This is a genomic window from Devosia sp. Root413D1 (genome assembly GCF_001425235.1).
In the GTDB taxonomy this organism is placed as follows: Bacteria; Pseudomonadota; Alphaproteobacteria; order Rhizobiales; family Devosiaceae; genus Devosia_A.
This window is the reverse complement of the sequence record NZ_LMEA01000013.1, coordinates 1-55,780: the sequence shown is the minus strand read 5'-3', so window position 1 is coordinate 55,780 and position 55,780 is coordinate 1. Positions and strand designations below refer to the sequence as shown.

Below are 55,780 nucleotides of genomic sequence, written 5' to 3'. Positions count from 1 at the left end.
CCTTGATCTGCTCGGCTTTGACGTAGCCCTTGAAGCCCAAGGTCTCGAACGAGCGGCGGTCCTGCTCGTGCAGCGGCTTTACCCGCTCTTCGGCCGGGGCGCGCTGCTGGTGGCGGGCATAACGGGCGAATACCCCGAACGGGTCGTTGACACGCTTTGCGGTCGGGTCACGCGGCGCGCCACGCGGCATGCGCGGACCGGTGCCGGCGCCCGGCTTGGCGCCGAACCCCCAGCTCGGTCGGCCGTCGGTTTCCTTTTCGGCGTGCAACTGGGATTCCATCTCCTCGGGCTTCATCCCGGCGAAGAAGTTGAACACCTGATTGTAGTGGCGCACGTGCTCGAGGCAGAAGTGGTGGTACTGCCCCACGGCCCGGTTGCCCTTGGGCGCCTTGTAGAGTCCGGGCTGGTCGCAACCCTCCCATCCGCAGGCCGGCACTTCGGCGCGCGCTTCGGGTTCCGGGTGCCGAGATCGGATCCGGATGCGGTCAAAATACTTGGAATCCAGCTTCATCAATCCTAGTTACGGGGCCTCAGCCACGCCTCAAACTGAACCGGTATCCATATGTCCGTTCGAGACACGATTGCAGAAAAACTTTCGGTCAAATTCACGCCGACCCATCTTGAAGTGATCGACGAGAGCGAGAAACATAGGGGGCACGGCGGTTATCGGGAGGGCGGCGAGACGCATTTCCGCGTCCGGATCGCCTCTCCAATGTTCACCGGCCAGTCACGCCTCGCACAGCATCGTGCCGTGATGGAGGCGCTCGACGCCGAGCTGAAAGCCGGCGTCCATGCGCTGGCCGTCGAGGTGGTCGCCTCTACGGCCTGATCGTCTGGTATTGTAGGATGCGGCACATATGGGTGCCGCGCCCCGGCGCTGCAACCGGTGCGCCGCTTTGCGGCCAAAGCCGGGCGAAGCCATGGCAGGCTGCCGCTTTGTCTCCGAACTATCGCCCAAGGCGTTGCCTAGCAGTGATGTCTGCAGACAGACTGGAGGGCGACATGTCCACTTTGAAGACGGCGGTCCTCGCGACCGCCTTCGCGCTATGCGCAGTGCCGGGTGCCTTGGCCGCGGGCAGCAGCTTGCAGCTGATCATCGGCGGCGAGGCCTATGACGGGCCGCCGAAGTTCGAGGTGACGTTCGACGGCAAGGTGCTGGGTGAGGGCGCAGTGAACGCCGCCATCGACACCGCCACCGCCGGCCGCTTTGCCGATGCCGCCGACAAGACCCCGTATGTGCAGAGTTTCGCTTTCGATATTCCCGAGGATTTGTTCAAGCCGGGCGGCGAGGTCCGGGTGCGGCTGGTGAACGAGGCCTATGGCGGCGACGGCTCGAACCGCGACCGCAACCTCTATCTCGCCGCCGTAGCAGTGAACGGCCGCGCCGTGACGGTGTCTGGACTTTCGACGCAGGGCACCACAGCCAGTACTGAGAACGAGCTGTTGGGCGAGTTCCTGGTGCTGAAGGACGGCAACGTGGAGGGCGTGTCGCGCGCGCCCACCGGCGGCTGGCCGCTGCCCGATGCGACGATTGCCGCGGCGCAGCCGGTAGCCGAGCCGGTGACGACTGAGGTCGCGGCGGTGGCCGAGGAACCAGCGGCGGTGAAGGCGCCCGTAGCGGTGACCGCTTTGAAACTGCCGGAAACGGGCGAGGGGGATAAGCCGGTCGCCACCGCGAGCCTCGCCGCAGCAGACGAACCGACTGCCAATCCGGCCTGCAACCGCGACGAGCTCTACAATGTCGTCGGCTTCAACGAGAGTTCGAACGACCTCACCCCCAAGCTGATGGAGCGGCTCGACCAGATCGTCGCCGATATCGGCGAGCAGAAATGCAAGGTGCTGGTCACCGGTTATTCGAGCCGCGCCGGCAACCACGCCACCAATGCGCTGTTCGCCATCGAGCGGGCGCAGAACGTCCTGGCCTACCTAAAGCAGGCCGGGCTGAAGTTCGAGAAGGTGTCGGCCACCGGCGCCGGCGCCACCGAACAGTTCGGCGAGACGTTCTACGCCAACCGTCGCGTGGTGATCTCGGTCGCGCCGTAATCGGAGCGGTACGCGGCAAGGACCAGGTTTGCGCGTCCAACACGCTGTTGTCGCGCTCCCTTCTGTGCGCAATAGTATCGGTGCGGCGTACAGACGGGAGGGCGCGGATGCGTCTCGGTGGTATTTGTCTGCTTGCTGCCGTTCTAGGCAGTGGTGTCGCGTCAGCCGATGAAGTCTCTTTGCGGCTGGTCGGCGAGGATGGTCCGCTGGGCCCGCCAGCATATGCGGTGACTGTCGACGGCACGCTTATCGGCACCGGGACGCTGCGCGCTCCGGACGGCGCAAAGCCGCGCGAGCGTACCGACTTGAACACCATCGCGTCTGATCGGACCTTCACGATCCCGGATGAACTGCTGCAGGCCGGCTCGGTGGTCAAGGTTTACCTGATCAATGACGCCATCGACGATACGGGCGCCGACACGACGCTCTACATTCTGGGCGTGTCGATCGACGGCGTGGCCGCCGATCTGGCTGCGGCGACGATTGCAGCTGCCGACGGGGAAGCCAAGGAAATCTACATGACCTCGGAGGGCGCCCTGATTTTGGCCTGGAATGCGGCCGCAAGCTTCACCGCTCCCGATGGCGGTTGGCTTGCGGGCGGCGCCACCGAGGCAGCGGCGACGACACAAACACCGACTGCAGAGGTCCCGGCCGAGCAGGAGGCTCCGGTTGTGGACGAGGCGCCGCCGGCTGCCGCGGCAACGCCGGTAGAGGAAATGGTGCCGCCGGTTGAGGAAGCAGCGGCAGGCGACGCGCCACCTGAGCCGACCTGCGCGGTAGATGCAACGATCGCCCTGACGGACTTCGCGAATGGCGAGGCTAACGTGACCGAGACGACGGCGCAGGAGCTGATCGGCTTCTTCAAGGACCTCTCAGTCGACCAGTGCGAACTTGGCGTGGCGGGATACTCCAGCCTAGGCGGCGAACCGGCAACGAACCTCGCGGTATCGCAGGCGCGGGCTGACGCGGTGCTGGAGTTCATCAAGGGCAGGAATCTGCACTTTGCCTCGGAACAGGCCGTGGGCCACGGAGAAACCAGCGAGTTTGGTGACGGCAGCGCCAATCGCAGAGTCGTCGTGACCGTCGGTCCCTAGACTCGGTCCGCCAGCTGCTGCAGCCGGTCGGCGAGGTTGTTCAGTTCCCAGTCGCGAGCGAGGGCGGCGGCTTTGCCCCAGGTCGGCTTGGCGTCGGGGATCGGTGGCAGCGGCGCATCCGTCACCATGGTGGCGATGCGCTTATAGAGCCGCAGATCATCGGCCTGGGTGGGGAAGCGGTTGTCGGCGATCATCGCTTCGAGATCCGGGTAGCGCTGCAGGAGGCTCGCCGCCGTGGCCTCGCCGACGCCCCTGGCGCCGGGGATCTTGTCGGAGGGGTCGCCGCGCAGCGCGATGAAATCGGGTACCTGGCGGGGCTCCACCTTGTAGCGCTCGCGCACGCCGGCCGGGTCGATGCGGGCGATCTCGCCGCCCTTGATCGGCGCGAGGATGGTGGTCCGGTCGGAAGCCAGTTGGTAGGCGTCGCGATCGCTGGTCGCGACCAAAGCCGTGCCGCCGGCTTTCTCCTCCATCGCCACGGCGGTAGCGAGGAAATCGTCGGCCTCGAAGCGGCCCGCCTTGCCGAAGACGAAGCCGAAGGCGCTGACGACCTGAGGCAGCACCTCGAGCTGCTCGACGATCTCATCCTCGAAAATACGGCCGCCCTGGTAGGGGGCGAATTCCAGCGCCCGCCAGTTGGGTTCGGCGAGCGTATCCCAGCCGACCACCACGGCGCGCGGCTGCTCGGCCTCGTACAGCCGGATCAGGTAGTTGGCGAAGCCGACAATGGCGCCACCACCGCGATCGCCCTTGCGCCGTACCGTCTTGGGCAATGCGTGATAGGCGCGGTGGGCGAACGAGTCGCCGTCGATGACGAGCAGCGGGCGGCGATCGGACATGGTTTTCCCTCGGCGTCTTTTGGCGCGGCGCGGGCTCGAATCGTGGCCAGCGTCTCGCGCTCGGTGGCAGGATACATGTCAGGGAGGGGTGGCAAAGCGCGATCTCGCCCTCTGCCCATACTGATATGTAACGCACAAGGGGCTTGCTTCAAGACCCCGACCATCCCGCAAAAGGCGTGTCCTCGTCAGATCTGAACGGAGACAAAGATGCGCAAGTCCGAACATCAGGTGGTGATTGCCGGCGGCGGCCCGACCGGGCTGATGCTGGCCGCAGAGCTGGCGCTCGCCGGTGTCGACGTGGCGATCGTCGAACGACGGTCGAGTGGGGACGTCGTCGGCTCACGCGCCGGCGGGCTGCATCCCCGTACGCTCGAAAGCTTCGAGCAGCGCGGCATTGCCGACCGGTTCCTCGCTGAAGGGCACGTGGCGCAGGCGGTGGGGTTTGCCGGCGTGCGCCTCGACCTCAGCGGTTTCCCGACGCGTTACCCCTACACCCTCGGCCTCTGGCAGAACCACGTCGAGCGGATCCTCGGCGGCTGGATCGACACGTTCGAGGTGCCGATCTATCGGGGTGTCGCCGTGACCGACTTTACGCAGGACGAGGCCGGCATCGACATTGCGCTCAGCGACGACGGTGCGTTGCGGGCGCAATATCTCGTCGGCTGCGACGGCGGGCGGAGCCTCGTGCGCAAGGTGGCGGGGATCGAGTTCCCCGGCTCGGACCCCACCACCAGCAACCTGATTGCCGAAGCGGAACTGGCAGAGGAACCACCGGAGTTGGGCATTCGCCGGGATGCCACCGGAATTCATTCCATCGGCCGGGCCGAATACGAGATCCGCGATGGTCAGATCATCTTTGCCAAGAGCGGTCCTGTCCGCGTGCTGGTGACCGAGCGGGAGGTGGGCAAGACCGGCGAGCCGACGCTGGCCGAGGTGCAGGAGGCGCTGATCGGCGTTTACGGCACCGATTACGGCATCCACAGCCCGACCTCGATCACCCGCTTCACCGACGCGGCGCGACAGGCGGCGACTTACCGCGAGCGGCGGGTACTGGTCGCGGGCGATGCGGCGCATATCCATCCGCCCGATGGCGGCATGGGCTTGCAGACCGGGGTGCAGGACGCGGTGAACCTCGGCTGGAAGCTGGCGCAGGTGATCAAGGGGACGTCGCCCGAGAGCCTGCTCGACAGCTACCACGCCGAACGGCATCCGGTCGGGGCCAGGGTGCTCCGCTACACCATGGCTGCGGTGGCGCTGCGGCGTGAGGATGATCGCACCAAGGCGTTTCGCGAGACCATGGCGGAGCTGCTGGAGATGGAGGAGCCGCGCCGGCGTGTGGCCGCCGACCTGACCGGGCTCGGGATCCGCTACGAGCTCGGCGAAGGCCATCCGCTGCTCGGGCGCCGCATGCCGGATCTCGATCTTGCTACGGCCGGCGGCCCGAAGCGAACCTCCGCACTGCTGCACGCGGCCAAGCCGGTGCTGCTCAACCTCGGCACGCCCTCGGCATTCAACATCGCGTCGTGGGCGGATCGGGTACAGATTGTCGACGCGGCATATGACGGCGCGTGGGAGCTGCCGGACCTCGGAGTGGTCACTGCACCTGAGGCCGTGCTGATCCGCCCCGACGGCTATGTGGCGTGGGTCGGAGACGCCGCCGGGCAGGGGCTGGCCGAGGCGCTGGCCACCTGGTTCGGGAGGCCTAACGGCTGCTCCTGACCTCTTCGAGATAGGCGCGCACGGCGGCCGGGTCGACATGCTTCTCGATGAAGGCCCGGCCGATGCCGTAAGTCAGGATGAAGGTGAGGGCGCCGCGCACCACCTTCTTGTCCTGGGCGATGGCGTTCATCAGGTAATCGGTATCGGGCAGCTCGCCGGGGATATCGTTGATGTGGGTCGGGAGGCCCGCGGCGCTCAGGTGCTGGGCAATGCGGCCGGTATCCTGGCTGGGCGCGAGGCCGAGCTTGGCCGAAAACCCATGCGCCAGCACCATGCCGATGGCGACGCCTTCGCCATGCAGCAATCGGTCGGAATAGCCGGTGGCCGATTCGAGCGCGTGACCGAAGGTGTGGCCGAGATTGAGCAGGGCGCGGACCCCGGTCTCCTTCTCGTCGGCGAGCACGAAGCGGGTCTTGGCGGCGCAGCAGCGCGCCACCATTTCAGCGCGCAACGCAGCGTTGCCGGCAAAGATCTCGCGGCGGTTGTCTTCGAGCCAGAAATAGAACGGCTCGTCGTCGATCAGCCCGTATTTCACCACTTCGGCATAGCCGGCGGCGAGCTGCCGTGGCGGCAAAGTGTCGAGCGCGTCGAGGTCGGCCAGCACCAGCTTAGGCTGGTGGAAAGCGCCGATCAGGTTCTTGCCGTGCGGCGAGTTGATGCCGGTCTTGCCGCCGACGGAGCTATCGACCTGCGCCAGCAGTGAGGTCGGGACCTGGACGAAATCCATGCCGCGCCGCGCGATCGCCGCCGCGAAGCCGGCGAGATCGCCGATGACGCCGCCACCCAGCGCGATGATCAGGTCGCCGCGTTCCAGCCGCGCTGCGAGAATCGCCTCGACCACTTCGCCCAGCCGGGCGAAGGACTTTGTGCTTTCGCCATTGGGCAGCACCACCGTGGTGTAGCCGACTTCGGCTGCATCGAGCGAGGCGGTGAGCCGCGGCAGTTGGGCGATGGCGACTTCGGTGTCGGTGACGATGCCGAAGCGGCGCCCGGGGAACCTGGCCTTGAGCAGGGCGCCGGCATTGTCGATCAGCCCATTGCCGATGAGGATGTCGTAGGCGCGCTCGTCCAGCGGCACGTGGACGGTGGTCGGCTCAGCCATTGGGCGTCTCGCTGCTCAGGTGCGCCAAAACGGCGTCGATCACTTCGCTTGCCACCTGGTCCTGCGGCACGTCGCGCGAGACGATGGTGACGTCGGCCTCGGCATACACCGGATAGCGCACGTCGATCAGCTTCTGCAGGGTTTCGCGCGGGTTGGCGGTCTTCAGCAGCGGCCGGTTGGAGCGGCGCGAGACGCGCTGGAACAACAGCTCGAAATCGGCCTTGATCCATACCGAGATCGCCGCTTCCTTCACCAGGGCCCGGGTTTCGGGGTTGATGAAGGCACCGCCGCCGGTGCCGAGCACGATGTTGTGGTCTTTCAGCAGCCGGGCGATCACCTTCACTTCGCCGGCGCGGAAATCGGCCTCGCCATGGGCGCGGAAAATGTCTTCGATGGTCATGCCGGCAGCCTTCTCCACCTCTTCGTCGCTGTCGACGAAGTGGCGGCCGAGGCGGGCGGCGAGGCGGCGGCCGACCGTGGTCTTGCCGGCGCCCATCATGCCGATCAGGACGATCGGGCGGTGCCCGAGGAGCCGCTGCAGATCCTCGCGCCGGTCGTCGCGTGTGGTCGGGCCGTCGCGTGACATCGCATTTCCCTGTTCGGCCGGTTTGAAGCGTTAGGGCGGCATAAAGTCAATGCCCGCTATGGTCGGACGGCTATGGTTAGCGCACCCTTGATCGCATCCGGCAAACAGGGGAGACTGGCCCGTAGCGTGACAAAAGCGGATTGCCATGCCGACTCTCATTCGTCTGATCGTCATCCTGCTGGTCCTGGTCGGACTGGGCTACGGGGCCATGTTCGCGCTCGTCGCCATCGTCCAGCCGCGCGACAAGGAAGTGACCATCCGCATTCCGGCGCGCGACCTGGTGCCCTCGACGCAGCGCGATCCGCTGGTGCGGCGCGAGATCAACACCACACGTCAACCCGAAGCACCGGCGGCCGCGCCGCCCGCTGCCGAAGAGCCGGCGCTGTCGGTCGAGCCCGCCAGCGATGCACCGGCCGAGGAGGGTGAAGTGGTGACCCGGCAACAGGGAATCGAATGAGCGGCGGCCATCTGGTCGACGCGTTCCTCGAGATGATGAGCGCCGAGCGTGGCGCGGCCAAAAACACCATCGATGCCTATCGCCGCGATCTTGGCGACTATTGCGGGTTCCTGGCGCGTCGCGGCACCGGACCGACCGCGGCCGGGCGCGAACAGGTGACGGAGTATCTCGCCTTCCTCGAAGCCGAGGGCATAGCCGCCTCCTCGAGTGCGCGAAAGCTCTCGGCGATCCGGCAGTTCCACAAGTTCCTCGCCGCCGATGCGGTGCGCGGCGACGACCCGACGCGAATCATCGCTTCGCCCAAAGCGAGGCGAGGCCTGCCCAAGGTGCTGTCGATCGCCGAGATCGATCGGCTGCTGAGCCTTGCGGAAGCCGAGATCGAAGCGCCGGAGGTGAGCGAGGCTGAGCGCGCCATGGCGGGACGGCTCTACCTGCTGCTCGAGCTGCTTTACGCCACTGGCATGCGCGTATCGGAGCTGGTGGAACTGAAGCGGGCCGCGGTGATGCGCGACGCCAGCTTTCTCACCGTGCGCGGTAAGGGCGGCAAGGAGCGGATCGTACCGCTCACCGATCGGGCGCGCGATGCGGTGAAGGCGTATCTGACGCGGCTCGAGCCCGGCGTGTGGCTGTTTCCAGCCGGCGGCGAGAGCGGCCATCTCAGCCGGCAGGTGTTTGCGCGGGAACTCAAGCGGCTGGCCGGGCGGGCGGGGATTTCCGTGGCCCGGGTGTCGCCGCACGTCTTGCGGCATGCCTTTGCCAGCCACCTTCTGGCGGGCGGCGCGGACCTGCGAGTGGTGCAGACGCTGCTCGGGCATTCCGACATCTCGACCACGCAGATCTATACCCACGTCCTCGACGAGAAGCTGAAATCGCTGGTCGAAGCGCACCATCCGCTGGCGGAGGGCTGAGAGCTGCGCCTGCTGTTCCGCGTGCTTGGCCTCGTCGCTGCGGCGATGGTGCTCGTTGTGGCGTGGATCGCTTTCGACATCTGGAGCTTCGGTAACAGCAGCGATCCCGGTTCCGCCGATGCGGCGCTGGTGCTGGGTGCGGCCGTGGCCGGGGATCATCCAACGCCGGTGTTCGCGGAGCGGCTCAGGCACGCTGTCGCGCTCTACAAGGCCGGCAAGGTGCGGACGCTGGTGATGACCGGCGGCAAGAACCCGTACGATGCGGTCGGCGAGGCCGAGGCCGGGCGGGCGTGGGCGATGGCGGCGGGCATTCCAGCCGAGGCGATCCTCGTCGAAACGCAGTCGCGGACGACCAGGCAGAACATCGACTTCGCCGCACCGATCCTGGCCGAGCATCAGCTGGCCCGGGTGCTGGTGGTCAGCGATCCGCTGCACTTGAGGCGCGCTGTTACCATGGCGCGCGAGCTGGGGATCGATGCCTGGCCTGCGGCGACGCCGACCAGCCGTTACCAGACGCTGGGCACGCAATTGCCAATGCTGGCGCGCGAGGTGTGGTTCACCCTGGTCTACCGGATCACGGGCCAGTAGGTCTCAGGAGCGCTTGTGGGTGAGGCCGTCGAGCCGGTCGAGCAGTTCGTCCAGCGCACGCAGTACGTCACCCATCAGCATCGGCTTGGGCGGTGCAGCAGGGACGTCGCTCCAGGTGGCGCGCAGCTCGGTAAGCCGCTCCTTACGCCGGCGCCGGGCGGCCTTGGCTTCGGCGAGGGTACGGCGGGTCGCCAGGTTGCCAGGATCCAGCGTGAACAGTTTCTCGCAATGCGGACACCAGGCGTCGCCGTCGGGGCGTACCAGCTTGGCGTTTTCGAGGAACTGGCCGCTGCAATGCGGGCAGCCAACGCTCACCAGGGCATAGGTCGTCATGGTCGAAGGATGGTTCCGGTCGTTTGCTCCAGCGTTGTCATGAATGCGTCATGCATTGGTTAACGCGGCGTGACAGAGCGGTGGAATGGGTCCCCGGCCACCGCTCGATGCTTGACTCGGCGGGGCCGCATCGCCACTTTCCGGCCACTTTAGGGCGCGAGTTGACGCCCTTCCTCTATCTGGCGGGTTGGATGCAGTCCTATCTCGATTTCGAAAAGCCGGTCGCCGATCTCGAAGGCAAGATCGCCGAGCTCAAATCCCTCGCCACGTCCGATCAGGCCGTGTCCATCGATGAAGAGGTGACGCGCCTCTCGGCCCGCGCCGACGAGGCGCTGGTCGATATCTACAAGAAGCTTTCCCCCTGGCAGAAGACGCAGGTGGCGCGCCATCCGCAGCGCCCGCACTTTTCCGACTACATCAAGTCGCTGATATCGGAGTGGACACCGCTGGCCGGCGACCGCAAGTTCGCCGAGGATCCGGCGCTGCAGGCCGGCTTTGGCCGCTTCAACGGGCAGCCGGTGGCGATCCTGGGGCAGGAGAAGGGCTCCAACACCGAGAGCCGCCTGAAGCACAATTTCGGCATGGCGCGGCCCGAAGGCTACCGCAAGGCGGTGCGCATCATGGACATGGCCGACCGCTTCGATATCCCCCTGGTGTCGTTCGTCGATACCGCCGGCGCGTATCCGGGCATCGGCGCCGAGGAACGCGGCCAGGCCGAGGCGATCGCGCGCTCGACCGAGCGCTGTCTGCAGCTCGGTATTCCCAACATCGCCATCATCATCGGTGAGGGCGGGTCGGGTGGCGCCATCGCCATCGCCACGGCCAATCGCGTGCTGATGCTCGAGAACGCCATCTACTCGGTGATTTCGCCCGAGCCGGGCGCCGCGATCCTGTTCCGTGACGCAGCCCGCGCCCCCGATATGGCGGCGGCGCAGAAGATCACCGCGCCCGACCTGCTCGGGCTCGGGGTGATCGACGGCATCATCCCGGAGCCGGCCGGTGGCGCGCACCGCCATCACGCAGAGGTGATGGCCTCGACCGCACGCGCCATCACCCAGTTTCTGACCGATTTCCCGGGCACACGGGGGCGACTGGAGGTCCGGGAACACAGGCGTGACAAATTCCTCGCGATCGGCACCAATTTGAGTTGATTGGCACCGAAGCAGCGGGCATGAAGCCAATAGTAAACGGGCCGTTAACCATGCCGGCTTACCACATGGTAACCGTCCGCTCGTAACCCGATTGTTCGGGCAGACAAGCATTTCGGGTAGCTGACTTTGGGCAGAACGCTCCGTTCCATCCTTCTTGTTGGCGCCGCCATCAGCGTGGCCGCGCTGCTCGCCGGCTGCGGCGGTCTGAAGCCGGGCAACGCCAAGGCGATGGCGCCCTTGAAGCAGGAGACCGTCAGCCGGCTCGCCGGTCTTGGCTCGTCGCCGGAAGCGGCGATGATGGTCCGCATCTTCAAGGAAAGCTCGGAGCTCGAGGTCTGGAAGCAGACCAGCTCCGGCGCCTTCAAGCTGTTCAAATCCTATCAGATCTGCGCCTGGTCGGGCGAACTCGGCCCGAAGGTGAAGGAAGGCGACCGCCAGTCGCCCGAGGGCTTCTACACGGTCACGCCCGGCCTGATGAACCCGAACTCGAACTACTACCTGGCCTTCAACACCGGCTTTCCCAACAAGTTCGACCGCGCCTATGGGCGCACCGGTTCGGACCTGATGGTACACGGCGATTGCTCGTCGCGTGGCTGCTACTCGATGACTGACGAGTCGATCGCCGAGATCTATGCGCTGGCGCGCGAGAGCTTCAAAGGCGGCAACGCCTCGTTCCAGCTGCAGATCTATCCGTTCCGCATGTCGGCGCAGAACCTCGCCAAGCATGCCGACAATCCGAATATGAGCTTCTGGAAGGACATCAAGGAAGGCTACGACCGCTTCGAGATCTCGAAGGCGCCGGTGTCCTGGGATGTCTGCAACAAGGAATACGTGTTCGACGTGCCAGGCGGCACAGCGCTCGATGCGCTGGGCAGCTGCCCGGTGACGGTAGCGCAGAACGTGCCGGATACGGTAAAGGCCAAGGCCGCCGCCGACGAGGCGGCGATGGCCAAGGAAGTCGCCAACCTCGCCGACAAGGCCGCCAAAGCGGCAGCCGAGGCGCAGAAGGCAGCCGACGAGAAGGCTGCGGCGAAGGCGCGTGGCGAGGCGATCGGCAGCTTCCTGGGTGGTATGTTCGGCGGTGGCGCCGAGACCGGGGTGATCGACCCGAGCAAGGTGGCGCCGATTCCGCTGCCGCGCCTGCATCGAGCGTAGACGGTCATCTTGCGATGCGGTCCCGTCGCTCCCATGTTGGCATGGCCATCGCGATCGGGGTCCTGCTCCTCTCGGCGGCGCTGGTTGGGCGCTTCGTGCTCACCGAACGAACGGGAGATCGCGACATCGCCACCGAGCGCGTCTATGACCGCACGCAGTTCGTCGCCGAGCTGACGGCAGCCGGGTTTGCGCTCGGCGACAGGGCGTATGTCCGCATCTTCAAGCGCGAGCACAAGCTGGAGCTGTGGCTGCAGCGCGCCGGCGGGCGCTATGCGCTGTTCCGCGACTATGACATCTGCAAATTCTCGGGCGATCTCGGGCCCAAGCTCAAGGAAGGCGACAAGCAGTCACCGGAGGGCTTCTACCGGGTGGCGCAGAGCCAGCTGAACCCCAATTCGCGCCATCACCTCAGCTTCAACCTCGGTTTTCCCAATGCTTTCGACCGGCAGCTTGGCCGCACCGGCTCGGCGCTGATGGTGCATGGCGGCTGCTCCTCGATCGGCTGCTACGCCATCACCGATCCAAACGTCGACGAGGTCTATGCGGTGGTCGAAGCTGCGCTGAGCCATGGTCAGGACGCCGTCGACGTGCACGTCTTCCCGTTCCGCATGACGGCCATGGCGCTGGCCGCCGAGGGCGGTAACACCTGGGCGCCGTTCTGGCGTAATCTCAAGGCCGGCCACGACCTGTTCGAGGCGGTGGGCACCCCGCCCAGGGTGGCAGCCTGCCGGGGCGAATATCGCTTTGGCGCAGACGCGGAGGGGCCGGAATGCGCCGTTATCGCCGCCTGGTCCTGATCGACCGGCTGATCCCGTTCCTCGCCGCCATCGTCGGCTTGGTGGCGCTGGCCGGGGCGGTCGCCGTGCAGCTCAATACCGACATGAAGACCAAGGCGGTGACCGAGGCGGTGGTGGCTTTGCGCAGCTCGGTAGATGAGCTCGCCAAGCGTGCCGAGGCCGCGGCGGCGCCCGTCGACGACGGCACCGCGGCGGGCCTCTTGGCCCTGCAGGACCGGATGGTGAAGCTCGAGGGCGAGTGGACGGCGCAACAGGCTGCTGTCGCGGCGGCCCCCGCCGCTCTGCCCGGCGCCCCGGACGCAAGCACCGAGACCGCCGAGATCGACCCGAACCTGCCGACCACCGACTGCATCCCGCTCGGTACCCGCTTCATGGTGACGCCGGGTGAGAGCTATCCGATCTGCCAGTCAAAGGCGGTGATAAAGACCGGCCTGATCACGGCCGATACGGTCACCATGGATGGCGTCGGCCAGGTGGTCGAGACCGGTTTCGGCACCATTGCCGGCACCAGCTGCACGGTGATGGTGTTCTCGGCCGACGAGGCTGGTTTTGCCGAGGTGCGGGTGACCTGCACCTGACGGTGGAGGAGCAGCGTTCCCGCGGTGCGATGCTTCCACACCCACCGCGTGTCATCCCTGCGAAAGCAGGGACCCATCTCACTACCCGCACCAGCGGATAGTTGGGTCCCAGCTTTCGCTGGGATGACACCGAGTTTGGGGAGCTGCAGCGCCCCCGCTCAAAGTTTGCCGGTGCATGCAATGTGTTGACCCGCTAGAGCTAGCGCGGGCATTTGCCTCTGCTGCCACTCCGAGTCCCTCGTGTCCTCACCTGCCGCCACGTCCGCGCATCAGTCCGCCTCGCTCAAGGGCATGGCGCTTGGCATTTTCGCCTACACGCTGTTCTCGGTGCACGATGCACTGGTGAAGGCGGTGATCCATGCGCTGCCGGTGGTGCAGATCCTGTTCGTGCGCAGCCTGGTCATCGTCGTGATCTGCCTCGTCATCGGGCGACGGAAGCTGGTGCTGGAGCTGATCCGCTCGGGCAACAAGCCGATGCTGCTGCTGCGCGCCATCCTGACGCTGGCGGCCTGGTGCATGTACTATTCGGCCGGGCGCGAGTTGCAGCTCGCCGAGATGACGACGCTCTACTATTTCGCGCCGGTGCTGACGATCATCCTGGCGGTGATCTTCCTCAAAGAGCAACTGACGCTGGCGCGGGTCGGCGCCTCGGCGATCGGGTTTTTCGGCGTACTGATCGCCTGCAATCCGGCCGGGCTGAGCTTCGGCATTCCAGCGCTGATGGTGCTGGGCGCGGCGTTCTTCTGGTCGGTGGCGATGATCCTGATGCGCACCATCTCGAAATCCGAGAGCTCGATGGTGCTGATCTTCTCGCTCAACCTGTTCTACACGCTGGTGATGGGGCTGGCCTCGATCCCGTTCTGGACCGACATGGACCCGCTGCAGATCGCCATCGTGGTCGCCACTGGCATCGTCGGCGGCACGGCGCAATATGTGCTGGTGGAATCGGCGCGCCTGGTGCCGGCGAGTGTGCTCGGCACGGTCGAGTATTTCGCGCTGATCTGGAGCTTCGTCTTCGGCTTCCTGTTCTGGGGCGAACAGCCGGCCGAAGTGGTGTTCCTCGGCGCCGCGCTAGTGATCGTCGCGGGGCTGGTGCTCGCCTGGAGCGAGCGGCGGCCGCGACGGCAAGTGGTGGATACGCCTTAGGGGGCACCCTCTGCTGAACCCTCTAACGCTGGTGCGGGCTGCCCCCCACCCCTGTCCCCTCCCCCGCAAGGGGGAGGGAGACCCTCACACGACCCCTTCAGTTTGCGTCTCCCTCCCCCTTGCGGGGAGGGATTAAGGGTGGGGGTCAGTCAACCACCGGGCAGCCGTTTGACTCGTCGCAACATCGAACAGTGTCGCTTCTCACACAGCCGGCGCGGCCAGCTCGATCAGTTCGGTCTTGCCGCTCTGGATCAGCTGCTTGAGGCTGCCCTGGATCAGCGAGGTCCAGGCGTCCGAGCAGGTGTCATAGCACTCGACCGAGGGGGCGATGCCCTCGTGGGTGAACACCACCTCGGTCTTGCCGTCCTTCAAGCCGATGTCGAAGATGATGGTGGTGCCGACCCACTCGGTCTTGTCTTCGACAAAGCTCAGCGTGCCCTCGACTACCTGCCAGGCGACCCGCTTGTTGGGTACCAGTTCGGTCACGACTTGCTTGGAATAGTGGAAGTCCTGGTAGCGGTAGCTGAACACGTCGCCGAGCTTTTTGGTGCCGCCCTCGAACTCGCCGCTCCACCAGGCGCGTGGATCGGTGATGGCGGCGAAGGCCGCTTCGGGGCTCTGGTCCACCGTGAACGCGGTGGTGAAGCTGGTCTCGTTCATGGCGTGGTCTCCGTGGTTGGGAAGCGTGGGCTCGGCGGCAGTGATGGCAGCGCCGACATTGGGCTGGCCGCTGCCCGAGGTGATGAGGGCCTTGAGACTGCCGCGAATATAGGTGCCCCAGGCATCGTGGCAGACGTCGTAGCACTCGTAGTCGGGCACCAGGCCGACATGGGTGAAGGTCAACCGCGCGCCCTCGCCGACCGGCTCGATATCGAAGGCGATGGTGGTGCCGATCCACTCGGTCTTGTCGGCGGTGAAGCTGAAATGGTTGTCGAGCACGCGCCAGGCGACGCGCTGGTTCGGCAGCCACTCGACGACCTTGAGGGTGCAGCGGTGCAGGTCCCTGGCGTGGTAGAACCAGACATCGCCGAGCATGGCGGTGCTGCCCTCGACGTCCTCAGACCACCAGCCGCGCACATTGTTGATGGCGGCGAAGACCGCTTCAGGACTTTGTTTGACGGTGATGGTGGTGGTGTAGTGCTTGTCTTGCATTGCAGTTCTCCTGGCGTGAGGGGTGGGTCAGCTGGCGTTGCGCTGGCGGATGCGGGCCCAGAGCCGGCGGGCGTCGCCGTCGAGGGCGTCCTCGACATCGGCCCGGTCGAGGCCGATATCGGCGAGCTGGAAGGCGTCGAGGGTGGCGAGCCTGAGGACAGTCCGGCGGCGGGCCCGCCAGGTGGCGAGCCGCAGGGCCAGTTTCATCAGGCCGCGGGTGACGCTGCTTTGGCGGGACTTGTCTGCAGCGATTTCATAGAGTTCGAGGGTGGTCATGGCTGATCTCCCGTTGTTGGAGGGGTTGCGTTCCTCGTCGGTGAACGGAACCTAGGCGCGGGGCAGATCGGGGTGAGAGTGACAAGTGTGACGGGATTTGAATGGACTCGCTGATCACCGCCGCAGCGCGGGCGCTCGGGGCCGGTGATCCGCTTGGCGCGCTGAAGCGCGTGGCGCTGCGCGACGACGCGCCGGCGCTGGCGTTGCGCGGCATCGCCATGGCGCAACTGGGCGATCTCGAGCGGGCCAAAGCGCTGCTCAAGGCAGCGGGCAAGGCATTTCATGCCCGTGAGGCGGTGGCGCGGGCCCGCTGTGTGGTGGCCGAGGCGGAGATCGCGCTGGTGTCGCGCGACCTCTCCTGGCAGCCCGAAGCGCTGGCAACAGCGCAACGCGAGCTGGAGGCTCAGGGCGATCGGGCCAACGCCGCGCATGCCGCCAACCTCGCAGCGCGCCGGCTGCTGCTGATCGGGCGGGTGGACGAGGCCGAGCGGATCCTGGCGCAGCTCGACCTGCAGCAGCTGCCGCCGGCGAGCGTTGCCGTGCACCAGCTGGTTACCGCCGGCATCGCCATGCGGCGGGTGCAGACCGAGCCGGCGCATGCCGCGTTCGATCGGGCGCTGGGGGCGGCACAGCAGGCCGGCATCCACTCGCTGGTGGCCGAGATCGAGGCCGATGCCCGGGTGCTGAACGAGCCGGCAGCGCGGCTGATTGGGGGCGGCGGCGAACGGGCCCTTACCCTCGCCGGTGTCGAACAGGTGCTGGCGTCGGGCGCCCTGGTGGTCGACGCGACGCGCAATGTGGTTCGGCAGGCGGGGGTGGTCGTTCACCTTGCAACGCGCCCGGTGCTGTTTGCGCTGCTGCGCGCGCTGGCTGAAGCGTGGCCCAGGGACGTGTCGCGAGCCCAGCTGGTCGCCGAGGCATTCCGCGGCAAGGAAGCGGACGAATCGCACCGCGCCCGGCTGCGGGTGGAAATGGGGCGGTTGCGGTCCGAGTTGGTCGGGATCGCCGAGATCAACGCCACCATGGCCGGCTTCACACTTGCCCCCGTCGCGGCGCGCGAGGTCGTGGTGCTGGCGCCGCCGGTGGAAGATCAGCATGCCGGGGTGTTGGCGCTCCTGGCGGACGGCGAGGCGTGGGCGAGTTCGGCGCTCGCCCTGGCGCTCGGCACCAGCCCGCGCACCGTGCAGCGGGCATTGGAGCAGCTGGCCGAGGCCGGCAAGGTGCAGTCGTTCGGCCGCGGGCGGGCGCTGCGCTGGATCACTCCGCCGGTGCCGGGTTTCCCGACGGCTTTGTTACTCCCGGGTCCCCTGCCGGGCGACTAGGTGTTCACTCGAAGCGATAGTGAGAGGTCAGTCCGATGAAGCATGCGCATGCCGAGATTGTTCGCGAATACGGTCCGTTCCCCGGGGTGGACTCGGTGGCCGGGGTCACCTTCGATGGCACCAACGTGTGGTTCGCCTCGGGCGACCGGATCAATGCCTTCGACCCCGAAAGCGGCGAAGCGGTGCGGAGCATCGATGTCGCGGCGCATGCCGGCACCACGTTCGACGGCGAGCACCTCTACCAGCTCGCCGAAGACGTGATCCAGAAGATCGATCCGCAGAGCGGGCAGGTGGTCAAGACCATTCCGTCGCCGGGCGGCGGCTCCGGCCTTGCCTGGGCCGAGGGTTCGCTCTGGGTCGGGCAGTATCGCAGCAAGCAGATCCTGCAGGTTGATCCCGAAACCGGCGCAGTGCTCCGCACCATCAATTCCAACCGCTTCGTCACCGGGGTGACCTGGGTCGAGGGCGAACTCTGGCATGCGACGCTCGAGGATGGGCAGAGCGAGATCAGGCGCGTCGATCCGCAATCGGGCGAAGTGCTGGAACAACTCGACATGCCGCCTGGCAAAGGCGTCTCCGGCCTCGAGTCTGATGGCGGCGACCGCTTCTATTGCGGCGGCAATAATGTCGGGACAGTGCGGGCGGTGCGGCGTCCGAAGCGGGAAGCGGCAACGGTCTGACGCTCGGTGGCTGTTTCGGCGCGCAACTGAGCCGGACTACTGCCGGTGATACATATCCCGCAGTGCCGCGGCGGCCCGATGCGCCGGCAGCTTCGATAGTTCCTGCATCGCGGCGATTGCTGCGAGGCAGTATGTGCCGTGCTCGCTCTGGTCGACCTGATCCAGCGGCCTTGCAAACACGTCAAGCTGCTCCGGTGTAACGGTAGTTTGCATGGCTGCGGCTACATCCGCCCAGATTGCATCGAGGTAGGCCCGATTGACGAATGTGGCCGTGCCGGAGCTGCGGATGATCCGTTCATTGAGCGCAACCTCACGGGCCGTGAGGTCCGCGGGGACGTAGTTGCTCAAGTTGATGGAGCGCGTGCCTGATGCATAGTGGAAGCAAGCGGTCGGGTCGACTTTCAGCAATGCATCGTACTCGGCAGCAGCAAGTGCCGCATACTCGACCAGTGTATCGTCGCTTGCCCCGGAAAGCCGACTCCTTACGACCTCGCCGATGATGCCGCTGACCCGGCTGGCCATCGTGTCCTCGTCGATCCACCCTTCGGCGAGGTCGAGTCCAAGTGCATAGATATCGGCCGCGCGGTCCGGGGCGTGGGTATCGATAGCTTCGTAGACGCCGGAGATGGCGACAAAGGTCTCGCGGACCGAGGCAAGCGACGCTTCAGGGGTAAAGCCATCAGGAAGCGCGGCCACCTTCGAAGCCTCACCGACGATAACGCCGGCCTGCCGAAGCTCGGCCTGAGTCGGATACCACATCTTTTCTGGTGGGACCTGTAAGGCGCGGTCGAGAAACTCCGGCGACAGGCCCGCCGACTGATACAGCTTGGCCCATTCGGCGTTGGCCGCCTGAAGATCTGCTGCGGTCACCCCGGGAAAATAGCTGCCGTGAAACCCCAGCAATCCGCGAAGCCCGACCAGCCGATTGCGCCCCGCAACGAAAATCAGCGTGCACGCCGATGAACATTCGTCGGACACGAAGGTGTCGAGGCCGCGGCTACGAACCAGATCGAACACCTTTTCGGCCTCGGCCACCCGCCCGCCGGGGCTGCTGAGCAACAGGCCGGCGATGTTGGGAGCCGCCTTGAGCAGCGTCTCCACCTGGCCCGCGAGTCCGTACTTGATGCCGCCGCTGAGTAGCAGGATACGAGCATCGTCGGAGATCCGCAGCGTCGCATCCGGAATGTCCGGATCGTTCTGGAAGACGATGCGGGAGAGTTCGGTAAACTGTGGGAGGCCGGTGTTGGCGAAGCTGGCGCCGAACTGCAGGACGCCGATCACCGCCATGAACTGCGCGGCCCGGGCCCAGAACGCGCTCCGGTGCAGTTTGAACTGCTCCTCGGCGCGCCGCGCGGCCGACCGCCAAAGCCCGACGATCTGCCAGACCAGCAGCACAACGAGGATCGCCCAGGTGACCGCCAACAACACGAGGATCCCGGCGGGTTCGTAGCCATCATTCGGCGTGAAGGTGGTGGTGAGGATGATGACGGCCAGGATGCCGCAGACGTTGGTGGCAAAGCTGATCAGCCAATAGGACACCGGAAGCGAGAGTTCGCCGCGCCAGTGCCGGGCGATGAAGTTCTGAGCCTTGCGTCGTGTCGGGGGAGCCGGTTGTGCCGGATATTCGGCGCGCACCGACAGGGCGATCTCTTCCTCGAGCTCCATCTCGGCTGCCAGCGCCGATTGCTCGGGCTCGGCAGGTTCCGAGTGCATCGGCGGTTCGCGCCTCAACTCCGGCGGCGCCGATGCTGCCGCACGCGACAGGCGCAGGCGCTCCAGGATGAAGTAGGCGGGCACCGAGGTCACAAAGTAGAACGCCCAGGTCGACAGGATCGATTGGCCGGGCGACGAGTTAGTGAAGCCGGCAAGGAGGATGACCGCCAGCAACCCCGATGCGTCGGCGGTCGAGTATGGCAGCCGGAACAGCTTGTGAATGACCCAGCCAAACAAGCCGCCGAAGAAAACGCAGCCGATTACACCGCCGAGCAGCGCGCCGACCAGATACGCCATCGATCCCCCCAAACTACAACAGTGCCGCGTGTCGAAGGGCCAGGCCCCGTGCCAAGATCAGCGCAGCACAAAATCGCGCTGCCCTGCAACGCGATCTTGATCGCCGACGCTACTGTTGCGGCTTTTGGGTTTGCAAGCGCTGACTTGGCGTCGTGCCCGCCTATTCCAGTGGGCAAAAGAAACCGGCCGGTCCCGTAAGGAACCGGCCGGTTGGCTGTTCAGGAGTTTGCAGCAGCGTCAGAACGCGCCGTGGCAGTGTTTGAACTTCTTTCCCGAGCCGCAGGGGCAGGGGGCGTTGCGGGAGACGCCGACCAGCAGCTTGGGGTCGATGGGTCTGAGGGCCGGATCGGCCTCGATCACGCCGGCACCGGCAGCAGCGCCAGCGGCGGCGAAGGCCGCCAGCGACGGGGTGGGCCCGAGGGCGCGCGGCATGGTGCCGGTGATGTCGTCATCGGCGTCATTCTCGCCGGTGGTCGGGTCGATGTGGATTTCGTCGAGCCCGTCGAAGTTCGGCAGCGGCGGCGTGGGCTGGCGCATCTGGATTTCGACGTGGCTGAGCTGGGTGGTCACCAGTTCGCGCAGGCTCGCCAGCAACTGCTCGAACAGCTCGAAGGCCTCGCGCTTGTACTCGTTCAGCGGGTCGCGCTGTGCGAGGCCGCGCCAGCCGACCACCTTCGAAAGGTGGTCGAGGGTCACGAGATGCTCGCGCCACAGCCCGTCGATCGACTGCAAGAGGATCGACTTTTCGACCTGGCGCATGATGTCGGGCGAGTAGCGGGCCACCTTGGCGGCAGCGGACTCGTCGGCGATCTTGGTGATGCGCTCGCGCACCGCTTCGACGTCGATGCCTTCCTCGTGCGTCCACGCCTCAACCGGCAGGTCGACATTGAGGTAGGTTTTGCCGGCTGCGACCAGCTGCTCGACCTGCCACTGCTCGGGGTAGGCGCGCTCCGGAATGGCCTTCGAAATGATGTCGTCCACCACCTGGTGGCGCATCTCGTTGACGGTCTCGGCGACGTCCTCGCTGTCCATCAGTTCGAGACGTTCGGTGAAGATCGCCTTGCGCTGATCGTTCATCACGTCGTCGTACTTGAGGATGTTCTTGCGGATGTCGAAGTTGCGGGCTTCGACGCGGGCCTGGGCGCGCTCGATGGCCTTGGTCACCCACGGGTGGGTGATCGATTCACCCTGCTCGAGCCCAAGCTTGCTCAGCATCGAATCCATCGACTCGACCGGGAAGATGCGCATCAGGTCGTCCTGCAAGCTCAGGAAGAACTTGGAGTGGCCCGGGTCGCCCTGGCGACCGGCGCGGCCGCGCAGCTGATTGTCAATGCGGCGGCTTTCGTGCCGCTCGGTGCCGATGATGTAGAGGCCGCCGGCGGCCAGCACCTTGGCCTTGTCCTCGGCGATGGTGCGCTTGATCTCGGCGATCTTGGCGTCGCGCTCGGCGCCTTCGAGGCCCGCAGCCTCCTTCTCGATGCGCATCTCGAGGTTGCCGCCGAGCTGGATGTCGGTACCGCGGCCGGCCATGTTGGTGGCAATGGTGACGGCGCCGGAAACACCGGCATCGGCGACGATCTGCGCTTCCTGCTCGTGGTGGCGGGCGTTCAGCACCGCGATGTCCTTGATGCCCTTGCCGCGGAGGATCTCCGCCAGCATCTCGGACTTCTCGATCGAGGTGGTGCCCACGAGGATCGGCTGGCCGCGACCACGCGCATCGGCGATCAGGTTGGCGATTTCGTCGAACTTCTCCGCCGCGGTACGGAAGATGGCGTCGTCCTCGTCCTTGCGCTTGACGGCCACGTTGGTCGGGATCGAGGTGACGGTGAGGCCGTAGATATCGCCGAATTCCTCGGCTTCGGTGGCCGCCGTGCCGGTCATGCCGGCCAGCTTCTTGTAGAGGCGGAAATAGTTCTGGAAGGTGATCGAGGCCAGCGTCTGGTTCTCGGCCTGGATCTTGACGTGTTCCTTGGCTTCCAGCGCCTGGTGCAGGCCTTCCGAATAGCGGCGGCCCGGCATCATTCGCCCGGTGAACTCGTCGATGATCACCACTTCGTCGTTGCGGACGATGTAGTCCTTCTCGCGCTGGAACATCTTGTGGGCGCGCAAAGCCGAGTTGAGGTGGTGCACCAGCGCCACGTTCTCGATGTCGTAGAGGTTCTCGCCCTTGAGCTGCCCGTTCTCGACCAGAGCGGCCTCGAGCTTCTCGATGCCCTGATCGGTGAAAGTGGCGGAACGCTGCTTCTCGTCGATTTCGAAATCGCCTTCGCCGAGCAGCGGGATCAGCGTGTCGGCCATCTCGTAGAGCGAGGAGCGGTCGGCCGAGGGGCCGGAAATGATAAGCGGGGTGCGCGCTTCGTCGATGAGGATCGAGTCCACTTCGTCGACGATGGCGTATTCGTGGCCGCGCTGCACCATCTGGTCGCGGCTGTATTTCATGTTGTCGCGCAGGTAGTCGAAGCCGAACTCGTTATTGGTGCCGTAGGTGATGTCGGCGGCGTAGTTGGCCTTGCGCTCGGCGTCGTCGAGACCATGCACGATGATGCCGGTGGTCATGCCGAGGAAGCGGTAGATCTGGCCCATCCAGTTGAGGTCGCGACGCACCAGATAGTCGTTGACGGTGACGAGGTGCACGCCCTTGCCGGGCAGCGCGTTGAGGTAGACCGCCAGCGTCGCCACCAGGGTCTTGCCTTCACCGGTCTTCATTTCGGCGATCGAGCGGTTGTTCAGCACCATGCCGCCGATCAGCTGTACGTCGAAGTGGCGCATGCCGAGCACGCGTTTGGACGCTTCACGGACGGTGGCGAAGGCGGGCTCGAGAATATCGTCGAGGCTTTTGCCAGCCGCGAGCTGATCGCGGAACTCCTGGGTCTTGGCCTTCAGCTGCTCGTCGGTGAGCTTTTCGAACTCCGGCTCCAGCGCGTTGATCGCGGCAACCCTCGGGAGGTACTTCTTCACCTGCCGATCGTTCGCCGAACCGAAGATCGCCTTGGCGATTGCAGCCAGTACCATTCGTGTCGTCCTTTGATTGTTCAGGGCCGGGTGGCGCTAAGGCGCTTCATCTCATCCGGCAGGCGGCGGGTCCTCACCCGTCAACACTCTTTGAAGTGGTGCGACATGTAAGAGCGGGTGTTTTGCTTGTCAACGGAACGCAAATGGGCCAAACCTCGCCGGCCGCGGGCCGGGGGCTCTGCGCCATCCGAGGAGAATTCCCAATGAATGTCCATGCCCCGCGGGGTTTCCATAAAGTTCTGAAGACCCTGGCCGGTGCGCTGCTGCTCGGCACAGCGCTTGGCTTCGCCCCCGTCGCCGCCCTTGCGCAGGATGCCGCTGCCCCGGCCGCAGCCGCCCCCGCGGCGCCCGAGACGGTGGTCGCGACCATCGGCGACCAGACCATTACCGAGGCAGACCTGGCGTTTGCTGCCGAAGACCTGCAGCAGGAACTGCAGCAGGTGCCGCCCGAGGAGCGTCGCGCCTTCCTCGTCACCGTGCTGATTGACATGAAAGTGATGGCCAAGGCGGCCAAAGCTGCCGGCATGGCCGATACCGACCTGTTCAAGCGCCGCCTGCAGTATCTCGAAGAGCGCTCGCTGCGCCGCGACTACTTCACCCAGAAGGTTGCGACCGCGGTGACCGAGGAATCGGTGAAGACGGCCTACGACCAGCTGGTGAAGGACTTCAAGCCGGTCGAGGAAGTGCACGCCCGTCACATCCTCGTTGCCACCGAAGAGGAGGCCAAGGCGGTCAAGGCCGAGCTCGACGGCGGCAAGCCGTTCGAAGTGCTGGCCATGGAGAAGACCACCGACCCCTCCGGCAAGCAGAACGGCGGCGACCTTGGCTTCTTTTCCAAGGGCATGATGGTGCCGGAGTTCGAGGCCGTGGCCTTCACGCTCGAGCCGGGCAAGATTTCGGATCCGGTGCAGAGCCAGTTCGGCTGGCACATCATCAAGGTCGAGGAGAAGCGCATGAGCTCGCCTCCGCCGATCGAGCAGGTGCAGCAGCAGCTGGGCCAGCAGGTGATGTTCAAGGCGTTCGACGAGGCGGTCGCAGCGCTGAAGAAGGACGCCAAGCTCGACATCCCCGACGCGGCGCTCGCCGCAGCGGTCAAGAAGCAGGCCGAACCGGCCGCCGAAGGCGCTGCCGGCACCGCACCGTAACAGCTTCGGCCAGATACGAGACGATCAGAACCCCGGCCTCGGCCGGGGTTCTGTCATTTGACGAGGCCGCGGACCAGGATCGAGGTGACCTTGTCGATGATGTCGGCCTGGTCGGCGAGCCGGTCGGTCAGCAACAGTTTCCAGGCATAGGCCGACATCAGGTCGGAGGCGGCGAGGCTGTCGGCATCGGCCCGCATTTCGCCGCGTGCCTTGGCGCGCTCGAACATGCCAGCCGTGTGCTGCGTGCGCTCGATCGAATAGGCCTGCAGCGCCTCGGCGGCCTTGTCGTCGGCCTGGGCTTCGGCGATCAGCGACTTGTAGACCCCGCCGGTATTGCCGGACCAGAAGCGCACCAGCTCGGTCAGAAAGCTGCGAATGTCGCCTTCGAGCGTCCCGGTATCCGGATCGGGCATGCGCGAACTCTTGAGCCGCGTATAGACGTCGAGCAGCAGGTGCGCCTTGGATGGCCACCAGCGGTAAATAGTGGGTTTGCCGGCACGGGCCCGCCGCGCCACGGCTTCAATCGAAAAGCCGGCGTAACCGGCCTCGCAGAAGATTTCCTCGGCCGCGGCCAGGATCGCCTCGTGGCTGTCCGGGTTGCGGGCGGCTCCGATGGATCTGCGCGACTGGCTCTCGATGCTGGACATGGTTCTCACTGAAGCCCCCACGGAGGTGCATGGCTGGGATACACGAAATAGCTGCTCGAATCCACTTGAACGTTACGTTCCGTTTCGTTATGTAACGAGCCGTACCGTTCATATGGGGTCTGGAAATGTCCATTCAATCTGCTGTCTCTGCCGCACCCGCCACTGCCACCGTGGCTGCACCTGCCAAGCCCGCCCGCCCGTCGCTGGCGGCCCGCACCCGCATGGCATTGCTGGTGCTCGTTGCCGTCTACCCTGTGATCACCGGGATCATCTATCTGGTGGCGCCGTTCACCGAGGGCTGGCCGGTGTGGGAGCGTAACTTTGTCGTCGCGCCGCTGATGGTGATCGCCATGGTTTACTTCATCATCCCGGGCATTCAGTCGCGTTTCGGCCGTTTCATCGCGACGGGCCGGCTGGCTTGAGTTTGATGCCCTGGCGAACCCGACAAGTTCGCAATCCCGCCTCTGCGGGGACACGCATTCGAAAGCGCTATGAGCAAATGAACGACTTGCTTCACAGCAAGGCTTGAGGCAAACGGATGGGCCTATTGTCGCCGCATAGGACGCAACATGGCCCATCCCGTTTCTCCCCTCGCGCCCAAGACTTACCCGGAACTGCCGGATGTCGCGGGAGTTCGGTTTGCGACGGCCGAGGCCGGGATCAAATACAAGAATCGCACTGACGTTCTGCTCGTCTCGATGGACGAGGGAACTGTTGTTGCCGGTGTGCTGACCCGTTCGAAGTGTCCTTCGGCGGCTGTTGACTGGTGCCGACAGAATCTCGGGGGCGGCAAGGCCCGCGCGCTGCTGGTGAATTCGGGCAACGCCAATGCCTTTACCGGCCAGAAGGGCAAGGCTTCGGTCTCCCTCTCAGCCGATATCGTTTCGAAGGCGCTGGGCGTTGCGCCCGATGAGATCTTCCTCGCCTCCACCGGCGTCATCGGCGAGCCGCTCGATGCGCAGAAATTTGCCGGCGTCACCTCCGAGATGGCGACCCGCCTGGCGCCCGGTCCGTGGATGGATGCCGCCAAGGCGATCATGACCACCGACACTTTCGCCAAGGTGGCGACCGCCACCGTCGAGTTCGATGGCGTGCCGGTGGTGATCTCGGGCATCGCCAAAGGGTCGGGGATGATCGCGCCCGACATGGCGACGATGCTGAGCTTCGTATTCACCGATGCACCGATCGCGGCGGGTGTGTTGCAGGGCCTGCTGCAGCCTGCAATCGACACGAGCTTCAACGCCGTGACCGTCGACAGCGACACCTCGACGTCCGACACTTGCCTCGTCTTCGCCACCGGCAAGGCTGGCATCCCCGCCATCAGTTCGGCCTCCGACCCCCGCGCTGAGGTGTTCGCCGAGGCGCTGGCCGACGTGCTGCACGAGCTTGCCATCCATGTGGTGCGCGACGGCGAAGGCGCGACCAAGATGGTGAGCGTCACCGTCGAGGGCGCCGAGAGCGACAAGAGCGCGTTCCGTATCGCGCAGTCGATCGCCAACTCACCGCTGGTCAAGACTGCCATTGCCGGCGAGGACGCCAACTGGGGCCGCATCGTCATGGCGGTGGGCAAGGCCGGCGAGCCGGCCGACCGGGACCGGCTCGAGATCAGCTTCGGCGATATCCGCGTCGCCACCCAGGGCGAGCGCGACCCCGCCTATAACGAGGCGGCGACCAGCGCTTACATGAAGAATGAAGAGATCGAGGTGCGGGTCGGGCTCGGGCTCGGAGCCGGCACGGCAACCGTCTATACCTGCGATCTGACGCACGGCTACATCACCATCAACGGCGATTACAGGTCCTGATGGTTCCACTCAGCGTCAGTCAGATCGAAGGCGCCACTCTTACGGCATGGCCGGCGCTGCGGCAGGCGCAGGATGGGCTGTGGCTGTGGCGCTATGCCCAGGGCTATACCAAGCGCGCCAATTCGATCCATTGCCTCGATCCGAGCGACGGCGGCTATGCCGAGCTGCGCCTGATGCGGCTCGCCGAACTGTCGAAGCGCCACCGCATCCCGCCGGTGTTCAGGGTGACCCCGCTCACCGCACCAGAGATCGTCGAAGTGCTCGATGGGCTGTTGTGGGAGGAATTCGAGCCGAGCCTGGTCATGGCGATGGAAATGCCGGACGAGGATTTCCCGCTCGATTTCCAGGCCCGCTATTTTGAGCCGACCGATCCGCAATGGATCAGGGCACAGGCGCAGATGTCGGGCTATGACCAGCCGACGATCGACGTGGCGAGCGAGATCCTCGGGCATATCGCCTGCGAGGCTCGCGGTGTGCTGGTCTATCACAAGGCCGGCCTTCCGGTGGCGGCGGCGCTGGCGGCGGTCGCGAGTGGCATCGGCATCTATCTCAATGTCGTCACCCACCCCAATGCGCGCGGCATGGGCTATGGCCGGGCAGTGATGGGCGCGGCGCTCAACTGGGTGCGCTCGAAGGGCGCCACCCATTCGGCCATCCAGGTGCTGGCCAGTAATACCCCGGCACTCAACCTTTATGGCTCGCTCGGCTTCGGTGAAGTCTACCCCTACAGCTACCGGCGCGCCCCGGATTGGGGCCGCGGGTGAAGATCCAGCTCGTCGTCGCCTGCGCGCTGATCGATGCCGACCGGCGGGTGCTGATCGCCCAGCGACCGGAAGGCAAGCAGCTGGCGGGATTGTGGGAGTTCCCCGGCGGCAAGCTCGAGCCGGGGGAAAGTCCAGAGGCGGCATTGATCCGCGAACTGGAAGAAGAACTCGGTATTTCCACCCAGAGCGCGTGCCTTGCTCCGTTAAGCTTTGCGTCTCACTCTTACGAAAGCTTTCATCTTCTGATGCCACTTTACGTCTGTCGTAAGTGGCAAGGAGTGCCGCAGGCTCGCGAACACACCGCCCTGAAGTGGGTGCGCCCGCAGCAGCTGCGCGATTACCCGATGCCTCCGGCCGACGAACCGCTGATCGCTCCGCTCTGCGATCTGCTCTGAGGGTGGGCGATGAGGGGTGTTTGCCGTCAGATCAGACGCTTCGTCGCCGATGACGGCGGAGCGACGGCAATCGAATATGGACTGGTTGCCGGATTGATAGCAATTGGGGCGCTTGTCGCCATGTCCCTGACCGGCGAGAGCGTCATTTCGTTGTTCGACTTCGTGTCGGGCCGCACCATTGAACAGCTCGACAATATCAACGACATCTGAGGCGTAACCACCCGCTAGCCGTTCCCCAGTACGTCCTTGAGCCGCACCGTGGCGCTGCCGGGGCGCAGCGGCTTTTGCTGGTTCTCGTGCGGGGCCCAGCCGCTGAGCCAGATGATTTCCAGCGTTGCCCGTACCCGGCCGTCCGGGTCGCCCGCGAGTTCGGCATAGGCGGCGCCGGCAGCGGCGATCAGGGTCCTGGTCGCCATGCGGCCGGGCCGGTCGGCCAGCGGGTTCTGCGCACCGAGTGCCTTGAGCTCGCGCATCAGCCGCAGCAGGTCGCCATAGCGGATCGGATAGGTCTCGAGGTCGGTAACCGGCAGGGCATAGCCCGAGCGTTGCAGCAGGCCGCCGGCATCGGCCAGCGGGATGAATGGCGCGACCCGGGCGAAGGCGCCACCGGAGGTTTCGGCGTCGGCGCGCAGGAACGCCTGGCGCAGCTCGGTCAGGCTGTCGCCGCCGAGCGCCGCGGCGATCATCAGTCCGTCAGGCCGGAGGTGAGCGCGGATGCGCGCGAGGAAGCCCGGTACGTCGTTGATCACCTGCAGGTCGAACAGCGAGACGACCAGGTCGTAACCCTCACGCGGCAGCAGCAATGCCTCGGGATCGACCAGCGGCGCATCGGGCGAGCCGAGTACTGTCGAGACGCGCTCGAAGGCGAAGGCGCCGCTGGCCGAGCGGCCCATCAGTGGTAGCCGCGCGCCATCCGGCGCCATGATCAGCGCCTGCTCGAAATCGCGCGACACGGTAATGAGCCGCGAGGCCAGGTCATCGAGCGCCAGCTGGGTGACGAAATCGTCCGGCTCGGCCGGCCGCCGCGACAAGTGCTCTGCGATCAGCGTGCGGTCGAAAACCTTCGGGGGCAGGGCCATTCGTCGATCCGCACTGAGTTCGAGTTTGGTTTGGTCACGGGATCGAGCCGGAAAGGTCTCGCCACTTCTCCGGTTCCCGCTTTAGACTGCGGCGTTATGGAATTGGGGCAGGGCAAAGTCAAAGCGGGATCGGCGGCCATGGCGCGGCTGGGTGGCGCATTGCTCGATCTGGTCTATCCGCCGACCTGCCTCGATTGCGGGGCGCCGACCGCCGCACACGCGGCGCTCTGTCCGCGCTGCTTTGCCAGCCTCCGGCCGATTACCCGGCCCTGGTGCCCGGTGCTGGGCCTGCCGTTCGAGGTCTCGATCGGCCCCGATGCCCGCTCGGCCGAGGCCATCGCCGATCCACCGCCCTTCGATCGGGCGCGGTCCGCCGTGCTCTATAACGAGGTGGCGCGCGCTATCGTCAGCCGGCTCAAGTATGGCGACAGGCCGGAACTGGCCGGGTTCTGCGCCCGGCTGATGCACCCGGCTGGGGCAGAGTTCTGGGCGGAAGGACCGGTCCTCGTGCCGGTGCCGCTCCATCGCTGGCGCCAGTTCGAGCGCCGCTACAACCAATCGACTGAACTGGCCCGGGCGCTGGCGCGCCTTACTGGACTTTCCGTCGATACCGGGCTCGTCGCCCGCAGCCGCCGCACGCGGCAGCAGGTCGGGCTTTCCAACGATGCGCGTCAACGCAACGTCGCCGGCGCCTTCACCGCACATGCCGAAGCGCTGCGCCGGCTCAAGGGGCGCGGCGTGGTGCTGGTCGACGACGTCATCACCACCGGCTCGACCGTCAAAGCCATCACCCGTGAGCTGAAGCGGGCCGGAGTGATCAAAATCGATGTGATCTCGTTCGCACGCGTTGTGACGGGCGCGGAACTCCCCATATAGAAGTCAACAAACCCCAGCGTTTTTGTAGGCGAGATGAAGAAGGTAGAAATCTATACGACCCAGTGGTGCCCCTATTGCCATGCAGCCAAGTCGCTGCTGGACGAAAAGGGCGTGAGCTACGAGGAGGTCGATGCCGACGACCCCGACGTCCGCATGGCAATGGTGCAGCGCGCCAATGGCCGCCGCACCGTGCCGCAGATCTTCGTGGGCGAAACCCATGTCGGTGGCTATGACGACATGGCGGCGCTCGACCGCCGCGGCCAGCTCGACCCGCTGCTCACCAATTAGGACTGGCTGAATGCGCGTCGCCGCCCTGCAGATGAATTCCGGCACCCAGCCCGGCCCCAACCTCGACCAGCTCGAGCGGTTGGCCAGCGAGGCGGCGAGGCAGGGCGCGACCTATTTGCTGTCGCCGGAAGTCTCGGTGGTGTTCGCCGAGAATCGTGACGGGCTCAAAGCCGTCGCCGGGCCGTGGGAGACTAACCCGGCGATTGCCCGGATTGGCGATATCGCGAAACGGCTCGGCGTGAGCCTCCATCTCGGCTCGCTCGCCGTGGCGCTGCCCGACGGGCGCTTTGCCAACCGTTCGGTGCTGTTCCGTCCCGACGGCGCGATCGCCGCCACCTATGACAAGATCCACCTGTTCGACGCGACGCTCCCCGGGCTCAGGAATTATCGCGAGAGCGAGACCTATGCCGGCGGCGATGCCGCGGTGATGAGCGAAGCGCCGGGTTTCCCGCTCGGCATGACCATCTGCTACGACCTGCGTTTTCCGGCGCTGCACCGGGCGCTGGCGGAAGCCGGGGCCAAGGTGATTTCGGTGCCGGCCGCCTTCACCGTTCCGACCGGCGAAGCGCATTGGGAAGTGCTGCTCAGGGCCCGCGCCATCGAGACCGGCTCATGGGTGATCGCGGCGGCGCAGGCCGGCACGCACGAGAATGGCCGTTCCACCTGGGGCCATTCGATGATTATCGACCCCTGGGGCCGGATCGTCAGCGAGCTCGGTGGCGACGGTCCGGGGATCGCCATCGCTGATATCGAGCTATCAGCGGTGGATGACGCCCGCGGCAAGGTTCCAGCGCTTGCCAACGCACGCCGGTTTTCGCTAACGCTCAGCGCTTCGGGCCCCACGGTATTCGCCCGAGAGGACGTGTCGGCGTGATCAGCTATTCCCTCATCTGTGACAGATCCCACAAGTTCGACGCCTGGTTCAAAAGCGCCGAGGCCTATGACGAGCAGGCGGCGCGCGGCATCGTCACCTGTCCGATCTGCAATTCGGTGAAGGTGGACAAGGCGCTGATGGCGCCGGCGGTGTCGCGGATGAACTCCGACAAGCTGTCGCTGTCGAGCGGTCATCCGCAGCAGGCCGAGATTCGTGAAATGCTGCGCGTGATGCGCAAGAAGGTCACCAGCGAGGCCGACTATGTCGGCGACAAGTTCGCCGAGGAAGCCCGCAAGATCCACTTCAAGGAAGCCGACCCGCGCGGCATCTATGGCGAAGCGACCCGTGATGAAGTGGCCGAGCTGATCGACGACGGCGTCGATTTCCTGCCGCTGCCGCATGTGCCGGACGAAGCGAACTAGCGCGCCGTTCGACCTCGAAAGTGCGACAGCTCAAGGATTTGGCCGTCAACTGCTCCTAAGGGCAGGATTGATCGGCAAGTGCCGATGGATGCAGTCTTGGGACCTCCTTCCCAGCAGACTCCCCCGGAGATTTCCTACATGTCTACTCCCGACGCTGCCCTTTCGGGCACGTTCGCCATTGGCGGCGACCTCATCGTAAATCGCCTCGGCTTCGGCGCCATGCGCGTCACCGGTCCCGGCATCTGGGGCGAGCCCGATGACCCGGAGGAAGCGCGACGCACGCTGCGGCGCGTGCCCGAACTCGGCATCAACTTCATCGACACCGCCGAAAGCTATGGTCCCTATGTCAGCGAGCAGCTGATCGGCGAGGAACTGGCGCCTTATGGCAGGGGCACTGTCGTCGCCACCAAATCCGGCCTTACCCGACATGGGCCCGGCTCCTGGCCAATCCTCGGCCGTCCGGAGTTTCTCAAGCAAGGCGTGCTGATGAGCCTGCGCCGGCTCAAGCTCGACCGGCTCGAGCTGTGGCAGTTGCACCGGATCGACCCGACAATCCCGCGCGACGAGCAGTTCGACGCCATTGCCGGCTTCATTGCCGATGGCCTCGTGCGCCACGCCGGCCTCAGCGAAGTGACGGTCGAGGAAATCGAGGCGGCGCGGCGGTTCTTCCCGGTGGCCACGGTGCAGAACCGCTACAACCCGACGGCGCGCGGCAGCGATGCGGTGCTGGACTATTGCGAAGCCAACGGCATCGGCTTCATCCCGTGGGCGCCGCTCGGCGGCGAGCGGGGGCCGGGTGCGGCCGAGCAGGCGATCGCCGGAAAGTATGGCGCGACACCGAGCCAGATCGCACTCGCCTGGGCGCTGAAGCGCTCACCGGTGATGCTGCCGATCCCCGGAACCGGAAAGGTGAAGCACCTCGAGGAGAACACCGCGGCGGCCGCGATCGTGCTCAGCGACGAGGATTTTGCGACGCTCAACCAGCGCTGAATGCGCTTCAGCCTCCTGAACGGCGCCTGACACGCGCCGTTCAGTCATGGTTCAAGCCCGCCGACGCAGATTGGCCTCCACAAACGGCGCTTCCGGGCGCCAAGGAGGATAGAATGCACCATTCCACCCTGACCCCCGCGGTCACCGCCACCGGCGGCGCCATCCGCGCCGTGATGAGCGAGGCCGCGTCGGCAGCGCTGAAGGCGCTGAAGCCGTTCGATGTCGCCATCGAAGACGCGCTCGACCGCAGCTACGGCGCCGGCCGCTGGTTTCTCTACTGGGATGAAGACCTCTCGGGCCACCCGATCCGCGGCACCATCACGCTGGCGTTCGGCCGCGATACGCTGGTGATCGGCTGAGTCTTTGATTTGGTCGCGCTTTCGATCCCCGGATCAAGTCCGAGGAGGAAAAGTCTGCAACTTTTCCTGAAAACGCTCCAGGCGCCGCTTCAGGCGGGCTTTGCCGCCAGCACCATGTAGTTGACGCCCAGATCGCGGCTCGGCCGCCATTCGTCGGCCAGCGGATGGAACACGACGCCGGTCTTGTCGATGATCTTCAGGCCGTTGCGGACGCAGAGCGCCGAGATCTCATCCGGCGTCAGGAATTTCGAGAAATCGTGGGTGCCCCTGGGCAGCCAGCCCAGCACATATTCGGCCCCGACGATCGCCAGCGCGTAGGCACGCGGCGTGCGGTTGATGGTGGCGGTGAACATCAACCCACCGGGCTTTACCAGGCTCGCGCAGCTCTTCATGTAGAGCGGCACATTGTCGACGTGCTCCACCACTTCCATGTTCAGCACCACGTCGAACCGTTCGCCCGAGGCATCGAGCGCCTCCGCCGTCACGGCGCGATAGTCGATCTCTAGCCCCGACTGCTGGGCGTGCAGTTCCGCGATGCGGATGTTCTTTTCGCCGGCATCGATCCCCACCATCGTCGCGCCGAGCCGCGCCAGCGGTTCGCTCAACAGCCCGCCGCCGCAACCGATATCGAGGATGCGCACCCCATCGAGCGGGCGGCGCACGGTGCCGTCCTTGCCAAAATGGGCGATCACCTTGTCGCGCACATAGCCCAGCCGCACCGGGTTGAATTTGTGCAGCGGCTTGAACTTGCCCTTGGGGTCCCACCACTCGTCGGCCATGGCGGCAAACTTGGCGATCTCGTCGGGATTGATGGTGGTGTCGGTCATGTCAGATATATCCGCCGCTCGGGCCCCGGCTGCAAGGGGACGCTTCGGCGCAGGCTAGTGCCGCGGCTCAGAGCCGTGGAACAGCTCCCAGCACCAATCATCACCCTCGGCGACGAGGACGGCGGCAAGTCGATAGGGCAGGCGGTCCAAACCGCCGGCCCGCGCTATTACCGCATGACCTTCGGCGAAGAGCCAGACGCGTGCCGCGTCGCCACGGCTGTCGAGCTCAGGAAAATCCCATGAAACCGTGTAATCCCTTGCGTGGATGCTGGCGAACAGTGCGGCGATGGCCCCCCGGCCACGGGCGATTTCGCCCATCCCGGAGCCAACAAGCAGCGCATGGGGCACAAAAAGGTCCGCAATTGCTGGGTCCCTGTCGCGCATGCGCCGACTGATCGTCTCCAGCGCCTGCCGTGCAATCTCGATAGTCATCGGTTCGGCCTCCAGCCTGCCTAGCTATAGGTGACGTCCCCGCAGTTGATAACCCCGGCTGTTTGTGGCATGTCCCCGGCCGAATTCTGAGCGTACCGGCGGGTTCAGCCGGGCAACAGTCGGGGTAGGGGCCTTGGGCCGTATCGTAGTCAAGTTCGGCGGCACCTCGGTCGCCTCGGTCGAGCGCATCCGTCAGGCGGCGCTGCATGTGAAGCGTGAAGTCGACGCCGGCAACCAGGTCGCCGTGGTGGTCTCGGCCATGTCGGGCAAGACCAACGAGTTGGTCGGCTGGGTCAACGACGCGTCGAAACTCCACGATGCGCGCGAGTATGACGCCGTGGTCGCCTCGGGCGAGCAGGTGACGGCCGGGCTGATGGCGGTGGTGCTGAGCGAGATGGGCATCCCGTCGCGCTCGTTCCAGGGCTGGCAGGTGCCGATCAAGACCGACGACGCGCATGGCGCGGCCCGCATCGTCGAGATCGACCCGACCGAACTCGAAAAGCGCTTCGCCGATGGCGTGGTGCCTGTCATCACCGGCTTCCAGGGTGTTGCGCCGTCGGGCCGGGTGACGACGCTGGGCCGTGGCGGTTCCGATACCAGTGCGGTGGCAGTCGCCGCCGCGGTGAAGGCCGATCGCTGCGACATCTACACCGATGTCGATGGGGTCTACACCACCGACCCGCGCATCACCCCCAAGGCCAAGCGGCTTTCGAAGATCTCGTTCGAAGAGATGCTGGAGATGGCCTCGCTCGGCGCCAAGGTGCTGATGATCCGCTCGGTCGAGATGGCGATGGCGCATAAGGTGCGCCTCACCGTCCGTTCCACTTTCGACGATCCGAATGCGCCGCAGATCGCGCCGGACGGCACGCCGGGGGTTCCCGGCACAATCGTATGCGATGAGGAAGAGATCATGGAAAAGCAGATCGTTTCGGGCGTTACCCTGGCACGGGCCGAATCCAAGATCACGCTGCGCGACGTCAAGGACCGGCCGGGCGTTGCCGCGGCGATCTTCGGCGCGCTCAGTGACGAATCCATTGTCGTCGACATGATCGTCCAGAACGTTTCCGAGGATGGCTCGACCACCGACATCACCTTCACCGTGCCCGATGCCGAGCACGACAAGGCGGTCAAGGCGCTGAAGGCTGCCGGCGAGGCCGGGCGCTTCGAGTATCGCACGCTGACCAGCGCCAAGGGCGGCGCCAAGGTCTCGGTGGTGGGGGTGGGCATGCGCAACCATGCGGGCGTTGCCGCCTCGATGTTCAAGGCGCTGGCCGACAAGTCGATCAACATCCAGCTGATCACCACTTCGGAAATCAAGACCTCAGTGCTGATCGATGACGAGTATGCCGAACTTGCGGTTCGCGCGCTCCATACGTATTACGGGTTGGACAAGCAGGACGCCTGAGACGCCTAGACCCCGGTCACGGCGCCGCTGGCGATAGGGCGGCGCCGGGCCGCCGGGCGGGAACTATGGCCATAGCGATCAGCGGGCCGCGCGTGCTCCTGAAGCAGTTGCGCGAAACCATGGCGGAGCCGCTGGCTTCGCAGGCTCGGCTCGACAAGATCGTCAGTCTCATCGCCGACAACATGCACGCGGACGTCTGTTCGTTCTACGTGCTGCGTGACGACGGCGCGCTGGAGCTGTTCGCCACCCGCGGCCTCGCCGCCACCGCCGTGCACATGACGACGCTGCGGCTGGGCGAGGGCCTCGTCGGCCTGATCGCGGCGCAGGCCGAGCCGCTCAGCCTCGACAACGCTCCGGCGCACCCGGCCTTCGCCTACCGCCCGGAAACCGGCGAAGATCCGTTCCAGGCCTTTCTCGGCGTGCCGGTGCTGCGCGCCGGCCAGACGCTGGGCGTACTGGTGGTGCAGAACCGCGATTCGCATGCCTATGGCGAAGACGAGATCGAGGCGATGCTGACCACGGCGACCTTGCTCGCCGAGATGATGTCGACCGCCGATTTCGACGCGCTGATCAAGCCGGGCCAGGATATCGACCTCAGGCGGCCGCGGCAGTTCGCCGGCAACGGCTTCACCGACGGGGTGGCGCTAGGCAAGGTCGTGCTGCACGACCCGCGTGTCGTCGTCACCAATTTCGTCGCCGAGGATACCGAGGTCGAGCTGAAGCGCCTGTCGGCTGCGCTCGACCGGATGCGGGTCTCGATCGACCAGATGCTCAGCCATGGCGACATGCAGTCGTTCTCGGATCACCGCGAGATCCTCGAGAGCTACCGGATGTTCGCCAACGATCGCGGCTGGGTCGACCGGCTGACCGAGGCGATCAATAACGGCCTCACCGCCGAGGCGGCGGTGGAGCGGGTGCAGAACGATACCCGCGCCCGGATGATGCGGTCGACCGACCCTTACATCAAGGATCGGCTGCACGACCTCGACGATCTTGCCAACCGGCTGCTGCGCGTGCTCACCGGCGACGGCGCCACCGGCAAGAAGGACCTGCCCGAGAACGCCATCCTCGTCGCCCGCAACATGGGGCCGGCGGATCTGCTCGAGTATGACCGGACCCGGCTCAGGGCGGTGGTGCTGGAGGAGGGCGCCGCCATCTCGCATGTGGCGATCGTCGCCAAGTCGCTGGGCCTCGTGGCGGTCGGACAGGCTGAGAACATCGTCTCGATGTCGGAGACGGGTGACGACATCATCGTCGATGGGCAGCAGGGCACGGTGTACCTGCGGCCGACCCCGGACATGATCCAGGTCTATGTCGACAAGGTGCGGCTGGGGGCCAAGCGCCGGGCGCATTACCTCGAACTCAAGGACAAGCCGGCCATCACCAGGGATGGCCACGAGATCACGCTGCTGCACAACTCGGGCATCGTCGCCGACCTGCCGATGCTGCAGGATACCGGTGCCTCGGGGGTCGGGCTGTTCCGCACCGAACTCCAGTTCATGATCGCCTCGCGGCTCCCCCGGTTGAGGGAGCAGGTCGAACTCTATGCCGAGGCGATCCGGCTCACCGAGGGCAAGCCCATCGTCTTCCGCCTGCTCGATATTGGCGGCGACAAGGTGATCCCGTACCTGCGCTACGAGGCCGAGGAGAACCCGGCCATGGGGTTCCGCTCGCTGCGCCTGGCGCTCGACCGGCAAGGGCTGCTGCGCATCCAGATCCGCGCCCTGCTGCAGGCCGCCAATGGCGGGCCGATGAAGATCCTCGTGCCCATGGTCACCGATGCCTGGGAGTTCCGGCAGACCCGGCTGGTGGTCAACAAGGAACTCGAGCGCATGAAGCATGCCGGCCAGACGGTGCCGAGCAAGCTGGAGCTCGGCGCGATGATCGAGGTGCCGTCGTTGCTCTGGGAGCTCGACCAGGTGCTGCCCGAGGCGGATTTCGTCTCGATCGGTTCCAACGACCTGGTGATGTTCCTCACCGCCGCCGACCGCGGCAACAAGCGCGTCGCCAAGTCGTACGATCCGATCGCGCTGCCGCGGCTCAGGGCGCTCAAGCACATCGTCGACATGGCGCGGCGCTACAACGTGCCGCTGACCATGTGCGGCGAACTTGCCGGCCGCACCGTCGAAGCGCTGGCGCTGCTCTCGATCGGCATGACCAAGCTCTCGATGAGCCCGCCTTCCATCGGTCCGATCAAGGAGATGATCCTTGGCACCGAACTCACGCCCATTCGCAATTCCATCTCTGCCGCCCTGCTCGAAGGCGCGCATGGCCCCAGTATCCGCGAGCTGCTGCTCGACTGGGCCGGCCGGCAGGGGCTGGTGATCTAGGTTTTCATGGCTACGCTTCCGCAGGACAAGCTCGACGCGCTGACCAAGCGCTTTGATTCGATCGAGGCGGCTTTGTCGTCGGGACCGTCAGCCGAGCAGTTCGTCAAACTGAGCAAGGAATATGCCGAGCTCGAGCCGGTGGTGCGGCCGATCCAGGCCTACCAGAAGCTGCTCGCCGATCTCGAATCGGCGGAGGAGCTGGCCGGGTCGGGTGACAAGGAAATGGCCGAGATGGCGGCCGCCGAGATCGGCGAGCTGAAGCCCAGGATCGAGCAGGCGGTGGCCGAGATCCGCATCCTCTTGCTGCCCAAGGATGCCGCCGACGAGAGAAGTGTCATCCTCGAAGTGCGCGGCGGTACCGGCGGCGATGAAGCGGCGCTGTTCGCCGGCGACCTGTTGCGGATGTACCAGCGCTACGCGGACCTCCAGGGCTGGAAGTTCAGCCTCCTGGAAGAAAGCCCGGGCGAAGTCGGCGGCTACAAGGAAGTGGTCGCCAACATCACCGGCAAGGGCGTCTACGCCAAGCTGAAATACGAGAGCGGCGTGCACCGGGTGCAGCGCGTGCCGGCGACGGAAACGCAGGGGCGCATCCACACGTCCGCTGCGACTGTCGCGGTGCTGCCGGAAGTCGAAGAGATCGACATCGACATCAAAGCCGAGGATATCCGCATCGACACCATGCGCTCGTCCGGCGCCGGCGGCCAGCACGTCAACACCACCGACTCGGCGGTGCGCATCACCCACCTGCCGTCGGGCATCGTGGTCACCGCCAGCCAGAAGAGCCAACATCAAAACCGCGCCACCGCCATGAAGGTGTTGCAGGCGCGGCTCTATGAAGAGCAGCGCAACGCCCGTGACACGGCGCGGTCGGAAGCGCGCAAGGAGCAGGTCGGTTCGGGCGATCGGTCGGAACGCATCCGGACCTATAATTTCCCGCAGGGACGGGTCACCGATCACCGGATCAACCTGACGCTCTACAAACTCGACAAGGTGATTGCCGGCGATGCGCTCGAGGAGCTGATCTCGGCGCTGATCACCGAAAACCAGGCGGCGCAGCTCGCCGCCATGGAGGGGATTTCCTGACACTCAGCGTGGGCGCAGCATGGCGGGGGATACGCGACCTGTTCCGGAAAGCCGGCATCGACACGGCGGAACTGGATGCGCGGCTGTTCGCCGAAGCAGCCTTCGAGATGGACCGGCTGGAACTGGTCAATCGCGAGCGCGAGGAGGTCCCGGCAAAGCAGCTGAAGACGCTCGAGGCATTCGCCGCCCGCCGCCTCAAGGGCGAGCCGGTGGTCCGCATTCTCGGCGAGAAGGAGTTCTGGGGGCTGAGCTTCAAGCTCAACGCGGCGACCCTGGTGCCGCGGCCGGAGACGGAGCTCCTGGTCGAGCGCGGGCTCGAGGTGATCGGGGCGCTCGACAGGCCGCGCATCCTTGATCTGGGCACCGGCACCGGCTGCATCCCGATTTCGCTGCTGACCGAGTATTCCGATGTCACCGCGGTGGCCGTCGATCTCTCGGCCGAGGCGCTGGAGATGGCGCGCTTCAATGCCAACCGGCATGGCGTGGGCAGCCGCTTCACCGCGCTCAAAGGCTCGTGGTTCGATCCGCTCGAGCCGGGCGAACGCTTCGACCTCATCACTTCGAACCCGCCCTATATCGAGAGCGGGGTCATTGCCGGGTTGATGCCCGAGGTACGCGAGCACGATCCGCGGCTGGCGCTCGATGGCGGGCCGGATGGGCTCGCGGCCTATCGGGCGATCGCCGCCGAGGCCGGATTGTTCCTTGCGGCCGAGGGTGTGCTGCTGCTCGAGATCGGCTCCGGCCAGGGCCACACGGTCAGCGATATCTTCGTTGGCGCCGGCTTTGCCGAGGTCGAAGTGGCGCCTGATCTGGCGGGGCTCGATCGCATGCTGGTGGCCCGTCTCAACGCTGCCTCTTGAGTATCCGTTAGGGCCGCCCATATTTTGTGCTTGGAAAGGCAGGGCGAACCAGATAGGTTCCGGGTGCTGTCAACGGTGCGGTCGAGATCGCGCCAAGGTGACGGCCACCCGCTCATCGGCGAAGCTGCATTTGGCAGTGTTCGATTCTCGGACGAGGAACCGAGACGCCTTGATGAGCAAAAAGTGGTTCAACACGCGATAGCTCAGGTACTGCTGGAACGAGACCGCCCGCGCTGGATATTGCGCCTGCGGCCCCCGGTGCCGATGTCCCCATGTTGCCTTCAGTATTCTTTTCCAAGGCTTGAAAAGAGACGATGAGACCTAACAACCAACAGAACAACAAGAACCGCTCCCGTGGTCGGAACAACAATGGTGGCCGTAAACACGGCAACCCGTTGAGCCGTAACTACGAGAGCAACGGCCCGGACGTGAAGGTGCGCGGCAACGCCTCGCACATCGCCGAGAAATACCTGCAGCTCGCCCGCGACGCTCAGTCCTCCGGCGACAGCGTCATGGCTGAAAACTATCTGCAGCACGCAGAGCACTATTTCCGCATCCTGTCGGCCGCGCAGCCACAGAACCAGCAGCGCGACCAGTTCGGTCAGCAGGCGGACGAGGACGATTACGACGACGATTTCGCGCCGATCAACGATCGGTTCGCGTCGCCCGAGCCGCGCCAGTTCAACCAGCAGCCGCAGCAGCAGCACGACCAGCAGCAACCGCAGCAGCAGCCGATCCCCGGCAGCGAGCCGGTGGTGATGGCCGCGGTCGAGACCGCTGTCGCCGCCGCGCCGCAGGCCGCCGCCGAAGGCGAGGCGCCGCCGGCCGACGGCGAGCCGCGCCGCCGCGATCGCCGGCCACGTCGCCGGTCGCGCGGGCAGGGCGGTGAAGGCGGGGCCGATCCCGCCGGCGCCCCGCAGCCTGACGTCGGCGAGCTGCCGGCCTTCCTCACGGCCGGAAATACACCGGCCGAATAGGCCGAAAACGCCTTGGAAAGACATAAGGCCGGGAGCGATCCCGGCCTTTTTCGTCAGGCACAGAGCCGCAACGTCGCCGGCTCTGCCGTGGCGTCGCCGGTCGGACGGCCAAGGCCGTAGCGCTTGAGGATGCGGTCGATCCACAAGCCGGGCGTGCCAGTCGGGCGCTGGTGCGGCGCAAACGGCAGTATCACGGCTTCGAGCCGCTCCAGCGCCTCAAGCAATGCCAGCCGGTCGGATGGGCTAAGCGTTTCGCGGGTTGCGCCATTGGTCAGGGCGATGATGCGGCCGCGCTGCAGCATCTTGGCGATCGCATCGGCAGCGCTCCAGTGCCGGAGGCACACGCCGTAGCCGCCATTGATCCAGTCGGCCCATTCGGCCGCGGCCAGCGCTGCTGCAGCGTCCGGGGACAGCACACCACCGACATAGACATCGGGGTAAGCCAGCTGCCCATCGGACAGGGCGCTGAGCTGGGTGACGAACTCTACAACGAAATCGGCGGCAAAGCGCTGGGCGATCTCGGCTGGCGCCAAGCTCATGCCGAGGGCCCGGCGGATCCACCAGACGGCGGCGGGGGCATACCAGTCGGTCGGGAGGCCCTGGGGCTCGCCGCCATGGGTCCCGCCGATCGGGCTCGAGAAGGCGCCGTTGGGCCAGATCCGGTAGCTCGGCTCTGGTGCGGCGCCGGCGGCGACAAGGCCTGCAACGGTGGCCATGTCGGCACCGGCGCGGTCAGCGAGTTCCGCCAGCTCGACGAAATGCCGTTCGACATAGCTCTGCAGGGTTGCGACGGCTGACATGGGCGTGGCCTCCTCGAAGCTTTCGAGCAGTCTAGCAGCGACATTTGCTGCAGCAACGTGGGTTGGCTCTTTTCTCAATCGAAAGGCTCCCCATATCAGCGTCGAGACCAGGGAGCGCCGCTGAGCGGGCCTCGGGTCTTGATCTGGTTTGATCGATCCTCCAACGGTTTCGTTTGAGCCAAATCAACGCTTCAGGCGTTGGATACGTGCCTCATTCAGGGCGATCCGACGTGCCAGACGAGGAGAGTTGAATGAATATCGAGAAACACACCGAGCGCGCGCGCGGCTTCATCCAGAATGCGCAGCAGCTGGCGCTTGGCCAAGGTCACCAGCAATTCGCGCCGCTCCACCTGCTGAAGGTGCTGCTTGACGACGACGAGGGGATGGCCGCGGGGCTGATTAGCAAGGCCGGCGGCGACGCCCGGATCGCGCGGGCCGAAACCGAGGCTGCCCTCAAGAAAATCCCGAAGGTGTCCGGCGATGCCGGCCAGCTCTATCTGAGCCGTGAGCTGGCGCGCGTCTTCGAGACCGCCGAGAGTGCGGCGCAGAAGGCTGGCGATTCCTTCGTCACGGTCGAACGGCTGCTGCTCGCCTTGACGGTCGAGAAGGATACCGATGCTGGCAAGATCCTCGCTTCGGCCGGCGTCACGCCGCAGGGGCTGAACGAGGCGATCAACGAGATACGCAAGGGGCGCACCGCCGATTCCGCTTCGGCCGAGAACAGCTATGATGCGCTGAAGAAATATGCCCGCGACCTCACCGAGGCGGCCCGCGAGGGCAAGATCGATCCGGTGATCGGCCGCGACGAGGAGATACGCCGCACTGTGCAGGTGCTGTCCCGCCGCACCAAGAACAACCCGGTGCTGATCGGCGAGCCCGGCGTCGGCAAGACCGCCATCGTCGAAGGCCTCGCCATCCGCATCGTCAATGGCGACGTGCCGGAATCGCTGAAGAACAAGGCGCTGCTGTCGCTCGACATGGGCGCGTTGATCGCTGGCGCGAAATATCGCGGCGAGTTCGAGGAGCGGCTGAAGGCCGTGCTCAACGAGATCTCGTCGGCCGACGGGCAGATCATCCTGTTCATCGACGAGATGCATACGCTGGTCGGCGCCGGCAAGACCGATGGGGCGATGGATGCATCGAACCTGTTGAAGCCGGCGCTCGCCCGCGGTGAACTCCACTGTGTCGGCGCGACGACGCTCGACGAGTATCGCAAGCATGTCGAGAAGGACGCGGCTTTGGCCCGTCGTTTCCAGCCGGTATTCGTCGATGAGCCGACGGTCGAGGATACGATCTCGATCCTCCGCGGCCTCAAGGAAAAGTACGAGCTGCATCACGGCATCCGGATCTCGGATTCGGCCATCGTTGCCGCCTCGACCCTGTCGAAGCGCTACATTGCCGATCGGTTCCTGCCGGACAAGGCGATAGACCTGATCGACGAGGCAGCGGCGCGGCTGCGTATGGCGGCCGAGTCGAAGCCCGAAGAGCTCGACGAACTTGATCGCCGCATCATGCAGCTGAAGATCGAGCGCGAGGCGCTGAAGAAGGAGACCGACGAGGGCTCGAAGACCCGGCTTGGGCGCCTCGAGCAGGAGCTCGCCGACCTCGAGGAGCAAGCCAATGCGTTGACGGCGCGCTGGCAGGCCGAGAAGGAGCGCATGCAGGGCTCGCAGAAGCTCAAGGAAGAGCTCGACAAGGCGCGCACCGATCTCGAGCTGGCGCAGCGCACCGGCAACCTCGCGAAAGCGGGCGAGCTGGCCTATGGCGTCATTCCCGATCTCGAAAAGCGCATCAAGTCGGCCGACGATCCGAATGGCGACGGCAAGCCCGATAACCCGATGGTCGAGGAAGTGGTGATGCCCAGCCACATCGCCGGCGTCGTCAGCCGCTGGACCGGCATCCCGGTGGACCGCATGCTCGAAGGCGAGCGCGAAAAGCTGCTCGGCATGGAGAAGGAACTCGGCAAGCGGGTCATCGGCCAGGCCGAGGCCGTCGAAGCCGTGGCGAAGGCCGTGCGGCGCGCCCGGGCGGGCCTGCAGGATCCGAACCGGCCGATCGGCTCGTTCATGTTCCTCGGGCCAACCGGCGTCGGCAAGACCGAGCTCACCAAGAGCCTCGCGCAGTTCCTGTTCGACGACGAACATGCGCTGGTGCGGCTCGACATGAGCGAGTTCATGGAAAAGCACTCGGTTGCCCGGCTGATCGGCGCCCCTCCGGGCTATGTCGGTTACGATGAAGGCGGAGTGCTGACCGAGGCGGTGCGCCGCCGGCCCTACCAGGTGGTGTTGTTCGACGAGATCGAGAAGGCGCATCCTGATGTCTTCAACATCCTGCTCCAGGTGCTCGACGACGGGCGGCTGACGGACGGGCAGGGGCGGACGGTCGACTTCCGCAACACGCTGATCATCATGACCTCCAACCTGGGGTCGGAGTATCTGGTCAACCTCAAGGACGGCGAATCGGTCGAACTGGTGCGCGGCAAGGTGCTCGATGTGGTGAAGGCCTCGTTCCGGCCGGAGTTCCTCAACCGGATCGATGACATCATCGTCTTCCACCGGCTGCAGCGCGACCATATGGGGGCGATCGTCGACATCCAGCTCGGGCGCCTGCGTGGGCTGCTCAAGGAGCGCGACATCTCGCTCGAGCTCACCGAGGCGGCCCGCGAGTGGCTGGCCAATGAAGGCTATGACCCCGCCTATGGCGCCCGCCCGCTGAAGCGGGTGATCCAGCGCGAAGTGCAGGACCGGTTGGCCGAGGAAATCCTCGCGGGCCGGGTCAGCGACGGGCAGAGCGTGGTGATCGATGCCGGCGAGCGCGGACTGCGGCTCGGCAGCGGCGCCGCCGAAGCGCCGGGAATCGACGCCGCGGCGTAACGCATGAGGGCCGGTCCAGTGACCGGCCCTTTCTCATTGGGTGGTGGGCTTTTGGCACTTCCACCGCACCGGCACGGTAGTTGGGCTCGGTCCTGAACCTGCTGACCCACTGCAATCACCCCGCCTACGGTGTCATCCCAGCGAAAGCTGGGACCCAACTCCCCTGTCGCGCGGGTGGCGAAATGGGTCCCAGCTTTCGCTGGGATGACAGCCGGTGGCTGGGGCAAGAGTCGGGGCACCCACGATCGCCGGCGCAGCCCAATCGTGCAACGCTCTTTCTACTGAACAGTCTCGGGAATCGTGGGCGTCACCCCGTTCATCATGTCGACCATCACCTGGTAGACGAGATCCGGATCGCCGGTGGGCTGGTGCGGGTCGATCAGGTCGTGGCCGAGCTCCAGCGCCAGCGGCAGCCGCACGACGTTCACCTTGGCGCCGTGGTCCTGCCAGTGGAGCACCAACTCCTCGATCTTGGCCTTGCTCACCGCGTCATCGGCCTCGTTGATCAGCATGCCCAGCCCCGGCGACAGCGGGGCTTTCGCGGCGGCGGTGTCCATCAGTGCGATGCTGAGGCGGAGCGCCTGCGCCAGGCCGTGGGTGGCGTAGCGCGGATAGGCGTAGGTCATGCCCGGTGGGTTGTCGCGGGTCGCCGGGTCCCACCACACCATGGCGTTGGGGGCGTTGAGCAACAGGGCGGTTGCTGCGTGGTTGGCCCAGCCGGGCACCAGGTTGGGGCTGAGGAACGGCGCGATGGCGATCGACTGGTCGGCATCGGCGCGATGCTGTCCGATCCAGCCGGCAATGATGCCGCCGGCCGATAGTCCAGTGACGACTACCTCGTCGCCGAGGCCCCGGGCGATGTCGGTCGCTTGGTTGCCGACAGCGACCAGCTCTTCAGCCGTCAGATTGGCGAGCACCAGGCTCATCTGGTCGGCATCGCCATGCTGCGGGATGCGCGGCAGGTAGACATTGTAGCCGAGCGCGAAGAGCTTGGTGCCGAGCTGCTCGGCCTGCGCCGGGCAGTTGGTCAGGCCGTGGAAGAACACTACGACACGCTCGACCTTGCGGCCGTGCGTCAGGAGGTTCGAAAGGCAGCGCGGATTGAGCGGCAGCTGTTTTTCCTCGGCCCGCACCGCTTCGACTTTCGCCACCGCTTCGTCGTAGCTGGTGGCCGGGGTGCTCGCCGCGGCGTTGGCCCTGAGGCTCTCGGTATCGAGTGGCAGCAGTGTCAGCACCGCGAAGGCGCCGACCAGTGCAACCACCAGGAACAACGCGAGGCCTGCCGCCAGCTTGGGCACGCTGCGCCAGAAGCCACGCCGGTCGCGCTGCGGAATCGTCTCCGGATGCCGGCGGTGCAATGCCAGCACCAGCACGATGCCGACGAAGGCGAGCGCCAGCGTCGAGGCAAAGCCGGTGGTCAGCTGGGTGATGATGGTGCGCAGCAGCAGGTTGTTGCCGCGACTGGCATAGGTCTCGGGATCGAGGCTGCCGCGGCGCAGCAGATCGGCCAATGTCAGCACAACGGGATAGGAAAAGAACGCCACCAGCACGCCGGCGATGGCGCCGCGCAACAGGGTGTAGCGGCGCGGCCGGATCAGCAGCAGCCACCAGAACACTGCGCCGGTCAGCCCGACGCCGACGAACAGGGTCAGCCAGCTGACGCTGCCTTGCGGGCTGGCCACGAGCTCGTTGATGGCGACGCCGGAAAGCGGCACCGACAGCAGCGCGACGATGGCGAAGGCGAGGCCGGCGATGACGTCCCAGCCGCCATGGCGCGGCGGAGGCGTACGGCGATGTTGCTCGCTCATTGCTTGCTGCGACCCCTCATTGGCTGGCCGAACTACAAAAGCACAGTATCAGCGGGGCCGTCTAAACTTGCCTAATGCCGATTGACGACGATTTTAGTCGACTGCGGCAGCTCACCTGTCGACTTTCTGAGCTTGATCATTCCATTGTCTCCGTGAGGTGGTGAGCAAGGGGCAGGCGCATGGAGGGATCGACGGTTGCGTTGCTGCTGCTGGCGCTGGAAATCGGCCTGCAGCTGTTCTTCGTCGGCCGCGCCTTGCTCAGGCCCTATCGCGAACCGGTGTCGCGTCTCGCCTGGGTGATGATCATCGTCATCGCGCCATTGGTCGGGATGATCGCTTATGTGCTGGTGGGCGAAACCAATATCGGACGCACCCGCACCGCACGGCTTCGTAAGGCCTTCGAGACCCTGCCACCACCGTTCGGCACGCCCGGTGTCGAGGCGCAACTGCCGGAGGGGACACTGCCGCTGTTTCGCGCCGGCACTTCGGTCAGTGGCTATCCGCCGGTTGCCGGCAACAGGGCGCAACTGCTCGAGAGTTCGGACGCGGCGATCGAGGCGATGGTCGCCGATATCGACACCGCCACCGACCACGTGCACCTGTTGTTCTATATCTGGCTGCCCGACACCAATGGGCTCAAGATCGTCGCAGCGCTGCAGCGGGCGGTGCTGCGCGGCGTCGCCTGCCGGGCGATGGCCGACGATGTCGGCTCGCGCACGATGATCCGCTCCGAGCACTGGCGCGCCATGCAGGCGGCCGGCGTACAGCTTGCCCGCGCCATGCCGATCGGCAACCCGCTGATCGGCGCGATCTGGGGGCGGCTCGATATGCGCAACCACAGGAAGATAGTCGTCGTCGACAATGCCGTCACCTATTGCGGCAGCCAGAACTGCGCCGATGCCGCCTTCGCCCCCAAGGCGAAGTTCGCGCCATGGGTCGATGTGATGGTGCGGCTCGAAGGACCGATTGCCCGGCAGAACCAGCATTTGTTCGCGTCGGACTGGATGGGGCATGGCGAGGACGACCTGACCCAGTTGCTGCAGCGCCCGCTGCCGCCTGCCGAGCCCGGCTTCGTTGCCCAGGTGATCGGCACCGGCGCCACCGTCCGCCCCTCGGCGATGCCGGAAATCTTCGTTTCGGTGATGAATGCGGCGCGGCGCGAGCTGGTGATCACCACGCCTTACTATGTGCCCGACGAAACCATCCAGGCGGCGCTCTGCGCCAGCGCCTATCGCGGCGTCGAGACCACCTTCATCGTGCCCGAGCGCAACGATTCCTGGGTCGTGGCAGCCGCCAGCCACAGCTATTACGCCGAGCTGCTCGAGGCCGGCGTGATCATCCGCGAATACCGAGGCGGGCTGTTACATTCCAAGACCATCACGGTCGATGGCGAGCTGGCGCTGATTGGCTCGGCCAACATGGACCGGCGCAGTTTCGAGTTGAACTTCGAGAACAACATGCTGATCGCCGACACAGCGCTCACCGCGGCGCTGCGGCAACGCCAGCAGAGCTATATCGAGGCGTCCGTGCTGGTGCATGCCGCGGAAGTGGAAGCATGGGGCGGCACGCGGCGGATCTGGAACAATACCGTGGCGATGCTTGGGCCGGTGCTCTGAGCAGTCACCGGCAATCGTACTAAATTGCGGGCCCAATGTTGATCGGTTGGCGGTAGCGCAGCGGCAAGTTCAGCGAGAGCCATGACCCGGGCGACCGGGCGGCGGCAGGAGGCGTGATGTGCAGGTACCGGCGTCCTTGAAGCGGCTGCTCGATGGCTTCTCCGAGATGGGGCTGGTGGTCGGCTCGATCCTGTTCTCGCTGGCGCTGACGCCGTCGCTGCTGCCGCGTGAAGCGCTGATCCAGGGATTGCTGTCGGGCTGTGCCTTCGGCATCGGCTACGGTATCGGCGTCGCGCTCGAGTGGTTGTGGAGCTACATGGGCCTCAAACTCCCGGTGTCGAAATACACCCACTGGCTGAAGATCGCCGTGACCGCCGGCTGCCTCGTGCTGATGGCCGCCTGCCTCTACCAGACCACCGGCTGGCAGAACTCGGTGCGCCAGATCATGGGCATGCAGCCGGTCGAAGCGGGCCTGCCGATCTCAGTCCTGTTGATCGCGCTGCTGCCGGCGGCCATCCTCATCTACACCGGCAAGCTCCTTGCATACGGGGTCGGCTTCTTCTCGCGCTGGCTGGTGCGCTACGTGCCGCAGCGCGTTGCGCTGGTGGGGAGCCTGGTTGTCGTCGGCATCCTCGCGACCACGCTGTTCAACGGCGTATTGCTGCGCGGGGCGCTGCGCGCCGCCGATGCGTTCTTCCTCCAGCTCGACGGTGTTGCGGGCCAGTTCGGCACGCCGCCGACCGATTCGCTGAGATCGGGCAGTGCCCAATCGCTGATCGAGTGGAGCACGATCGGGCGCGACGGGCGCATCTATGCCGATTCCGGGCCGAGCAAGACCGAGATCGAAGCGGTGATCGGTCGCCCGGCGCTCGAGCCATTGCGGGTTTCGGTTGGGCTCCGTTCAGCCGAAACCACTGAGGCGCGGGCGCAGCTGGCGCTGGACGAGATGCTGCGGATCGGCGCCTTCGATCGCTCGGTGCTGCTGATCGTGACGCCGGTTGGCACCGGCTGGGTCGATCCGGCCGGCATGGATACGCTCGAATACCTGATAGCGGGCGACATCGCTTCGGTGTCGCTGCAATACTCGTACCTTCTCAGCCCGCTGTCGCTGGTGGTCGAGCCGGAATACGGCACCGAGGCAGCGCAGGCGCTTTTCAACGTGGTCTATGGCTACTGGACCAAGCTGCCGCACGACAAGCGACCGAAACTCTATCTCAACGGCCTCAGCCTCGGCGCCCACGCCTCGCAGGCCTCGGCGCAGTTCTTCGATGTGCTGCAGGATCCGTTCCAGGGGGCGCTGTGGGTTGGCCCGCCCTTTACCAGCGGCATCTGGCGCTGGGCCACCAGCAACCGGCAGGCGGGCACGCCCGAGTGGCTGCCGAAATTCGGCAACCAGACCACCATCCGCTTCACCAACCAGGGTGGCGGTCTCGATGTTCCCGGGGTGCCGTGGGGGCCGATGCGCATCGCCTTCCTGCAGCATGCCAGCGATCCGATCGTGTTCTTCAGCTACACGTCGCTGCATCGCGAGCCGGACTGGCTGAAGGGCGAACGCGGGCCGGACGTTTCGCCGATCCTCAACTGGTATCCGGTCGTCACATTCCTGCAGCTCGGCATGGACATGGCGCTGGCGCTCGAGCCGCCGCCGGGGCATGGCCACGACTATGCGCCAGCCGATTACATCGATGCCTGGCGGGCGCTGATCGAGCCGCCGGGCTGGGACGATCAAGCGATCGCCAGCCTCAAGGCGGCGATGGTCGAGCGCTTCGCCCGTATCGCCGACCAATCGGCAGTGAGCAAATGAGCCGAGCCGGCAACTGGTGGTGGACGCCGGTTGCCGGCGCGATCTTCGGGATTGGCGCGATCGCGGCCGCGCCGGTGACCGGGCTTGCTGTCGCTGGTCCCGCCGGCGTGGTGCAGGCCGATACCAGCTGGGTGGCGCCGTTCCTCGGTAGCTTCGTCGTGGCGGCAATCGTCTGGTGGCTGCTCATCGGCTGGCCGCGCCGGTTGTCGCTGGTGCGGGCGGCGTTCGCCGGGGCGCTGGTCGGGCTCTGTTCCTATCCGGTAGTGCTGGCGATCGCGGAGTTCGGGCAGGGGGAGCCAGTCGATGTCGCGACTCTCGGCGTGCGCAGCTTCGGCATCCTCGAGCTCGCAGCGCTGACCATCCTCACCACCGGCTTCGTTGCGATGGTGATCATGGCCGGAGTCGGGGTGATCGCAGCGCTGCTGTTGGGCCAGGTCTATCCGCCAGCGCCGGCGTGGCAGCCGGTGCCGTGGCTGCTGAAAGCGGGAGCCATCACACTGACGGCGATCGTGCTGCTGCTCGGCGGCGCTTTCGCCTGGCTCACGCAACTGCCGCTCGATGCCGGGGCGCTCGGCGGGAACCGCCCGATGAACAATCCGGCTGCGGACTACGAGGCCGCGGCGACAGCGTTCGCGGCAATCGCGGCGGAGGAGGCGAAACTGCCGCTCCATCCGGAGTGCGGCTCACGCCTGTTCACCCATGGCACCCGCGTGCCCAGGGTCGTGGTCTACCTGCACGGCCTCACCAATTGTCCGCTGCAGGCGGACGACCTGGCGCGGCAGCTGTTCGAGGCGGGCTACAATGTCTACGTGCCGCGCTGGCCCGGCCATGGCGAGGCCGACCAGATGACGCTGGCGCTCACCGGGCTCAGCGCCGAGCAGATGGTCGAGAGGACCGATGCGGCGATCGACCTGGCCCGCGGGCTGGGGGACGAGGTCACTGTGGTCGGCATGTCGGCCGGCGGTGCGATGACCGCCTGGGCGGCGCAGTACCGGGCCGACGTCGCGCACACCGTCGCCGTCTCGCCGTTCCTCGGGCCGCATTTCGTGCCGCCCTGGGCCAACCGCGCCGCGGCCAACCTGCTGCTCCGGATGCCCAATATGATGCTCTTATGGAATCCGCTCGAGCCGGAGGGGGCGCCGGGGATGGAGCACTCCTATCCGCGCATCCCGACCCACGCGCTGGCGCAGTTCATGCGGCTCGGCGAGGTGCTGGAGTCTGCCGCGCAGCAGGCGCCACCGCAGGCCGCGGGGCTCGGCATGCTGCTGAACGACGCCGATTTCGCCGTCAACAATGCGCTGGCGCGCCAGCTGGTGGCGGCGTGGCGCGCCAAGGGCAGGGCGGTGGATCTCGAGGTGCTGCCGCGCTCCGACCTGCTGCCGCACGACCTGGTCGATCCACGCATGCCGGGCGCCCGGACGGAGCTGGTCTATCCGGTGCTGCTCGAGATGGTCGCGCGGCGGCCGCAGTAAGTTCTGCTCCAGAATAATTGCCTATGGGTCCGGGATGCGATAGGAACAAAAAGGGAACAACTGGAGTTACGATGATGAAGCAGCGCTACCAGATCGACTACCTCGAATTTCCCTCCAGCAGCACGCAGCAGAGCCACCGCTTTTTCGCCGACGCCTTCGGCTGGAGCTTCACCAGCTACGGTCCATCCTACGAGGCGATCAATGATGCGGGCATCGATGCCGGCATCGATGCGGGCGAGGGGCGGACCGAGAAGCCTTTGGCGGTGATCCGTACCGAGGACCTGGAACTGGCTGCGCGCGAAGTGCTGGAGGCCGGCGGGGTGATCACCAAACCGGCGTTCGATTTTCCCGGTGGACGGCGCTTTCACTTCCGCGAACCCGGCGGCAACGAACTCGCGGTGTGGATCGAGAAGGCGTAGGCTCGGCATCTGGATAAGGGGAGCCGGGGATGAACGACGTCAAATCGAGTGCCGCGCCGGCCAGCTTCTGCCCGGCCGAGAACCGCATCTATGTGCTGGTGGCGGCGATCCTTGCGTCCTCGATGGGCTTTATCGACGGCTCGGTGCTGTCCATCGCCACTCCGGCGATCCGGGCCGATCTCGGCGCCAGCCTCGCCGACGCGCAGTGGATCTCCAACGCCTACATGCTGTTCCTCGCCTCGCTGCTGCTGATTGGCGGCGCGGCGGGGGATCGGTTCGGGCTGCGGAATGTCTTCGCGCTCGGCATCGTGCTGTTCGTCCTGGCGTCGCTGGTCTGCGCCGTGGCGCCCAACCCCACTTTCCTGATCATTGCCCGCGCCGTGCAGGGGCTGGGCGCGGCGTTGATGGTGCCGGGCAGTCTCGCCATCATCGCCAAGGCCTATCCGCGCGAGGAGCGTGGCAAAGCCATCGGGCTGTGGTCGGCATTCTCCTCGCTCACCACGATTCTGGGCCCGGTGATCGGCGGGTTCGTGCTCACCACCATGGGTGATTGGAGCTGGCGGCTGGTATTCGCCATCAACCTGCCGCTCGGCGGCATCGCGCTGGCGCTGCTGTTCCTCAAGGTGCCGGCCGACCAGCCTGAGGCGGGCCGACGACTCGACCTGGTCGGCGGGGCGTTGATCACCGTGGCGCTGCTGCTCATCGCGCTGGGGCTCACCGGCACCGGCGGCAATGCGCCGGTCATGAGCCATGTGCTGGTCTATTGTGGCATCGGTCTCGTGGCGCTCATCGCTTTCCTCTGGTGGGAGGCGCGCAGCAAGGCGCCGATGCTGCCGCTCTACCACTTCAAGAATGTCGCCTTTTCCGGCGCGCAGGGGCTGACCTTCGCGCTCTATTTCGCGCTCTCGGCGGTGACTTTCTTCCTGCCGATGACGCTGATCGGCGGCTGGGGTGTCACCGCTGCGGAAGTGTCGATCGCCTTCCTGCCGTTCGGCATCGCGCTCACCGTGCTGTCGCCTTATGCCGGCCGGCTCTCCGACAAGGTCGGACCTGGGCCGATGATCACGCTGGGCGCCGTCATCGTCGCCATCGCCTTTGCACTGCTCGGTCTGCTGGCGCCGCTGCAGAATGTCTGGCTTGGCGTCTTGCCGCTCACCATCCTGATGGGGCTGGGGATGAGCGCGGTGGTGTCGCCGCTCTCGACGGCGGTGATGACCTCGGTCGAAGATCGCGACACCGGGCTCGCCTCGGGCGTCAACAACGCGGTGGCGCGCGTCGCGGGCCTCCTCGCCGTGGCCCTGATGGGCGGTGTCGCGGCCTTCGTGTTCGAGCGCTCACTCGGCGGCTTTGCCGAGCTGTCGCTGTTTTTCGGCATGCAGCCCGATGCGCCGCTCGCCGCCGATGCGGAAACGGCGCGGCAGGGCGCCAACAACGCCGCCTTCGCCGCCATCGCCTACAGCAATGCGGGCCTCGCGCTGCTCTCGGCAGTGATCGCCTGGTTCACCCAGGAGAACAAGCTGCGGAAGAAAGCCCCGTAGGCGCCGCGACTGCCGGGCCTTCCCGGCGCGACGGCGGGGCGTCGTTTCGGCTGCCTGAGCCTGCTCAGAAGCGGACATTCCCGCGGGGCGCGGGAATGACGTCCCTGGGAAGGCGCCGCTAGTTCAGCGCCGCAACCGTCATCGGGGCGGCGTCGCGCTTCATCAGGTCGCGAATCTGCGAGATGGTCTGCTCGAAATTGCCCTCGTACTGCGCCGAGAGCGACTTGTCGCGTGGCAGCTTTACGCTGAGGGGGTCGACGAAGCGGCCGTTGACCTTGATCTCGAAGTGCAGATGCGGGCCGGTCGAGTTACCGGTCGAGCCGACGTAGCCGATGATCTGGCCCTGGCGGACGCGCACCCCCGGCTTCATTCCGTCAGCGATGCGGCTCATGTGGCCGTAGCCGGTCTCGAAACCGTTCACATGCTTGATCTCGACCTTCTTGCCATAGCCGGAGACCCATCCTGCCTTCTCGACCATACCGTCGCCCGAGGCGTAGATCGGCGTGCCGGTCTTGGACGCAAGGTCGACGCCGGTATGCATGCGGCGGGATTTGAAGATCGGATGCACGCGATTGCCGAAGCGGCTGGCGAGGCGACCGCCGCCCTGCAGCGGCCGGCGGGTGAGGAAGCGCTTGCCGGTCTCGCCATCCGGATCGTAGAAATCCACCGTGCCGTCGTCGGTGCGGAAGCGGAACAGCTCGCGCGTCGTGGTGCCGAGCTTCAGCGCCACATAGAGCAGGTCCTGGTGGCCGGTGGCATCCTTCTCGGTCTCGAGAATTTCGATCGAGTCGCCGGCGCTGATGCGCTTGGTCAGGTCGATATCGTAGGCGAACATGGCGACGATACGCGAGGTGATGGCGTCGTCGATGTCGTGCTTGCGCGCCGTCTCCCAGATCGAGCGGTAGACCGAAGGCAGGTTGTTGACGTTGATTTCCTCGGTGTCTTCTTCCGGGAACTCGATCTTGGGCGGCTCGAGGCCGAGCACATAGCTGCCGCGGTCGGTCAGTGCGGCGGTCGCCGCATGCTTGATCTCACCGGTCTTGGGGTCGGGGAAGTAGATGCTGAGCCGGTGCGGGATCAGGGTCTGCGAATTGCGGGCCGGCCCCATCAGGATGCGCAGACGCGCCCCACTCGGCACGTTCGCCGACGACAGCACATTCTTCAGCGTTGCCGAGATCATGTCGTAGGTCTGGTTGTCGAAGCCGTTCTTGAGCAGCGGCTCTTTCAGCGCACCAGTCTCGCGAATGGTGACGACGCGCTCGGAGCGACCGAGCCCGGCGTCTTCGGCCAGCTTGGTCTTGGGTAGGATCGACACATTTTCGGCGACACCCGAGAGCCCGCCATCGGTCACGACGCCCAGGTCGCGCACGCCGGTATCGGGCTGCGCGTAGGCGAGTGCGACTTCGCCCTCGCCGCCGCCTTCGGCAAACAGGTTCTCCACTGTCGCGCGCACGAAGTCGGAAGCGCTCTTGTCGGAGATGGCCGGGGCCGGAACGAAGCTGGCGGGCAGGGCGGCCGTCTTGATCTGCACTTCGCCTTCGACTTCGGCGCCGTAGATCTCAGGGTTGGCCACATCGTCGCCATCGGCGACCACCGGCTGGCTGGCATCGATCATCGCCACCGGATCGTAATCGGGAATATCGTTGGAGAGCGCGGTCGCGGCTGTGGCCAGTGTGGCGCGGACGCGCACGAACGGCTTCTTGCTGATCAGCGAGCGGCCATCGACGGTCTCACGGATCGACGCCTCGACGATCTCGAGCTCGGACCGGGTCTTGGCCACCGGGCGCACGCGATCGCCCTTCACCTGCGAGTCGACCGTTGCCTCGTCGGTCTTGGTGATCAGCTGCAGCGCCTCGTAGGCGGTGGAGAACGTGTCCTGGCCTTCGAACGACACATAGAGGGCCGCACCCATCAGCAGCACCGAGGTGAGCCCGGTCATCACCGTGCCGGTCAGCCAGGCGAAACTCAGTTCGCGCCCGTGCGGAATCTCGCCGTCGGTGGATTGCACCGTAAGGGCCGGACCGTCCTCGAAGCCGCTCGCCTTGAGAAGCGCGGCGGTGCGATTGCGTTGTGCTGGGTTCAACCCTGTTCGCCTGCTGCCTGGCGCCGAAGCACCTTACCCCTGGCCAGAAGCAGTGCCGCGCGCCTGGGCGCGAGTCAACTCACTGGTCACTGGCCGTCGCCTTGGTGCGAGGACAATGCGGCAAAACTAGGCCTCGGCCGGCCCGGGGGAGCGGCGGGGAGGGATGTGCACCGGACAAATCGCCGGGGCGAGTCATCGGCGCCGACGATCCGGAACGGAAAATCGCCCGCCGATTCCTGCCCAGGGGGAGATTTCCACAGGGCCAGGACAGCCTTTGGGGCCCTCTTGAACTCATGGATTGCGAACACCAGATGACAGTCCTCGCGCGCGCGTGCTATACAACCGCGCAGACGGATTGGACGGCTTGTCGGACGGGTGTCCGCGGAAAATGTCAGATTCGTCATCTTGGGCTGTTGACACCTCGAAGGGGTCGCCCATATAACCCGCCCATCGCTGAAGACCGCGGCGGCGGAAACGACGCCAAAGACTGAAGCAAGCCTCTGAAATAGCTAAGAAATTGGCGGTTTCAGGTTTCTAAGTTCGGACCTTCCGAAAGTTGGAAATTGGGGTGTTGACAGACGAAAACGTCTCGAATACAACCCGCCTCGCTGACGACGCCGAGCACTAGCTGCTCCCACTGATCAGCGATTACTGAAAGGGCAGAGCTGCTGCCGGGCAACCGGAAGTAGGTTTTTGTTCTCTAAGGAATTCGGAAGCTGTGCTTCCACTGACGCCGCCGGCGAGAGCCGCAAACGGGGTCCGCTCTTTGACATTGTGAAGATTGGAAGAAAGAGAAACGTGGACGGCGAGGTTCTTGCGGTCTGGTCGAAAGACTGGGCAACACGACACAATCGACGGTACGTT

The 55,780-nt window shown here is 65.8% G+C and carries 53 protein-coding genes (1 of these 53 cut by a window edge); 37 read left to right on the top strand and 16 right to left on the bottom strand.

Going from position 1 to position 55,780, the window contains the following annotated elements; genetic code table 11:
- Window positions 1–511, bottom strand: partial view of a J domain-containing protein gene (locus tag ASC89_RS25450; protein WP_055886426.1) — the 5' portion only. Its footprint begins 131 nt before the window's first position; the window shows 511 of its 642 coding nt (coding positions 1–511); it begins with the start codon at window positions 509–511; its stop codon lies off the left edge, out of view.
- Between the two features lie 51 nt (window positions 512–562).
- Between ASC89_RS25450 and ASC89_RS25445 the strand changes: the two genes are divergently transcribed.
- From ASC89_RS25445 to ASC89_RS25435, 3 genes are all read left to right on the top strand, one after another.
- A complete protein-coding gene (locus ASC89_RS25445; protein WP_055886422.1) occupies window positions 563–829 on the top strand; it encodes a BolA family transcriptional regulator in 267 nt (88 codons plus the stop codon).
- Between the two features lie 173 nt (window positions 830–1,002).
- Entirely contained in the window at window positions 1,003–2,043 is a 1,041-nt protein-coding gene (locus tag ASC89_RS25440) for an OmpA family protein (RefSeq protein WP_056003300.1), read from the top strand.
- A 107-nt stretch (window positions 2,044–2,150) separates the two neighbouring features.
- Complete coding sequence (locus ASC89_RS25435; RefSeq protein WP_156384776.1) at window positions 2,151–3,137, top strand: OmpA family protein; 987 nt, start codon at window positions 2,151–2,153, stop codon at window positions 3,135–3,137.
- Here ASC89_RS25435 and ASC89_RS25430 read toward each other — a convergent pair.
- Window positions 3,134–3,976: a 5'-3' exonuclease H3TH domain-containing protein gene (locus ASC89_RS25430; protein WP_056003295.1), complete on the bottom strand. Its 843-nt coding sequence runs from the start codon at window positions 3,974–3,976 to the stop codon at window positions 3,134–3,136. The two genes, ASC89_RS25435 and ASC89_RS25430, sit on opposite strands and share 4 nt — an antisense overlap.
- A 207-nt stretch (window positions 3,977–4,183) precedes the next feature.
- On the opposite strand from ASC89_RS25430, the gene ASC89_RS25425 reads away from it, so the two are divergent.
- Window positions 4,184–5,695 carry an FAD-dependent monooxygenase gene (locus ASC89_RS25425; protein ID WP_056003292.1) on the top strand — a complete coding sequence of 504 codons (1,512 nt, stop codon included), beginning with the start codon at window positions 4,184–4,186 and terminating at the stop codon, window positions 5,693–5,695.
- Here the strand turns inward: ASC89_RS25425 and aroB are convergent.
- Both aroB and ASC89_RS25415 read right to left on the bottom strand, forming a co-directional pair.
- Complete coding sequence (gene aroB / locus ASC89_RS25420) at window positions 5,679–6,797, bottom strand: 3-dehydroquinate synthase (RefSeq protein WP_056003289.1); 1,119 nt, start codon at window positions 6,795–6,797, stop codon at window positions 5,679–5,681. The two genes, ASC89_RS25425 and aroB, sit on opposite strands and share 17 nt — an antisense overlap.
- A complete protein-coding gene (locus ASC89_RS25415; protein ID WP_055886404.1) occupies window positions 6,790–7,383 on the bottom strand; it encodes a shikimate kinase in 594 nt (197 codons plus the stop codon). The genes aroB and ASC89_RS25415 overlap by 8 nt, the downstream gene beginning before the upstream one ends.
- A gap of 145 nt (window positions 7,384–7,528) precedes the next feature.
- Here ASC89_RS25415 and ASC89_RS28885 point away from each other — a divergent pair, with 145 nt between their 5' ends.
- From ASC89_RS28885 to ASC89_RS25400, 3 genes are read left to right on the top strand one after another with little or no spacing between them, the layout of a single operon-like run.
- A complete protein-coding gene (locus ASC89_RS28885; protein WP_056003286.1) occupies window positions 7,529–7,840 on the top strand; it encodes a hypothetical protein in 312 nt (103 codons plus the stop codon).
- Complete coding sequence (locus tag ASC89_RS25405) at window positions 7,837–8,748, top strand: site-specific tyrosine recombinase XerD (RefSeq protein ID WP_056003283.1); 912 nt, start codon at window positions 7,837–7,839, stop codon at window positions 8,746–8,748. Before ASC89_RS28885 ends, ASC89_RS25405 begins: the two co-directional genes overlap by 4 nt.
- Window positions 8,749–8,769: 21 nt before the next feature.
- Window positions 8,770–9,336 carry a YdcF family protein gene (locus tag ASC89_RS25400; RefSeq protein ID WP_056003280.1) on the top strand — a complete coding sequence of 189 codons (567 nt, stop codon included), beginning with the start codon at window positions 8,770–8,772 and terminating at the stop codon, window positions 9,334–9,336.
- A 3-nt stretch (window positions 9,337–9,339) separates the two neighbouring features.
- Here the strand turns inward: ASC89_RS25400 and ASC89_RS25395 are convergent, their stop codons facing one another.
- Complete coding sequence (locus ASC89_RS25395) at window positions 9,340–9,669, bottom strand: hypothetical protein (protein WP_056003277.1); 330 nt, start codon at window positions 9,667–9,669, stop codon at window positions 9,340–9,342.
- Between the two features lie 191 nt (window positions 9,670–9,860).
- On the opposite strand from ASC89_RS25395, the gene ASC89_RS25390 reads away from it, so the two are divergent.
- The 5 genes from ASC89_RS25390 to ASC89_RS25370 all read left to right on the top strand — a co-directional run bounded on the left by ASC89_RS25390 (window position 9,861) and on the right by ASC89_RS25370 (window position 14,496).
- Window positions 9,861–10,820 (top strand): acetyl-CoA carboxylase carboxyltransferase subunit alpha, encoded by a 960-nt coding sequence (locus ASC89_RS25390; RefSeq protein ID WP_055886383.1) that lies wholly within the window; start codon window positions 9,861–9,863, stop codon window positions 10,818–10,820.
- Between the two features lie 126 nt (window positions 10,821–10,946).
- Complete coding sequence (locus ASC89_RS25385) at window positions 10,947–11,975, top strand: murein L,D-transpeptidase family protein (protein ID WP_056003274.1); 1,029 nt, start codon at window positions 10,947–10,949, stop codon at window positions 11,973–11,975.
- Between the two features lie 41 nt (window positions 11,976–12,016).
- Window positions 12,017–12,772 carry a murein L,D-transpeptidase gene (locus ASC89_RS25380; protein ID WP_056003272.1) on the top strand — a complete coding sequence of 252 codons (756 nt, stop codon included), beginning with the start codon at window positions 12,017–12,019 and terminating at the stop codon, window positions 12,770–12,772.
- Window positions 12,745–13,350 (top strand): hypothetical protein, encoded by a 606-nt coding sequence (locus ASC89_RS25375; protein WP_056003269.1) that lies wholly within the window; start codon window positions 12,745–12,747, stop codon window positions 13,348–13,350. Before ASC89_RS25380 ends, ASC89_RS25375 begins: the two co-directional genes overlap by 28 nt.
- A gap of 240 nt (window positions 13,351–13,590) precedes the next feature.
- Entirely contained in the window at window positions 13,591–14,496 is a 906-nt protein-coding gene (locus tag ASC89_RS25370; RefSeq protein WP_156384775.1) for a DMT family transporter, read from the top strand.
- A gap of 201 nt (window positions 14,497–14,697) precedes the next feature.
- Here the strand turns inward: ASC89_RS25370 and ASC89_RS28855 are convergent, their stop codons facing one another.
- Together ASC89_RS28855 and ASC89_RS25355 are read right to left on the bottom strand one after the other, a co-directional pair.
- Window positions 14,698–15,648: an SRPBCC domain-containing protein gene (locus ASC89_RS28855; protein ID WP_200940488.1), complete on the bottom strand. Its 951-nt coding sequence runs from the start codon at window positions 15,646–15,648 to the stop codon at window positions 14,698–14,700.
- A 27-nt stretch (window positions 15,649–15,675) separates the two neighbouring features.
- The gene (locus tag ASC89_RS25355; RefSeq protein WP_056003265.1) at window positions 15,676–15,924 is read right to left on the bottom strand and encodes a DUF1127 domain-containing protein; all 249 of its coding nucleotides are present in this window, start codon (window positions 15,922–15,924) and stop codon (window positions 15,676–15,678) included.
- A gap of 101 nt (window positions 15,925–16,025) precedes the next feature.
- Between ASC89_RS25355 and ASC89_RS25350 the strand changes: the two genes are divergently transcribed.
- Both ASC89_RS25350 and ASC89_RS25345 read left to right on the top strand, forming a co-directional pair.
- Window positions 16,026–17,246 (top strand): response regulator transcription factor, encoded by a 1,221-nt coding sequence (locus tag ASC89_RS25350; RefSeq protein ID WP_056003262.1) that lies wholly within the window; start codon window positions 16,026–16,028, stop codon window positions 17,244–17,246.
- A gap of 35 nt (window positions 17,247–17,281) precedes the next feature.
- Window positions 17,282–17,926 (top strand): PQQ-binding-like beta-propeller repeat protein, encoded by a 645-nt coding sequence (locus ASC89_RS25345; RefSeq protein ID WP_056003259.1) that lies wholly within the window; start codon window positions 17,282–17,284, stop codon window positions 17,924–17,926.
- Between the two features lie 36 nt (window positions 17,927–17,962).
- Here ASC89_RS25345 and ASC89_RS25340 read toward each other — a convergent pair whose 3' ends face one another.
- Both ASC89_RS25340 and secA read right to left on the bottom strand, forming a co-directional pair.
- Entirely contained in the window at window positions 17,963–19,936 is a 1,974-nt protein-coding gene (locus ASC89_RS25340) for a hypothetical protein (RefSeq protein ID WP_056003256.1), read from the bottom strand.
- A 237-nt stretch (window positions 19,937–20,173) separates the two neighbouring features.
- Window positions 20,174–22,948, bottom strand: coding sequence for a preprotein translocase subunit SecA (secA, locus tag ASC89_RS25335; RefSeq protein ID WP_055886344.1), 2,775 nt, complete (start codon window positions 22,946–22,948; stop codon window positions 20,174–20,176).
- Window positions 22,949–23,151: 203 nt separating this feature from the next.
- Between secA and ASC89_RS25330 the strand changes: the two genes are divergently transcribed.
- A complete protein-coding gene (locus ASC89_RS25330) occupies window positions 23,152–24,093 on the top strand; it encodes a peptidylprolyl isomerase (protein ID WP_055886341.1) in 942 nt (313 codons plus the stop codon).
- Between the two features lie 53 nt (window positions 24,094–24,146).
- On the opposite strand, the gene ASC89_RS25325 is transcribed toward ASC89_RS25330, so the two are convergent.
- The gene (locus ASC89_RS25325; RefSeq protein ID WP_055886338.1) at window positions 24,147–24,740 is read right to left on the bottom strand and encodes a TetR/AcrR family transcriptional regulator; all 594 of its coding nucleotides are present in this window, start codon (window positions 24,738–24,740) and stop codon (window positions 24,147–24,149) included.
- A 125-nt stretch (window positions 24,741–24,865) separates the two neighbouring features.
- On the opposite strand from ASC89_RS25325, the gene ASC89_RS25320 reads away from it, so the two are divergent.
- The 5 genes from ASC89_RS25320 (at window position 24,866) to ASC89_RS29170 (ending at window position 27,911) form a co-directional block, all read left to right on the top strand.
- Window positions 24,866–25,162: a hypothetical protein gene (locus tag ASC89_RS25320; protein WP_244488555.1), complete on the top strand. Its 297-nt coding sequence runs from the start codon at window positions 24,866–24,868 to the stop codon at window positions 25,160–25,162.
- 147 nt (window positions 25,163–25,309) lie between these two features.
- Entirely contained in the window at window positions 25,310–26,542 is a 1,233-nt protein-coding gene (gene argJ, locus ASC89_RS25315; RefSeq protein ID WP_055886330.1) for a bifunctional glutamate N-acetyltransferase/amino-acid acetyltransferase ArgJ, read from the top strand.
- Window positions 26,542–27,306, top strand: coding sequence for an N-acetyltransferase (locus tag ASC89_RS25310; RefSeq protein WP_055886326.1), 765 nt, complete (start codon window positions 26,542–26,544; stop codon window positions 27,304–27,306). Before argJ ends, ASC89_RS25310 begins: the two co-directional genes overlap by 1 nt.
- Window positions 27,303–27,701: a (deoxy)nucleoside triphosphate pyrophosphohydrolase gene (locus tag ASC89_RS25305; RefSeq protein ID WP_082528513.1), complete on the top strand. Its 399-nt coding sequence runs from the start codon at window positions 27,303–27,305 to the stop codon at window positions 27,699–27,701. Before ASC89_RS25310 ends, ASC89_RS25305 begins: the two co-directional genes overlap by 4 nt.
- Window positions 27,702–27,710: 9 nt before the next feature.
- Window positions 27,711–27,911, top strand: a complete 201-nt coding sequence (locus ASC89_RS29170) for a Flp family type IVb pilin (RefSeq protein ID WP_055886320.1) — start codon at window positions 27,711–27,713, stop codon at window positions 27,909–27,911.
- A 14-nt stretch (window positions 27,912–27,925) separates the two neighbouring features.
- Here ASC89_RS29170 and ASC89_RS25295 read toward each other — a convergent pair whose 3' ends face one another.
- The gene (locus tag ASC89_RS25295; RefSeq protein WP_055886316.1) at window positions 27,926–28,780 is read right to left on the bottom strand and encodes a hypothetical protein; all 855 of its coding nucleotides are present in this window, start codon (window positions 28,778–28,780) and stop codon (window positions 27,926–27,928) included.
- 138 nt (window positions 28,781–28,918) lie between these two features.
- Between ASC89_RS25295 and ASC89_RS25290 the strand changes: the two genes are divergently transcribed.
- The 6 genes from ASC89_RS25290 (at window position 28,919) to ASC89_RS25265 (ending at window position 32,589) form a co-directional block, all read left to right on the top strand.
- Window positions 28,919–29,656 carry a ComF family protein gene (locus tag ASC89_RS25290; RefSeq protein WP_055887129.1) on the top strand — a complete coding sequence of 246 codons (738 nt, stop codon included), beginning with the start codon at window positions 28,919–28,921 and terminating at the stop codon, window positions 29,654–29,656.
- Between the two features lie 33 nt (window positions 29,657–29,689).
- Window positions 29,690–29,944 (top strand): glutaredoxin 3, encoded by a 255-nt coding sequence (grxC, locus tag ASC89_RS25285; protein WP_055886312.1) that lies wholly within the window; start codon window positions 29,690–29,692, stop codon window positions 29,942–29,944.
- A 10-nt stretch (window positions 29,945–29,954) separates the two neighbouring features.
- Window positions 29,955–30,818, top strand: coding sequence for a carbon-nitrogen hydrolase family protein (locus ASC89_RS25280; RefSeq protein WP_055886309.1), 864 nt, complete (start codon window positions 29,955–29,957; stop codon window positions 30,816–30,818).
- The gene (locus tag ASC89_RS25275) at window positions 30,815–31,240 is read left to right on the top strand and encodes a DUF1178 family protein (RefSeq protein ID WP_055886305.1); all 426 of its coding nucleotides are present in this window, start codon (window positions 30,815–30,817) and stop codon (window positions 31,238–31,240) included. Before ASC89_RS25280 ends, ASC89_RS25275 begins: the two co-directional genes overlap by 4 nt.
- A gap of 138 nt (window positions 31,241–31,378) precedes the next feature.
- Window positions 31,379–32,230, top strand: a complete 852-nt coding sequence (locus ASC89_RS25270) for an aldo/keto reductase (RefSeq protein WP_056003253.1) — start codon at window positions 31,379–31,381, stop codon at window positions 32,228–32,230.
- Between the two features lie 113 nt (window positions 32,231–32,343).
- Entirely contained in the window at window positions 32,344–32,589 is a 246-nt protein-coding gene (locus tag ASC89_RS25265) for a hypothetical protein (RefSeq protein WP_055886298.1), read from the top strand.
- Window positions 32,590–32,678: 89 nt separating this feature from the next.
- Here ASC89_RS25265 and ubiG read toward each other — a convergent pair whose 3' ends face one another.
- The gene (gene ubiG, locus ASC89_RS25260) at window positions 32,679–33,425 is read right to left on the bottom strand and encodes a bifunctional 2-polyprenyl-6-hydroxyphenol methylase/3-demethylubiquinol 3-O-methyltransferase UbiG (RefSeq protein ID WP_055886295.1); all 747 of its coding nucleotides are present in this window, start codon (window positions 33,423–33,425) and stop codon (window positions 32,679–32,681) included.
- 45 nt (window positions 33,426–33,470) lie between these two features.
- Window positions 33,471–33,848, bottom strand: a complete 378-nt coding sequence (locus ASC89_RS25255) for a nuclear transport factor 2 family protein (RefSeq protein WP_055886292.1) — start codon at window positions 33,846–33,848, stop codon at window positions 33,471–33,473.
- A gap of 133 nt (window positions 33,849–33,981) precedes the next feature.
- On the opposite strand from ASC89_RS25255, the gene ASC89_RS25250 reads away from it, so the two are divergent.
- The 5 genes from ASC89_RS25250 to ASC89_RS25230 all read left to right on the top strand — a co-directional run bounded on the left by ASC89_RS25250 (window position 33,982) and on the right by ASC89_RS25230 (window position 40,503).
- A complete protein-coding gene (locus ASC89_RS25250; RefSeq protein ID WP_055886287.1) occupies window positions 33,982–35,253 on the top strand; it encodes an aspartate kinase in 1,272 nt (423 codons plus the stop codon).
- Window positions 35,254–35,318: 65 nt separating this feature from the next.
- Window positions 35,319–37,583 (top strand): phosphoenolpyruvate--protein phosphotransferase, encoded by a 2,265-nt coding sequence (gene ptsP, locus ASC89_RS25245; RefSeq protein WP_055886283.1) that lies wholly within the window; start codon window positions 35,319–35,321, stop codon window positions 37,581–37,583.
- 6 nt (window positions 37,584–37,589) lie between these two features.
- Window positions 37,590–38,666 carry a peptide chain release factor 1 gene (prfA, locus tag ASC89_RS25240; protein ID WP_055886280.1) on the top strand — a complete coding sequence of 359 codons (1,077 nt, stop codon included), beginning with the start codon at window positions 37,590–37,592 and terminating at the stop codon, window positions 38,664–38,666.
- Window positions 38,667–38,674: 8 nt separating this feature from the next.
- Window positions 38,675–39,526, top strand: a complete 852-nt coding sequence (gene prmC / locus ASC89_RS25235; RefSeq protein ID WP_055886277.1) for a peptide chain release factor N(5)-glutamine methyltransferase — start codon at window positions 38,675–38,677, stop codon at window positions 39,524–39,526.
- Between the two features lie 314 nt (window positions 39,527–39,840).
- Complete coding sequence (locus ASC89_RS25230) at window positions 39,841–40,503, top strand: DUF4167 domain-containing protein (RefSeq protein WP_082528487.1); 663 nt, start codon at window positions 39,841–39,843, stop codon at window positions 40,501–40,503.
- A gap of 53 nt (window positions 40,504–40,556) precedes the next feature.
- Here the strand turns inward: ASC89_RS25230 and ASC89_RS25225 are convergent, their stop codons facing one another.
- Window positions 40,557–41,303 (bottom strand): DUF6058 family natural product biosynthesis protein, encoded by a 747-nt coding sequence (locus tag ASC89_RS25225; RefSeq protein WP_055886270.1) that lies wholly within the window; start codon window positions 41,301–41,303, stop codon window positions 40,557–40,559.
- Window positions 41,304–41,554: 251 nt separating this feature from the next.
- Here ASC89_RS25225 and clpB point away from each other — a divergent pair, with 251 nt between their 5' ends.
- A complete protein-coding gene (gene clpB, locus ASC89_RS25220) occupies window positions 41,555–44,176 on the top strand; it encodes an ATP-dependent chaperone ClpB (protein WP_055886267.1) in 2,622 nt (873 codons plus the stop codon).
- Between the two features lie 278 nt (window positions 44,177–44,454).
- Here clpB and ASC89_RS25215 read toward each other — a convergent pair whose 3' ends face one another.
- The gene (locus ASC89_RS25215; RefSeq protein WP_056003250.1) at window positions 44,455–45,984 is read right to left on the bottom strand and encodes a carboxylesterase; all 1,530 of its coding nucleotides are present in this window, start codon (window positions 45,982–45,984) and stop codon (window positions 44,455–44,457) included.
- Between the two features lie 179 nt (window positions 45,985–46,163).
- Between ASC89_RS25215 and ASC89_RS25210 the strand changes: the two genes are divergently transcribed.
- The 5 genes from ASC89_RS25210 to ASC89_RS25190 all read left to right on the top strand — a co-directional run bounded on the left by ASC89_RS25210 (window position 46,164) and on the right by ASC89_RS25190 (window position 52,833).
- Window positions 46,164–47,600, top strand: coding sequence for a phospholipase D-like domain-containing protein (locus ASC89_RS25210; RefSeq protein WP_055886258.1), 1,437 nt, complete (start codon window positions 46,164–46,166; stop codon window positions 47,598–47,600).
- A gap of 166 nt (window positions 47,601–47,766) precedes the next feature.
- Window positions 47,767–49,404, top strand: coding sequence for an alpha/beta-hydrolase family protein (locus ASC89_RS25205; RefSeq protein ID WP_082533628.1), 1,638 nt, complete (start codon window positions 47,767–47,769; stop codon window positions 49,402–49,404).
- Complete coding sequence (locus tag ASC89_RS25200) at window positions 49,401–50,876, top strand: carboxylesterase (protein ID WP_055886254.1); 1,476 nt, start codon at window positions 49,401–49,403, stop codon at window positions 50,874–50,876. Before ASC89_RS25205 ends, ASC89_RS25200 begins: the two co-directional genes overlap by 4 nt.
- A 71-nt stretch (window positions 50,877–50,947) precedes the next feature.
- Entirely contained in the window at window positions 50,948–51,295 is a 348-nt protein-coding gene (locus tag ASC89_RS25195) for a VOC family protein (protein ID WP_320410490.1), read from the top strand.
- Window positions 51,296–51,324: 29 nt separating this feature from the next.
- Window positions 51,325–52,833 (top strand): DHA2 family efflux MFS transporter permease subunit, encoded by a 1,509-nt coding sequence (locus tag ASC89_RS25190; protein ID WP_056003244.1) that lies wholly within the window; start codon window positions 51,325–51,327, stop codon window positions 52,831–52,833.
- 118 nt (window positions 52,834–52,951) lie between these two features.
- Here the strand turns inward: ASC89_RS25190 and ASC89_RS25185 are convergent, their stop codons facing one another.
- Window positions 52,952–54,916 (bottom strand): M23 family metallopeptidase, encoded by a 1,965-nt coding sequence (locus ASC89_RS25185; RefSeq protein WP_056003240.1) that lies wholly within the window; start codon window positions 54,914–54,916, stop codon window positions 52,952–52,954.
- Between the last annotated feature and the right edge of the window lie 864 nt (window positions 54,917–55,780).

Excerpts from the sequence above, each read along its gene's own strand:
- ASC89_RS25355 (WP_056003265.1), bottom strand. The coding sequence starts at position 15,924 with ATGACCACCCTCGAACTCTATGAAATCGCTGCAGACAAGTCCCGCCAA.
- grxC (WP_055886312.1), top strand. The coding sequence starts at position 29,690 with ATGAAGAAGGTAGAAATCTATACGACCCAGTGGTGCCCCTATTGCCAT.
- ASC89_RS25395 (WP_056003277.1), bottom strand. The coding sequence starts at position 9,669 with ATGACGACCTATGCCCTGGTGAGCGTTGGCTGCCCGCATTGCAGCGGC.
- ASC89_RS25440 (WP_056003300.1), top strand. The coding sequence starts at position 1,003 with ATGTCCACTTTGAAGACGGCGGTCCTCGCGACCGCCTTCGCGCTATGC.
- clpB (WP_055886267.1), top strand. The coding sequence starts at position 41,555 with ATGAATATCGAGAAACACACCGAGCGCGCGCGCGGCTTCATCCAGAAT.
- ASC89_RS25350 (WP_056003262.1), top strand. The coding sequence starts at position 16,026 with ATGGACTCGCTGATCACCGCCGCAGCGCGGGCGCTCGGGGCCGGTGAT.
- ASC89_RS25280 (WP_055886309.1), top strand. The coding sequence starts at position 29,955 with ATGCGCGTCGCCGCCCTGCAGATGAATTCCGGCACCCAGCCCGGCCCC.
- ASC89_RS25190 (WP_056003244.1), top strand. The coding sequence starts at position 51,325 with ATGAACGACGTCAAATCGAGTGCCGCGCCGGCCAGCTTCTGCCCGGCC.
- aroB (WP_056003289.1), bottom strand. The coding sequence starts at position 6,797 with ATGGCTGAGCCGACCACCGTCCACGTGCCGCTGGACGAGCGCGCCTAC.
- ASC89_RS25340 (WP_056003256.1), bottom strand. The coding sequence starts at position 19,936 with ATGGCGTATCTGGTCGGCGCGCTGCTCGGCGGTGTAATCGGCTGCGTT.
- ASC89_RS25270 (WP_056003253.1), top strand. The coding sequence starts at position 31,379 with ATGTCTACTCCCGACGCTGCCCTTTCGGGCACGTTCGCCATTGGCGGC.
- ASC89_RS28855 (WP_200940488.1), bottom strand. The coding sequence starts at position 15,648 with ATGCAAGACAAGCACTACACCACCACCATCACCGTCAAACAAAGTCCT.
- ASC89_RS25380 (WP_056003272.1), top strand. The coding sequence starts at position 12,017 with ATGGCCATCGCGATCGGGGTCCTGCTCCTCTCGGCGGCGCTGGTTGGG.
- ASC89_RS25230 (WP_082528487.1), top strand. The coding sequence starts at position 39,841 with ATGAGACCTAACAACCAACAGAACAACAAGAACCGCTCCCGTGGTCGG.
- ASC89_RS25200 (WP_055886254.1), top strand. The coding sequence starts at position 49,401 with ATGAGCCGAGCCGGCAACTGGTGGTGGACGCCGGTTGCCGGCGCGATC.
- ASC89_RS25295 (WP_055886316.1), bottom strand. The coding sequence starts at position 28,780 with ATGGCCCTGCCCCCGAAGGTTTTCGACCGCACGCTGATCGCAGAGCAC.
- secA (WP_055886344.1), bottom strand. The coding sequence starts at position 22,948 with ATGGTACTGGCTGCAATCGCCAAGGCGATCTTCGGTTCGGCGAACGAT.
- ASC89_RS25265 (WP_055886298.1), top strand. The coding sequence starts at position 32,344 with ATGCACCATTCCACCCTGACCCCCGCGGTCACCGCCACCGGCGGCGCC.
- ASC89_RS25205 (WP_082533628.1), top strand. The coding sequence starts at position 47,767 with ATGGGGCTGGTGGTCGGCTCGATCCTGTTCTCGCTGGCGCTGACGCCG.
- argJ (WP_055886330.1), top strand. The coding sequence starts at position 25,310 with ATGGCCCATCCCGTTTCTCCCCTCGCGCCCAAGACTTACCCGGAACTG.
- ASC89_RS28885 (WP_056003286.1), top strand. The coding sequence starts at position 7,529 with ATGCCGACTCTCATTCGTCTGATCGTCATCCTGCTGGTCCTGGTCGGA.
- ASC89_RS25255 (WP_055886292.1), bottom strand. The coding sequence starts at position 33,848 with ATGACTATCGAGATTGCACGGCAGGCGCTGGAGACGATCAGTCGGCGC.
- ASC89_RS25390 (WP_055886383.1), top strand. The coding sequence starts at position 9,861 with ATGCAGTCCTATCTCGATTTCGAAAAGCCGGTCGCCGATCTCGAAGGC.
- ASC89_RS25215 (WP_056003250.1), bottom strand. The coding sequence starts at position 45,984 with ATGAGCGAGCAACATCGCCGTACGCCTCCGCCGCGCCATGGCGGCTGG.
- ASC89_RS25375 (WP_056003269.1), top strand. The coding sequence starts at position 12,745 with ATGCGCCGTTATCGCCGCCTGGTCCTGATCGACCGGCTGATCCCGTTC.
- prfA (WP_055886280.1), top strand. The coding sequence starts at position 37,590 with ATGGCTACGCTTCCGCAGGACAAGCTCGACGCGCTGACCAAGCGCTTT.
- ptsP (WP_055886283.1), top strand. The coding sequence starts at position 35,319 with ATGGCCATAGCGATCAGCGGGCCGCGCGTGCTCCTGAAGCAGTTGCGC.
- ASC89_RS25320 (WP_244488555.1), top strand. The coding sequence starts at position 24,866 with ATGTCCATTCAATCTGCTGTCTCTGCCGCACCCGCCACTGCCACCGTG.
- ASC89_RS25195 (WP_320410490.1), top strand. The coding sequence starts at position 50,948 with ATGATGAAGCAGCGCTACCAGATCGACTACCTCGAATTTCCCTCCAGC.
- ASC89_RS25290 (WP_055887129.1), top strand. The coding sequence starts at position 28,919 with ATGGCGCGGCTGGGTGGCGCATTGCTCGATCTGGTCTATCCGCCGACC.
- ASC89_RS25345 (WP_056003259.1), top strand. The coding sequence starts at position 17,282 with ATGAAGCATGCGCATGCCGAGATTGTTCGCGAATACGGTCCGTTCCCC.
- ASC89_RS25210 (WP_055886258.1), top strand. The coding sequence starts at position 46,164 with ATGGAGGGATCGACGGTTGCGTTGCTGCTGCTGGCGCTGGAAATCGGC.
- ASC89_RS29170 (WP_055886320.1), top strand. The coding sequence starts at position 27,711 with ATGAGGGGTGTTTGCCGTCAGATCAGACGCTTCGTCGCCGATGACGGC.
- ASC89_RS25325 (WP_055886338.1), bottom strand. The coding sequence starts at position 24,740 with ATGTCCAGCATCGAGAGCCAGTCGCGCAGATCCATCGGAGCCGCCCGC.
- ASC89_RS25415 (WP_055886404.1), bottom strand. The coding sequence starts at position 7,383 with ATGTCACGCGACGGCCCGACCACACGCGACGACCGGCGCGAGGATCTG.
- ASC89_RS25430 (WP_056003295.1), bottom strand. The coding sequence starts at position 3,976 with ATGTCCGATCGCCGCCCGCTGCTCGTCATCGACGGCGACTCGTTCGCC.
- ASC89_RS25435 (WP_156384776.1), top strand. The coding sequence starts at position 2,151 with ATGCGTCTCGGTGGTATTTGTCTGCTTGCTGCCGTTCTAGGCAGTGGT.
- ASC89_RS25225 (WP_055886270.1), bottom strand. The coding sequence starts at position 41,303 with ATGTCAGCCGTCGCAACCCTGCAGAGCTATGTCGAACGGCATTTCGTC.
- ASC89_RS25445 (WP_055886422.1), top strand. The coding sequence starts at position 563 with ATGTCCGTTCGAGACACGATTGCAGAAAAACTTTCGGTCAAATTCACG.
- ASC89_RS25330 (WP_055886341.1), top strand. The coding sequence starts at position 23,152 with ATGAATGTCCATGCCCCGCGGGGTTTCCATAAAGTTCTGAAGACCCTG.
- ASC89_RS25310 (WP_055886326.1), top strand. The coding sequence starts at position 26,542 with ATGGTTCCACTCAGCGTCAGTCAGATCGAAGGCGCCACTCTTACGGCA.
- ASC89_RS25425 (WP_056003292.1), top strand. The coding sequence starts at position 4,184 with ATGCGCAAGTCCGAACATCAGGTGGTGATTGCCGGCGGCGGCCCGACC.
- ASC89_RS25405 (WP_056003283.1), top strand. The coding sequence starts at position 7,837 with ATGAGCGGCGGCCATCTGGTCGACGCGTTCCTCGAGATGATGAGCGCC.